The organism is Psychroserpens mesophilus, from assembly GCF_050617655.1.
Lineage (GTDB): Bacteria > Bacteroidota > Bacteroidia > Flavobacteriales > Flavobacteriaceae > Psychroserpens > Psychroserpens mesophilus_A.
The window spans coordinates 1-57,671 of sequence record NZ_JBODQC010000010.1; the positions used below are offsets into that span (position 1 = coordinate 1).

At 33.8% G+C, this 57,671-nt stretch carries 53 protein-coding genes (1 of these 53 running past the window's edge); 17 read left to right on the forward strand and 36 right to left on the reverse strand.

Features of this window, described 5'->3' with window-relative positions; all coding sequences use genetic code 11:
• Positions 1-965: hypothetical protein (locus ACRHNM_RS14090; protein ID WP_431137292.1), on the reverse strand; the 965-nt coding region annotated here is incomplete at its 3' end.
• A gap of 518 nt (positions 966-1,483) precedes the next feature.
• Complete coding sequence (locus ACRHNM_RS14095) at positions 1,484-4,894, reverse strand: T9SS sorting signal type C domain-containing protein (protein ID WP_431137293.1); 3,411 nt, start codon at positions 4,892-4,894, stop codon at positions 1,484-1,486.
• Between the two features lie 171 nt (positions 4,895-5,065).
• On the opposite strand from ACRHNM_RS14095, the gene ACRHNM_RS14100 reads away from it, so the two are divergent.
• The 3 genes from ACRHNM_RS14100 to hemL are packed head-to-tail and all read left to right on the forward strand — an operon-like array spanning position 5,066 to position 8,053.
• Positions 5,066-5,944 (forward strand): 1-aminocyclopropane-1-carboxylate deaminase/D-cysteine desulfhydrase, encoded by an 879-nt coding sequence (locus tag ACRHNM_RS14100; protein WP_431137294.1) that lies wholly within the window; start codon positions 5,066-5,068, stop codon positions 5,942-5,944.
• 6 nt (positions 5,945-5,950) lie between these two features.
• Positions 5,951-6,760, forward strand: a complete 810-nt coding sequence (locus tag ACRHNM_RS14105) for a glucosaminidase domain-containing protein (RefSeq protein ID WP_431137295.1) — start codon at positions 5,951-5,953, stop codon at positions 6,758-6,760.
• Between the two features lie 6 nt (positions 6,761-6,766).
• A complete protein-coding gene (gene hemL / locus ACRHNM_RS14110; protein WP_431137296.1) occupies positions 6,767-8,053 on the forward strand; it encodes a glutamate-1-semialdehyde 2,1-aminomutase in 1,287 nt (428 codons plus the stop codon).
• Between the two features lie 338 nt (positions 8,054-8,391).
• Here hemL and ACRHNM_RS14115 read toward each other — a convergent pair whose 3' ends face one another.
• From ACRHNM_RS14115 to ACRHNM_RS14125, 3 genes are all read right to left on the reverse strand, one after another.
• Complete coding sequence (locus ACRHNM_RS14115) at positions 8,392-8,724, reverse strand: hypothetical protein (RefSeq protein ID WP_431137297.1); 333 nt, start codon at positions 8,722-8,724, stop codon at positions 8,392-8,394.
• 119 nt (positions 8,725-8,843) lie between these two features.
• The gene (locus ACRHNM_RS14120) at positions 8,844-9,287 is read right to left on the reverse strand and encodes a hypothetical protein (protein WP_431137298.1); all 444 of its coding nucleotides are present in this window, start codon (positions 9,285-9,287) and stop codon (positions 8,844-8,846) included.
• A 113-nt stretch (positions 9,288-9,400) separates the two neighbouring features.
• Positions 9,401-10,906, reverse strand: a complete 1,506-nt coding sequence (locus tag ACRHNM_RS14125; protein ID WP_431137299.1) for a hypothetical protein — start codon at positions 10,904-10,906, stop codon at positions 9,401-9,403.
• Between the two features lie 583 nt (positions 10,907-11,489).
• Here ACRHNM_RS14125 and ACRHNM_RS14130 point away from each other — a divergent pair.
• The 6 genes from ACRHNM_RS14130 to ACRHNM_RS14155 all read left to right on the forward strand — a co-directional run bounded on the left by ACRHNM_RS14130 (position 11,490) and on the right by ACRHNM_RS14155 (position 16,285).
• Positions 11,490-11,648 carry a hypothetical protein gene (locus ACRHNM_RS14130; protein ID WP_431137300.1) on the forward strand — a complete coding sequence of 53 codons (159 nt, stop codon included), beginning with the start codon at positions 11,490-11,492 and terminating at the stop codon, positions 11,646-11,648.
• A gap of 1 nt (position 11,649) precedes the next feature.
• On the forward strand, positions 11,650-12,117 hold the full coding sequence (locus ACRHNM_RS14135; RefSeq protein WP_431137301.1) for a hypothetical protein: 468 nt from the start codon (positions 11,650-11,652) through the stop codon (positions 12,115-12,117).
• Positions 12,118-12,151: 34 nt separating this feature from the next.
• Positions 12,152-12,634, forward strand: coding sequence for a hypothetical protein (locus tag ACRHNM_RS14140; RefSeq protein ID WP_431137302.1), 483 nt, complete (start codon positions 12,152-12,154; stop codon positions 12,632-12,634).
• 118 nt (positions 12,635-12,752) lie between these two features.
• A complete protein-coding gene (locus ACRHNM_RS14145) occupies positions 12,753-14,033 on the forward strand; it encodes a DUF2157 domain-containing protein (RefSeq protein ID WP_431137303.1) in 1,281 nt (426 codons plus the stop codon).
• A gap of 9 nt (positions 14,034-14,042) precedes the next feature.
• Positions 14,043-14,597: a GDYXXLXY domain-containing protein gene (locus ACRHNM_RS14150; protein ID WP_431137304.1), complete on the forward strand. Its 555-nt coding sequence runs from the start codon at positions 14,043-14,045 to the stop codon at positions 14,595-14,597.
• A 47-nt stretch (positions 14,598-14,644) separates the two neighbouring features.
• Positions 14,645-16,285 carry a dipeptidyl-peptidase 3 family protein gene (locus ACRHNM_RS14155; RefSeq protein WP_431137305.1) on the forward strand — a complete coding sequence of 547 codons (1,641 nt, stop codon included), beginning with the start codon at positions 14,645-14,647 and terminating at the stop codon, positions 16,283-16,285.
• A gap of 77 nt (positions 16,286-16,362) precedes the next feature.
• On the opposite strand, the gene ACRHNM_RS14160 is transcribed toward ACRHNM_RS14155, so the two are convergent.
• The 8 genes from ACRHNM_RS14160 to kynU all read right to left on the reverse strand — a co-directional run bounded on the left by ACRHNM_RS14160 (position 16,363) and on the right by kynU (position 24,138).
• Positions 16,363-17,451, reverse strand: a complete 1,089-nt coding sequence (locus ACRHNM_RS14160; RefSeq protein ID WP_431137306.1) for an amidohydrolase family protein — start codon at positions 17,449-17,451, stop codon at positions 16,363-16,365.
• A 119-nt stretch (positions 17,452-17,570) separates the two neighbouring features.
• A complete protein-coding gene (locus ACRHNM_RS14165; protein WP_431137307.1) occupies positions 17,571-18,104 on the reverse strand; it encodes a 3-hydroxyanthranilate 3,4-dioxygenase in 534 nt (177 codons plus the stop codon).
• Positions 18,105-18,245: 141 nt separating this feature from the next.
• Positions 18,246-19,028: an SDR family oxidoreductase gene (locus ACRHNM_RS14170; protein ID WP_431137308.1), complete on the reverse strand. Its 783-nt coding sequence runs from the start codon at positions 19,026-19,028 to the stop codon at positions 18,246-18,248.
• A 92-nt stretch (positions 19,029-19,120) separates the two neighbouring features.
• Complete coding sequence (locus tag ACRHNM_RS14175) at positions 19,121-19,441, reverse strand: GIY-YIG nuclease family protein (protein ID WP_431137309.1); 321 nt, start codon at positions 19,439-19,441, stop codon at positions 19,121-19,123.
• 36 nt (positions 19,442-19,477) lie between these two features.
• Complete coding sequence (locus ACRHNM_RS14180; protein WP_431137310.1) at positions 19,478-20,917, reverse strand: aldehyde dehydrogenase; 1,440 nt, start codon at positions 20,915-20,917, stop codon at positions 19,478-19,480.
• The gene (locus ACRHNM_RS14185) at positions 20,917-21,321 is read right to left on the reverse strand and encodes a RidA family protein (RefSeq protein ID WP_431137311.1); all 405 of its coding nucleotides are present in this window, start codon (positions 21,319-21,321) and stop codon (positions 20,917-20,919) included. Before ACRHNM_RS14185 ends, ACRHNM_RS14180 begins: the two co-directional genes overlap by 1 nt.
• Before the next feature lie 78 nt (positions 21,322-21,399).
• Positions 21,400-22,806, reverse strand: coding sequence for an FAD-dependent oxidoreductase (locus tag ACRHNM_RS14190; protein WP_431137312.1), 1,407 nt, complete (start codon positions 22,804-22,806; stop codon positions 21,400-21,402).
• Positions 22,807-22,869: 63 nt separating this feature from the next.
• On the reverse strand, positions 22,870-24,138 hold the full coding sequence (gene kynU, locus ACRHNM_RS14195) for a kynureninase (RefSeq protein WP_431137313.1): 1,269 nt from the start codon (positions 24,136-24,138) through the stop codon (positions 22,870-22,872).
• A 151-nt stretch (positions 24,139-24,289) separates the two neighbouring features.
• Between kynU and ACRHNM_RS14200 the strand changes: the two genes are divergently transcribed.
• Positions 24,290-25,681 (forward strand): sensor histidine kinase, encoded by a 1,392-nt coding sequence (locus ACRHNM_RS14200; protein ID WP_431137314.1) that lies wholly within the window; start codon positions 24,290-24,292, stop codon positions 25,679-25,681.
• 171 nt (positions 25,682-25,852) lie between these two features.
• Here ACRHNM_RS14200 and ACRHNM_RS14205 read toward each other — a convergent pair whose 3' ends face one another.
• Positions 25,853-26,539 (reverse strand): hypothetical protein, encoded by a 687-nt coding sequence (locus ACRHNM_RS14205; RefSeq protein ID WP_431137315.1) that lies wholly within the window; start codon positions 26,537-26,539, stop codon positions 25,853-25,855.
• A gap of 75 nt (positions 26,540-26,614) precedes the next feature.
• Here ACRHNM_RS14205 and ACRHNM_RS14210 point away from each other — a divergent pair, with 75 nt between their 5' ends.
• Positions 26,615-27,409, forward strand: a complete 795-nt coding sequence (locus ACRHNM_RS14210; RefSeq protein ID WP_431137316.1) for a class I SAM-dependent methyltransferase — start codon at positions 26,615-26,617, stop codon at positions 27,407-27,409.
• Here ACRHNM_RS14210 and msrA read toward each other — a convergent pair.
• The 3 genes from msrA to ACRHNM_RS14225 form a co-directional block, all read right to left on the reverse strand.
• Entirely contained in the window at positions 27,406-28,008 is a 603-nt protein-coding gene (gene msrA / locus ACRHNM_RS14215; protein WP_431137317.1) for a peptide-methionine (S)-S-oxide reductase MsrA, read from the reverse strand. The two genes, ACRHNM_RS14210 and msrA, sit on opposite strands and share 4 nt — an antisense overlap.
• A 191-nt stretch (positions 28,009-28,199) precedes the next feature.
• Positions 28,200-28,982 carry a zinc ribbon domain-containing protein gene (locus tag ACRHNM_RS14220; protein WP_431137318.1) on the reverse strand — a complete coding sequence of 261 codons (783 nt, stop codon included), beginning with the start codon at positions 28,980-28,982 and terminating at the stop codon, positions 28,200-28,202.
• A gap of 2 nt (positions 28,983-28,984) precedes the next feature.
• The gene (locus tag ACRHNM_RS14225) at positions 28,985-30,079 is read right to left on the reverse strand and encodes a Nif3-like dinuclear metal center hexameric protein (RefSeq protein ID WP_431137319.1); all 1,095 of its coding nucleotides are present in this window, start codon (positions 30,077-30,079) and stop codon (positions 28,985-28,987) included.
• Positions 30,080-30,123: 44 nt separating this feature from the next.
• Between ACRHNM_RS14225 and lpxK the strand changes: the two genes are divergently transcribed.
• The gene (gene lpxK, locus ACRHNM_RS14230) at positions 30,124-31,167 is read left to right on the forward strand and encodes a tetraacyldisaccharide 4'-kinase (RefSeq protein WP_431137320.1); all 1,044 of its coding nucleotides are present in this window, start codon (positions 30,124-30,126) and stop codon (positions 31,165-31,167) included.
• On the opposite strand, the gene ACRHNM_RS14235 is transcribed toward lpxK, so the two are convergent.
• Genes ACRHNM_RS14235 through ACRHNM_RS14265 form a run of 7 tightly spaced genes read right to left on the reverse strand, consistent with a single transcriptional unit; the run spans position 31,159 to position 38,445 of the window.
• Positions 31,159-33,390, reverse strand: a complete 2,232-nt coding sequence (locus tag ACRHNM_RS14235) for an ATP-binding protein (RefSeq protein WP_431137321.1) — start codon at positions 33,388-33,390, stop codon at positions 31,159-31,161. The genes lpxK and ACRHNM_RS14235 overlap by 9 nt on opposite strands.
• Positions 33,391-33,420: 30 nt before the next feature.
• Positions 33,421-34,437: a type I glyceraldehyde-3-phosphate dehydrogenase gene (gene gap, locus ACRHNM_RS14240; protein ID WP_431137322.1), complete on the reverse strand. Its 1,017-nt coding sequence runs from the start codon at positions 34,435-34,437 to the stop codon at positions 33,421-33,423.
• Positions 34,438-35,316, reverse strand: a complete 879-nt coding sequence (gene lipA, locus ACRHNM_RS14245; protein ID WP_431137323.1) for a lipoyl synthase — start codon at positions 35,314-35,316, stop codon at positions 34,438-34,440. It lies immediately after the preceding gene.
• 49 nt (positions 35,317-35,365) lie between these two features.
• Positions 35,366-36,583, reverse strand: a complete 1,218-nt coding sequence (locus tag ACRHNM_RS14250) for an Nramp family divalent metal transporter (RefSeq protein WP_431137324.1) — start codon at positions 36,581-36,583, stop codon at positions 35,366-35,368.
• Positions 36,584-37,132, reverse strand: a complete 549-nt coding sequence (locus tag ACRHNM_RS14255; protein WP_431137325.1) for an RNA polymerase sigma factor — start codon at positions 37,130-37,132, stop codon at positions 36,584-36,586.
• Positions 37,123-38,235: a glycosyltransferase gene (locus tag ACRHNM_RS14260; RefSeq protein ID WP_431137326.1), complete on the reverse strand. Its 1,113-nt coding sequence runs from the start codon at positions 38,233-38,235 to the stop codon at positions 37,123-37,125. Before ACRHNM_RS14260 ends, ACRHNM_RS14255 begins: the two co-directional genes overlap by 10 nt.
• A 6-nt stretch (positions 38,236-38,241) precedes the next feature.
• Complete coding sequence (locus ACRHNM_RS14265; protein WP_431137327.1) at positions 38,242-38,445, reverse strand: membrane or secreted protein; 204 nt, start codon at positions 38,443-38,445, stop codon at positions 38,242-38,244.
• A 183-nt stretch (positions 38,446-38,628) separates the two neighbouring features.
• Here ACRHNM_RS14265 and aqpZ point away from each other — a divergent pair, with 183 nt between their 5' ends.
• Positions 38,629-39,315, forward strand: a complete 687-nt coding sequence (gene aqpZ / locus ACRHNM_RS14270; protein WP_431137328.1) for an aquaporin Z — start codon at positions 38,629-38,631, stop codon at positions 39,313-39,315.
• Positions 39,316-39,396: 81 nt separating this feature from the next.
• Here the strand turns inward: aqpZ and ACRHNM_RS14275 are convergent, their stop codons facing one another.
• The 4 genes from ACRHNM_RS14275 to ACRHNM_RS14290 all read right to left on the reverse strand — a co-directional run bounded on the left by ACRHNM_RS14275 (position 39,397) and on the right by ACRHNM_RS14290 (position 43,158).
• On the reverse strand, positions 39,397-40,197 hold the full coding sequence (locus tag ACRHNM_RS14275; RefSeq protein WP_431137329.1) for an anti-sigma factor domain-containing protein: 801 nt from the start codon (positions 40,195-40,197) through the stop codon (positions 39,397-39,399).
• A gap of 10 nt (positions 40,198-40,207) precedes the next feature.
• A complete protein-coding gene (locus tag ACRHNM_RS14280; RefSeq protein WP_431137330.1) occupies positions 40,208-40,738 on the reverse strand; it encodes an RNA polymerase sigma factor in 531 nt (176 codons plus the stop codon).
• A 216-nt stretch (positions 40,739-40,954) separates the two neighbouring features.
• A complete protein-coding gene (gene murB / locus ACRHNM_RS14285) occupies positions 40,955-41,968 on the reverse strand; it encodes a UDP-N-acetylmuramate dehydrogenase (protein ID WP_431137331.1) in 1,014 nt (337 codons plus the stop codon).
• A complete protein-coding gene (locus tag ACRHNM_RS14290; RefSeq protein WP_431137332.1) occupies positions 41,968-43,158 on the reverse strand; it encodes a pyridoxal phosphate-dependent aminotransferase in 1,191 nt (396 codons plus the stop codon). The genes murB and ACRHNM_RS14290 overlap by 1 nt, the downstream gene beginning before the upstream one ends.
• A 118-nt stretch (positions 43,159-43,276) precedes the next feature.
• On the opposite strand from ACRHNM_RS14290, the gene ACRHNM_RS14295 reads away from it, so the two are divergent.
• Positions 43,277-44,620: an aspartyl protease family protein gene (locus ACRHNM_RS14295; protein ID WP_431137333.1), complete on the forward strand. Its 1,344-nt coding sequence runs from the start codon at positions 43,277-43,279 to the stop codon at positions 44,618-44,620.
• A 37-nt stretch (positions 44,621-44,657) separates the two neighbouring features.
• Here ACRHNM_RS14295 and ACRHNM_RS14300 read toward each other — a convergent pair whose 3' ends face one another.
• Positions 44,658-45,083 (reverse strand): DUF1573 domain-containing protein, encoded by a 426-nt coding sequence (locus ACRHNM_RS14300; protein ID WP_431137334.1) that lies wholly within the window; start codon positions 45,081-45,083, stop codon positions 44,658-44,660.
• Between the two features lie 187 nt (positions 45,084-45,270).
• Between ACRHNM_RS14300 and ACRHNM_RS14305 the strand changes: the two genes are divergently transcribed.
• Complete coding sequence (locus ACRHNM_RS14305; protein ID WP_431137335.1) at positions 45,271-47,901, forward strand: valine--tRNA ligase; 2,631 nt, start codon at positions 45,271-45,273, stop codon at positions 47,899-47,901.
• A 47-nt stretch (positions 47,902-47,948) separates the two neighbouring features.
• Here the strand turns inward: ACRHNM_RS14305 and rodA are convergent, their stop codons facing one another.
• The 5 genes from rodA to ACRHNM_RS14330 are packed head-to-tail and all read right to left on the reverse strand — an operon-like array spanning position 47,949 to position 53,555.
• Complete coding sequence (gene rodA / locus ACRHNM_RS14310) at positions 47,949-49,229, reverse strand: rod shape-determining protein RodA (RefSeq protein ID WP_431137336.1); 1,281 nt, start codon at positions 49,227-49,229, stop codon at positions 47,949-47,951.
• Between the two features lie 2 nt (positions 49,230-49,231).
• On the reverse strand, positions 49,232-51,184 hold the full coding sequence (gene mrdA, locus ACRHNM_RS14315) for a penicillin-binding protein 2 (protein ID WP_431137337.1): 1,953 nt from the start codon (positions 51,182-51,184) through the stop codon (positions 49,232-49,234).
• Positions 51,181-51,687 carry a rod shape-determining protein MreD gene (locus ACRHNM_RS14320; RefSeq protein WP_431137338.1) on the reverse strand — a complete coding sequence of 169 codons (507 nt, stop codon included), beginning with the start codon at positions 51,685-51,687 and terminating at the stop codon, positions 51,181-51,183. The genes mrdA and ACRHNM_RS14320 overlap by 4 nt, the downstream gene beginning before the upstream one ends.
• Entirely contained in the window at positions 51,680-52,507 is an 828-nt protein-coding gene (gene mreC, locus ACRHNM_RS14325; RefSeq protein ID WP_431137339.1) for a rod shape-determining protein MreC, read from the reverse strand. Before mreC ends, ACRHNM_RS14320 begins: the two co-directional genes overlap by 8 nt.
• Positions 52,508-52,526: 19 nt before the next feature.
• Positions 52,527-53,555: a rod shape-determining protein gene (locus tag ACRHNM_RS14330; protein WP_033960946.1), complete on the reverse strand. Its 1,029-nt coding sequence runs from the start codon at positions 53,553-53,555 to the stop codon at positions 52,527-52,529.
• Positions 53,556-53,754: 199 nt separating this feature from the next.
• Between ACRHNM_RS14330 and ACRHNM_RS14335 the strand changes: the two genes are divergently transcribed.
• Positions 53,755-54,534, forward strand: a complete 780-nt coding sequence (locus ACRHNM_RS14335; RefSeq protein ID WP_431137340.1) for an OmpA family protein — start codon at positions 53,755-53,757, stop codon at positions 54,532-54,534.
• 140 nt (positions 54,535-54,674) lie between these two features.
• On the opposite strand, the gene purH is transcribed toward ACRHNM_RS14335, so the two are convergent.
• Entirely contained in the window at positions 54,675-56,210 is a 1,536-nt protein-coding gene (purH, locus tag ACRHNM_RS14340) for a bifunctional phosphoribosylaminoimidazolecarboxamide formyltransferase/IMP cyclohydrolase (protein ID WP_431137341.1), read from the reverse strand.
• A gap of 189 nt (positions 56,211-56,399) precedes the next feature.
• On the opposite strand from purH, the gene ACRHNM_RS14345 reads away from it, so the two are divergent.
• Positions 56,400-57,650, forward strand: coding sequence for an ABC transporter permease (locus ACRHNM_RS14345; RefSeq protein ID WP_431137342.1), 1,251 nt, complete (start codon positions 56,400-56,402; stop codon positions 57,648-57,650).
• A gap of 3 nt (positions 57,651-57,653) precedes the next feature.
• Here ACRHNM_RS14345 and ACRHNM_RS14350 read toward each other — a convergent pair whose 3' ends face one another.
• A protein-coding gene (locus ACRHNM_RS14350; protein ID WP_431137343.1) for a GAF domain-containing protein crosses the window boundary here: on the reverse strand, positions 57,654-57,671 show its 3' portion. Its footprint extends 441 nt past the window's final position; only the last 18 of its 459 coding nucleotides appear in the window; the start codon falls outside the window, past its right edge; its stop codon occupies positions 57,654-57,656.

The window sequence follows — 57,671 nt, forward strand, 5'->3', positions numbered from 1 at the left end:
ACATCATCGTCTGGAGTTCCAAAGCAAGCATCTATACCAGAGTCTAATGCACTTGCAACACTACCAGTAGTAGTGCTTCCACATAAAAAATCAGGATTTACGGTTAAACCTATTGCACCGCAAGGGTCATCATTAGAAGGTGGTGCTGGTGGCTCTGATACACAAATGTCAAAAGTGCCATTATTGTTATTCCCGTATTCCCAAACTCTTATATAAATAGTTGAACCAGGAGCTAAACCAGAGCTTGTAATAGCTGACATGGCACCATTGGCACTACCATCATCATCGCAAGCAATTTGTGATAGAGTTAGGGTAGGACATGTACCAGTAGCTGAATAAATAGCCATGCCACTATCAGTAATGACTCCAGTATCAGTATCTATAGAAATATTTCCACTGGCAGGAACTGTAGCAGTAAACCACACATCACCACCAGCATATGAGGAACAAGTTGGAGCAGGAATACCTGTGCTGGCAGTTGCATTCGCATTTGTGTAAGTTGAAAATGTACAGGTTGCATTTACGCCTAGAGCAATTGCACTACAAGGGTCATCATTTGCAGGAGGCGTGGGACCAGAGCAAGACGTACAACTGATAACAGTAGTACAACAATTTGTAGCTTGACCACACGCAGCATTTGTATTAAAGTGTATAAAGTGATTACCAGCTACAGTAGCTGTAAATGAAAAAGGTGCGTTACCGCTACCAACAACAGGGCCATTAGAAGTGCCACTTCTAACGGTTATATAGCCTCCACATGAATTTGTAATTTCATAAGTTTCACCAATAACCACATTAGACACTGTAGCATATTCAGTTTGATAATTACATGTACTCATAGTAGCAGGAGTAGTATCAATAGGAGCTATAGCAGAACCATAAGATGTACCATTATTGCATTGACCAAATACATCAGTATTTATAAGAAAAACAAAAATTATTAATAGGAGTAGTTTTCTAATCATAATCTAAAAAAATTAAACAAGACTATAAACCATAAATAAATGGGTTTATAGTGAGGCTGAAATTTTTTAGATAGTTTGGGGATATTATCAAATAACAATGTAATAAAAAATATATAATTTTAACAAAAAATTAAAGATTTATTTGAGTTTTTGTTAAAGTGTTTACTTTTCTAGACAAAAACCTTGTGGTTAATGATAATAGCTAACTCTTGTGATGAGTTTAAGAAGACCAAAAAACTGACACGCTTAAACAAAATTACAATCACTTCAAAAAGGTATAATCGTGTTGCAAATATTGCGTTAGAAATTAAGAGGTAGCTTCATCGTATCATACCCGTATCATACCCGTATCATACCCGTATCATACTCGTGTCATACTCGTGTCAACCTAAAATAGAGTTAGAATAAATTTGAAAGCTGGTGATATGGTTCAAAAACACATACATCTTACACAAACTAAAAAGGTCTTGATAATTAACAACCAAGACCTTTTTTGTATAAGTAAAGTAGATAAAACCCTAACGTTTTAAGACTACTTTTTGGGTTTTAGATTGTCCGTTGCTTAAAGTCGCCTGAACAATATACGCGCCACTAGGCAAGTTATGATTATTAATAACAAACTCTGTAGCATCTATATGGCTTTCGTTATGTAAGGTTCTGCCTAACAGGTCATAAACAATTACAGAGTCTATAAGGCTGCTATCAGAATCAATTTTTATATAAGCACCTTTAGGAGCAATAATGCTTAAGGCATTCAATTCAAAATCATCAATGCTTAGAGCCTCGTTTGTAAATCTTAAAAAGAATCGATCTCCATAATCTACAGCTTGTGTTTCCGTAAAAGTGTAAGGTGTTGCTTTTAAATTATGAATAATACCTAAATGAGTGTCTTCCAGATAAATGTCCTGACTTTCTTCTAAAAATAAACCGTCAACATTATTTAAAGCAATAGTATATTCACCAGCTTGAGGAATAACTGTTCCTAAAGGTATTTCATCGTTTTCATCAAAAGGGAGTCCACGACCTTGAATCGTCATGCGTTCATCACCAATTTTAGAATAAATATTCAAACCGTTAACTTCTCTGGAGTAAGCATCAAATAATCGATCTTTTTCTTGAGTGGCACCTTCAATATAACCCACTAAAGTATTAGAGGTCATTCCATTTTGATGTGCTAAATTTAACCAAATACGGCTACGCTCTAAAGAGTTAGAGTTTAATTCATTTTGATTTGGTTCAGACATTCTGTAAAAATCAGTATTACCATGTGTACGATCACGCATACTATTATCAAAGGTCACACTGCCAGACTCATTATCATTTAGTGCTAATACAAAAAAGCCTTGTCCTGAAGCAATTTTACCAGAGAATGGTACTGTAGCTCCCATTAAATTATAAGTAATATAATCAGCAGGATTGTAGGTAAACACATAGTCATCATAAAAAGAATCAGGCCATGCACCAATGGCACTTCCGTGAGTCCAGATATGTACAGTGCCTTCCAGCATGGTATTGGCCAGTAAAAAGGAATCAGCATCTATTGCAGAAGGATAAGGGTTACCAATAAGGTTCCAGTTATCATCTAACGGTGTTACAGATAAGCTATTTGTACCATAAGGATTGTACATTAAGCCACCTCCAGAATAACCACCACTGCTTATCGCTTGAGTAATCACACCATTGTTTGGTGGCCCATCAAATGTGGCTGTGGCAGGAGAAATGCCTACCGATTGATTAACTGGTCCTCTTACAGCATAGCCTTTGCCAAGATCCATTACGCCAGAACTTAAACCATTCCAGTCACCTACTACAATAGGTATGTTTCCTGGCATACCTAAATAGCCTGTTGCTGTGGTTGGTATCCATTCGTAAATGCGATTTGTTGGTGTAAAACCACCATATACATCTGAGACATCAAACCCTTGAACAGGACTCGAATAATAAACGTAATCAGATCGTCGAATATCTGTATTTCTATTCACTAAAATGTTTCCACTATTAGCAATAGAAGGGGTATCATTAACTTGAATTAAATTGGCGCCATCTTCAACAATTAATGAAGGTGTTGCACCTTGAATCGTAATGTAATCTTGAATCGTTAAGGAAGCACCAAAGCCATTTGCATTACTTTCAGGAGCTAAAGTAAGTGTGGCTCCTGTTTCAATAGTAAGGTTTAAACCATCTCCATCAACATCATCGGGTATCACAGGGTCATTAGGTGTTCCGGCAGGAATAAATAAACACTGTGTATCTGTAGGAACGGAATCACCATACCAGTTTAAAGGATTATTCCAATCGCTTGAAGTGTCACCTTTCCAGTGTTTTCCTATCACATAATCCACTCGGGTTCTAACTCCAGGAGCACTAGGGCAAGCATACCAATACGAGTAAATACCAGGAACACTAGTATCTGTTAATCCAGAACCTGGATAATTTACAGGGTTAAAACTTGGTCCTGTTTCTATTGGGCTACCTCCAGAGGAAGCAGTATACCATTCTAGTGGAGCTGATGCTGTAGTCCAGTTAATGTCTGGCCCTATAAGTACATTCCAAGAGTAAGGGCTGTTGCCACTGCCTAATCCAAATTCTGTTGTAATAAGGGTGTAGTTCACACCTGCAGTTAAACTTATGGTTAATTCTGGACGCAAACCAGGACCAGAGTCATCATCACCAACCACAAAGGTTCCACTTGCACAAACGCCAGGTGTAAACCCAGTTTCAACAATATATGCCATACCATCAAATCCAGCCGTCATCTCTAATACATAAACTTGGGTTGTAGGAACGGTAAAGTTAATTTCTTCATAACGTGTAGATGTTCCAGCAAATGCACAAACCGTTGAGTTTGCTGTAAAAATAGGGAGTCTATTCGCTGTTGGTTGTCCATCAAGATTTCCAAAAACAGTGTCTGAGGTATTCACGCCAGCAGGACAAGAAAAGTCTGAAGTCATTGACTGGCTCCTTTCATTTGGGCAGTCATTAAATACACCAGTATCACCAGGCGGTATGGGTGTGGTAATGCAAATGTCAAAGGTGCCATTATTATTATTCCCATATTCCCAAAGTCGTATATACACTATCTCTCCAGGTGTTCTTCCAGTAACAGTTATGGAAGACATTAGTCCAGTTCCAAAATTATCGTCACAAGCTAACTGAGTTAAAGAACCACAGGTTCCTGAGTATACAGCCATACCACTGTCGGTCATAACGCCAGGCTCAGTAGTTACCGTAAACTCTCCAGTAAAATTTACTTCATAAGTAAACCAAACGTCACCACCTTGGTAATTAGCACAACCTGGTGCAGGAGCACCTGCCGATGCAGTGGCATCTGCATTGGTATAAGTAACGAGGGAGCAGTTGACGTCTGAAAATAATTCAATAGCGCCAGAGCAATCGTCATTTGCAATAGGCGAGGTAATCAATAATTCGAAAGCAGGATCTGAAGTTCCAGCTCCAGCAGGCCAACAATCAATAACAATGTAATAAGTACCTGGTGTTAAGGTTAAAGGTATCGTATAACCCAAAGAAACATCTCTAGTGGCAGCTGTACCAATTCCTCCCAAGCAACTGCCTCGCATAATAACGTCATCATTATCGGTAGGGCAAGCTGAATGTACAGATAGCGATTTATAAATAACTCCATTATTTGCAAATCCAAATCTGTATTCTCCTGCATTGACAACTTCCATAGAGTACACGCCTTCACGGCCACCTGCGTAAAGACCAGGAAATGCTGTGCCACAACCTACTCCGTTGAATGCGTTGGTATATGTTGGTGGACCTGTTATTGTTTGAAGCCCAGTTGACATTGTAGTTCCGGGTGCCAGCGTTAAAGGTACGGCTGTGTTACAGTCATTGCCAGGAGCCTGAGCAAATGCTGTATGGTATAACCCAATAAAAAAAAGAATAAAGAGTAATTTTTTAGTCATAACTATTAAGTTTTAAACATAACAAAAGCCTGACTATATTGTAGTCAGTTTTTAGTAGGTGTTACATCAAAATAAAATAGGGGCTCTTTAAGCCACTAATTTACTCAAAATTATATAAATTTAACAGAAACTTATAGATTTTTTAACTTATTGGTTAAAGTGCCTATTTTTATGGATAAAACTCTTATTGCAATTGATAATCATGTTTTTATAAAGCCAGAATATCTAAATCATCGGTATGTTTCTGGCAATAAATTAAGAAAGCTCAAGTACAATTTGCTCGAAGCTGAAAAGCTTAATAAAAAAGTAGTATTGACATTTGGTGGTGCGTTTTCAAATCATATTGCTGCAGTGGCCTACTCAGGTTTCGAAAAAGGATTCAAAACCATAGGCGTTATTAGAGGTGAAGAGCTCAGTGATGTTAAAGTATTAAATCCAACTTTAGCGTTTGCGCAATCCTGTGGGATGCAATTTAAGTTTGTGTCCAGAGAAACATATCGAAACAAAACATCTCATGATTATATTGAGAGTCTTAAAAATGAGTTTGGTGATGTATTTCTCATACCAGAAGGTGGTACCAATCAACTGGCTGTGAAAGGTTGTGAAGAAATTTTACCTGAAGTAAATCAAAAGTTCAATTACATCTGTTGTCCAGTAGGAACAGGTGGTACCATTTCAGGGTTGATAAATTCTAGTACTTCGCATCAAAAAATTATTGGCTTTCCTGCCTTAAAAGGTGACTTTTTAAACGAAGAAATTGCTAAATTTGCAACCAAAACCAATTGGGAACTTGTTTCAGAGTATCACTTTGGTGGTTATGCTAAGGTAAATGATGATTTAATTCAGTTTATAAATCAGTTTAAAAAAAAGCATAAAGTACCATTAGATCCAATTTATACAGGTAAAATGATGTATGGTATTTATGATTTAATCGCTAAAGGCTATTTTAAAAAAGATGCAAAAATACTAGCAATCCATACAGGTGGTTTACAAGGTATAGAAGGTATAAATATGAGGTTGAAACAACAAAATAAGCCCTTAATCGTTTAAGAATTTATGAAGAGAATTTGTAGTATTATTTTAATATCACTTTTAATAGTGAGTTGTGGTTCTAAACGAAAAATTGTCACGAAAAAGAAAGATAGCAGACCCAGAACAGTACAGGTTTCCAAACCAACACATCCTGTTCCTGACAAAACTGAAACACCAAAAGAAAGTCCGGCTTCAAAACCAACTACTTATGCCAATGTGGTGGAGGAGTACATTGCTAATTTTAGTCAAATAGCGATGGTTGAAATGCGAAAGTATAACATACCAGCAAGCATTACTTTGGCTCAAGGTATTTTAGAATCAGGTTCTGGTAAAGGGCGTTTGGCAGTTGAGGCAAACAATCATTTTGGGATTAAATGTCATGGATGGACAGGTCAAAAAATATACCATGATGATGATGCTTCTCAGGAATGTTTCCGAAAATATAAACATGCTGAGTCTTCATTCGAAGATCATTCTGCTTTTCTAACGGGTCGCAGTCGCTATTCAAAATTATTTCAACTAAGAAAAGATGATTATAAAGGCTGGGCAAAAGGACTAAGAGCCGCAGGATATGCAACAGACCGAAAATACCCAGATAAACTCATTAGCTTAATAGAGCGTTATCAATTGTACAAATATGATGATGAGGTTTTGGGTAGAAGCCAAGTGGTGGCAAATGATGAATCAAACCATCAAAATAATCATGTGGTAGTTAAAGGAGATACCTTGTATTCTCTGTCTAGAACCTATAATACAACCGTTGATAAGCTCAAGTCTTTAAACAATCTTAAGAATAACGAATTGTCAATTGGTCAAGTTTTGATTATAAAATAAATAACTATGTTATATAAGAGAAGTAGTGCGCTTTTTAAAGATGCAGAACAAGTCATTCCTGGTGGAGTTAATTCTCCGGTAAGAGCGTTTAAAGCGGTTGGAGGAACACCCATTTTTGCTAAATCTGCTAAAGGGGCTTATGTGTATGATGAAGACGATCATCGTTACATTGATTACATCAATTCTTGGGGACCAATGCTGTTGGGCCATGCGTTTGAACCTGTGGTGAACGCGGTTATTGAAAAAACCAAACAAGGTACATCGTTCGGGATGCCTACAGAAATTGAAACAAAAATAGCAGAGTTAGCGGTTTCAATGGTTCCTAATATTGATAAAATTCGGTTTGTAAATTCAGGAACTGAAGCTTGCATGAGTGCGGTGCGTTTGGCAAGAGGATTCACTAAAAAGGATAAAATTATAAAGTTTGCAGGTTGTTACCATGGTCATAGTGATGCTTTTTTAATTCAGGCTGGTAGTGGAGCAGTGACGTTTGGAAGTCCAAACAGTCCTGGTGTGACGCAAGGTACAGCCAAAGACACTTTATTGGCAACATACAACGATATCCATAACGTAAAAGCGCTTATCGATGCTAATCCAGATGAGATTGCGTGTATCATTCTGGAGCCCGTTGCAGGTAATATGGGATGCATTCCGCCAAAGCCAAATTTTTTACAGGAATTAAAACGTCTTTGTGAGGCCAACAGGATTTTACTGATTTTTGATGAGGTGATGACAGGTTTCAGATTGGCTAAAGGTGGTTGTCAGGAACGATTTGGTGTTGATGCAGATATTGTATGCTTCGGAAAAGTAATAGGTGGCGGATTGCCAGTTGGTGCTTTTGCTGCTCGTGCTGAAATCATGGATCATTTAGCGCCTTTAGGAAACGTATATCAAGCTGGTACTTTAAGTGGTAATCCTTTAGCAATGGCTGCTGGGTTGGCAATGCTTGAAGCAATTGATAATGATACCGAATTATTTCAGCGACTTGAAGAGAAAACGGCATATTTACATAAAGGATGTGCTCAGGCATTACAGGCATCTGGCATTACGCATACAATTAACAGAGTAGGCTCAATGATATCTATACATTTTGCTGAAGATGAAGTGTCAGATTTTACAAGTGCTGCAAAAGGAAATAACGATAGGTTTAAAAACTTTTTTCATGGCATGTTAAACGAAGGTATTTATATTGCACCAAGTGCTTTTGAAACATGGTTTATTACAGATGCGCTTAGCTATCAGGATTTAGATGAAACGATTGCAGCTGTCAAAAAAGTAGCGAAAACATTATAGTTAAGTAAGTCTCATTGATCAGGTCGAGCACAGTCGGAAACGCTCAATTTATCCAAATCGAAGAATCAATGAAAACAAATTGATGGTTGAGGTTAATCGTTATGCTAAGACCTATACTCTAAATATGTATTTAATTATAAAATTATAGTACCTCTGGCAATATTGTCATTCCGAGGCGCGAGGAATCTCATAATCCCAAACAAAAGCAAATATTCAATCAATACCTCTTACCAAAAAAAGAAATAAGTTTACGTAACATCTCACAATATTAATGATAAAAAACAACAAAGCCTGCTTAATTAAGCAGGCTTTGTTTTAATACTGTAAACACTTATAAATTACTCGTTAGATCTATAAATCGTAATATATCTTTCATATTGCTCATCATTTAAAATCTGAGATAATCTTGTATCTAGAATAGTATTAATTTTTTCATACTCCTCTTGATTGGCTTGTAAATCATTACTTATTCGTTGGTAAACAGTTTCGTAAGCTTTGTAAGCTTGATAAACGTCCTCTAACTGATTTTTATTGACTTTTAAAGTTTTACCAACCTCTTGAGCTTTTTCTGAAGCAGCAGCATTGATTTCTAATTTATTTTGAGCATCCAATCCTTGGGTACTGAATAAAAGTGAAACCGCAAAAAAGCAAAGTGTTATTAGTTTTTTCATCATCATGAATTTTATAAAGAAATTGAAGTCACTAAATTAATGATTTTTAATTTAAAACAGCAAATAAAAAAAGCATTGATTACAACCAATGCTTAAAATTAAACGAATCTATCAAACTATTAATTTTTATCAGATCTGTGACCTTTACGCTTTTCTTGTTTCATTTTACCATTCTTGGCTAGCCAGATCTCCCACTTTTCGTATTGTTCGGCATTTAAGATGCTTTTCATTTGTTTTTTCATTTCAATTTTACGGTCTAATTGGGCATTAACCATAGCATAGCGTTCTTCTTTGCTCAGCTTTTTGTTGCGGTCATCATCTGTCTTGTGTTCTTTACGAGTAGCTCTTTGCTTTTCATTAAATTTGGCGTCTTCCAAAACTAAAGCTTTTACTTGTGCTTGTTGAGATTCGGTAAGATCAAGATGTAAAGTCATCTTTTTTGTTTTTAACGTGGCGACTTCTTCAGCAGATAAATCTTTAAAAGCCCCTTTTTTGTGTCCTTTGTCTTGAGCTGTTGCATTTAAGGTCAATAAAGCAATAGCAATCATCATTAATTTTTTCATAAGTACGAGATATTTGTTTTTAATTGTATTGCTAAGACATGTATAGCATTAAAAAGTTTAATTTTTAATTGAGTTTTAACGCCTATTTAACAAATATCGCAATGTCAAACGTTTCAGCTTCCAGCCATCTTAACAAGCTCTAACGTAGTTTCATAAAGCGGTCTTTGTTCCATTTTACTTTTCAGCCAAGCATAAAAACTCATCACAAAAATATCTTCCTGTTTAGCTTCAACCCAGTTAAAAGCAGTTTCAACGGTTTCTTTAAACGCTTCAGAAGTAATTCGTTCTGGATGTTTGTAGTAGTAGCTTACCAATTTCAAATACGTCAAAACACGTTCCTGTTGTATCTGTTTTAAGTAGGTCGAATAGTGGCGTTTAAAACTTAATAACCGCGATTCAACCAAATCAATATGTCCCAGTTCGATGTGTAATATAATTTCTACAAGACTTTTTTTAATAACCCATTCTTTGCCTGCCTTTTCGGTATAATAGCGATCGGTATGGTAAAATGTTGAGAACATATGATGAGCATCTTTGAGTCGGCTACCTTGCATGTAAAACATAATCAAACTCAATTTTATATCTAATTGCGATTCAATATCATTGTGTTTAGATGGTGTAAAAGTTTCCAGATAATCAATTGCTTTGTCTTGTTCACCTGTATAGTTTAAATTTAAAGCCAATAGCAAATGGTATTTTGGCTCAAAAGTTTTGTAATGTTTGTGTCGTTGCTTTGTCATTAAATCCTTCATCTGTTCTAAATACGATAATGAGCTCTTAAAGTTTTTGTTTCTAAATAAGGTATTGGCAATCATATAAACAATCTGAATATGATAGTAAAGCTGTTTGTCTTTTAACTTATGAGTTTGAATTTTAGAATAGGTATCTAAAAGAAAAGGCTCTATTTTTAAATAATCATTAGAAACAAATGCCGAAATACTTACAATCGTCATCAACTGGTAAAGCGATTTAAACGACATCGAATCACTAAGGCTGATGTTGTGTTCGGTTAAGGTGTTGTTTAAAATCGTTTGAAACTCTAAAACCTCACCTTTGTAGGTCATGTCGCTCAGGGTTTGTCTTATTTTGGCGTACACCATATTGAGTTCTTCCTCGAGGTAGTGGTTTTTTTGATTGGTTTTAAACTTTAAAATCAAATCACTAATATCAACTGAAGGATTTAAATACGCATACTGAATTTTTGTGTGATAAATTTCATTTAATATGGGGAATAACGAGTGTTCCTGAGCTAAAACTTCAGCTTTGTCTAAAATATCATACGCTATTTTAAACTGTGTATTAAGCAAAAATGTTCTAGAGGCCAGAATGTATTTAATAAGCTGCATGTCTATAGAATTCTCTTCCTCCAGATTCGTATTGGCAATAAAATCAATGAGCGATTGATACAGGCGTTTTCTAAGCGCATGATAAGCAACTTTATTGTCACTGTTGTAAATGGCTTTGCATATTGCTGTCGAGTTTAAATCGTCCTTAACCAGTAACTTAAATAGCTTAATGTTTTTAGTGTCGTTTCGTTTGTTCTTTTTATCAAGATACTTCACAAATTGCTGTTGCTCTTCCAAAGATAATGTAGAAACTATAGTGTTTAAATCAGTCATTTAATCGTCAGTTTTTAAAATGGTAATGTACTAAAAATAATAGACAACAAAAGCATAAATTTTAAAGGGAGGCATTAAATAGAACATCCAACAAACAAAACGCATAGTTAAAGGCAATACAAACACAACGGTATGCCAATATCAGCCAAATAGCATACACCATGCATCACCATATTTACTTCAAATTTAAAAAGGAGGTATAGCGTATGTATAGCGTATTAAATCCGTATCATCCTCGGGTGATATCCGTATCAAACCCTCAGTAAACTCGTGGTAAGCGCGATAAAAAGATCAATTGAGCAAGCTGTAAGCTTCAAGCATCAAGGGTTTACGCTTGTTTTGTAATAATCTTAAAAGAATTTTACATCAACCTCATACGCGTTTTAATATTAAAATTACAAAACAATGCAAGGTTGCCAACCAAAGCTTTATGAGCAATTTGTAGTCGTGCATGCTAACAGGTATTTAGGAGTTTTAATATCGAATAATTGTATTATTTAATCGTCAGTATTTTTTAGATGATGTGTTTTTTTTTAATAGCTATCGTTGCACATTTGTATCGTAATCATTAATACATCGCATTATGAAAACAATTCTTAAAACCGCAATCTTAATCACATGTCTTAGTCTTATTGTCATTTATTCTAAATCCATTCAAACAGAACTCATCGATTCTTACAACAATGGAATCGCTTTTTTATCAAGTAATTCTAAAACAAAAGTCAATATTTTAAGATTCTAAAATGAAACTTAAGCAAGTTAATACAGCGTTTATAATTACTACAGGTGTTTCAATAGTAGTATTTATCTATTTGGTGTTTTTAGGGTATGATGAAATCAAAACCTTAAAAGATGTGATAAAAATTATAGCATCGATTTTATTTCCAATACCAATGTTGTTTTTTGTTCGCTTTCTTTTAATCGAACACTTTTTGCCTCAACATACAGATGAATACAAACGCAAAAACCAAAAACCAGCAATTGTATTACTCATCATAACCCTAATAATAAGTCTAGGAAGTATGCAATTGGTAGAGTGGATGACACATCAAAAATTAGAAGATCATCTCATTTTTGCACACCTTATTAACTCCACTACAATCAGTAGTTATGTTTTAAATTATGTATTGTATAACAATTTAAAAGCTAATGGAATTTTAAGTGGAGTGTTGCTCTCACTTGCCATTCATGTGTTTTTTTTAACCGTCTAAAAACAAAAAGTCCAATCCATAAAATACCAATATTATGAATCCAATTTTAAACAATCCGAAGCCCAAATCAAATGCAAATAAAAGAGAATTGCTATTTACATTTCAATCAATTATAGTAACAGGCTTATTAGCTTTTACTGCTATTGCGTTCTTTTTTTACTTCGACTTAACCATCGTTAAAGGCATTAAAGTGATTTTCGCACCCTTTTTATCTGTAGTGCCACTCTTGTTTATTCTGTCTATTTTAAAAGATTTAAGAAATGGGTTTAAAGAAGGCAACTACACAAAAGGTGAAATAATCAAATTCTGTCTTATAACAGCAGGAATTACAATTGCTTTTACTGGCATTACTTTTTTACTATCTAAAATTGAAGCCTTAGAAATTTTGCTTGCAGCGATTATGGCTGTTTTAAGTGCAGTTTTCTTTTTAAGAAGTAAAATCAAAGATATATTAGGAATGAGCATCATCACAGGAATTGCTGAAGGGATTATTGTATATATGATTTTTTGGTTTTAATGATAGAAATTAGTTCTTAAACTCTATAATGGGAATCTAAGTAAACACCTTAATTGCCTATCTTTCTCTAGCTGAAGATTTAATCTTATGTTTAACTTATTATTATAAATGTATGAGTATGAATTCAAAACTTATAAAAGAGTTGCCAGATTTGGTTCGTAATAATGTTATTTCTCAAGAGGTGGCTACAACAATAGAAGCTTATTACCAATCACAGCAAGCTAATTCGCCTAACCGACTCTTTACGGTATTTGGTGTCTTGGGATCCTTACTTGTTGGGTTAGGTATTATTTTAATATTGGCGCACAATTGGGATAATTTTAGCAGAACTGTAAAAACCGGGTTTGCATTTTTACCATTGATTATTGGTCAGTTAGTGGTTGCATTTTCAATTCTTAAACATAAAAGTAAAACCTGGAAAGAAGCCTCAGGAACTTTTTTATTCTTTACCATAGGATCCAGTATCGCACTGGTGAGCCAGATTTATAATATTCCTGGCGATTTAAGTGCTTATGTGCTAACATGGGTTTTATTATCTGCTCCATTAATATATCTGTTAAAATCAAATGTACTGGCCATATTACATCTCATATTCATAACGTTTTATGCTTATGAAATAGGATATGGTCATTATTATTCAAATGAAACACCATGGCTGTATTTAGTGTTATTGGGTATTGCAATTCCACATTATATACAATTATTAAAGCATAGAACTAACGATAACATCACATCGCTTTTTAACTGGTTGTACCCTTTAAGTGTGACGATTGTTTTAGGAACATTTGTTAAAGACCTCTCCGAATTAGGATTCTTAATGTACGTCTTATTATTTAGTGTGTTTTATAATTTAGGTAAGATGCCGTTTTTTGATACCCAGAAACTCCGTAAAAATGGATATCTGATTTTTGGATCTTTAGGAATTGTTGTCTTGATGCTTATAATGAGTTTTGATAGTTTCTGGTACATAGAAGAACTGGTGTTTTTTGCGCAGGAAAGTTACATCTCTATCCTCTTGTTTTTTGTCAATGGAGTAATTCTCGGACTTGCATATTATAAAAAGTGGTTACAGTCGTTTAATGTATTTCAATACGTTTTTATCCTTTTGTCACTCTTGTATTTAGGAGGATTGAACCTTCCCGTCTTAGGAACCGTAATTATTAATATTTTAATTCTTGCTTTAGGCATTACAACGATTAAAATAGGCGCAGATAAGGTTCACTTCGGAATTTTAAATTACGGGTTATTTATTATTACAGCCTTAGTGGTCTGCCGATTTTTTGATACCAATATGAGTTTTGTAATTAGAGGATTGCTGTTTGTGGGAGTTGGTTTAAGCTTCTTTTTGACCAATTACATCATGCTTAAAAAACAAAGCTCAAAAGCTAAAACCTTATAACAATAAATTATGAAAACGACATATATATTCATTCTGTTTATCATATTGGCAATCGCTCAAATAAGCATTCCTGCTCAAATGATTTATCACAGAGAAACCATTCTAAAAGAAGGAAAAGCGTTTAAGTTCAAAACAGAACCTATAGATCCTGCAGATCCATTTAAAGGAAAATACATACATCTTAATTATGAACTCAATAGCTTTAAAACCGACAGTATAATCTGGAAACCAGAACAAGATATGTATATATCTATCAGTAATGATAGTTTAGGATTCGCGAAAGCAAATACTGTTCACAAGCAAATTCCTAAACAAGGAGATTTTGTTTTGGCTAAAGTCAATTGGTATAATAGTAATACAAAAGAAGTACGATTCACATTTCCTTTTAATGAATTTTATATGGAAGAAAACAAAGCTTATGATGCTGAAATAGCACATAGAGATGCACAAAGAGATTCCTTGCCAAATAACACCTACGCTGTAGTTTATATAAAGGAAGGACAAGCTGTATTAAACAATGTGTTTATTAACGACATACCTATTGCCGAATATGTTGAGCAATAAGTAAAAATTGGCTAACTTTGAACAACTAAATAAACTCATTAACATTTATGAAAAAAATAATAGCCTTACTATCCGTATTAGTGATAGTCACTTCATGTAAAGAAGAGAAAAAAGAGGAGGTCGTTACAGAAGAAAAAGAAATGACTGACATGGAAAAGAATCTCAGTAAATATGTAAGCTTTAAGCTCACAGCAGATGTAAGTAAACTAACAGAAAATGAGCGTAAGATGATTCCGCTACTTATTGAAGCAGCAGATAAAATGAACGATTTGTTTTGGTATGAAGCTTATGGAAACAAAGATTCCCTGTTAAACTCTATCTCTGATGAAGACACTAAAAAGTATATTAAAATTAATTATGGTCCTTGGGATCGACTTGATGGCAATACTTCTTTTGTTGAAGGTATAGGTGAAAAGCCAGCTGGTGCGAACTTTTATCCTAAAGACATGACTAAAGAAGAATTTGAAGCTGCAGATATAGAAAACAAGTCTAGCATTTACAATTTTGTACGTCGTGACGAGAATGGAAAACTGTACTCAATTCCTTATCATAAACAATTTGAAGCTGAAGTAAAAGACGTTTCAGATTTATTAAAGAAAGCTTCAGAGTTAGCAGATGATGCTGGATTAAAAAAATACTTAGAACTAAGATCTCAAGCGTTACTCGATGATAATTATCAGCCGAGTGACCTGGCTTGGATGGACATGAAAACGAATACAGTAGATATCGTTATTGGTCCAATTGAAACTTATGAAGATCAATTATTTGGAAACAAAGCAGCACATGAAGGCTATGTGTTAATTAAAGATCAGGATTGGAGCAAGCGTTTGGAAAAGTTTAGTGCTTATTTGCCAGAACTTCAGGTTGGTTTGCCTGTTGACGAAAAGTACAAACAGGAACAGCCAGGAACCGATAGTGATTTAAATGCGTATGATGTAGTATATTATGCAGGCGATTGTAATTCTGGAAGTAAAACCATAGCTATTAACCTTCCTAATGATGAGGAAGTGCAACTGCAAAAAGGAACACGTCGTTTACAGTTAAAGAATGCTATGCGTGCAAAATTTGATAAAATTTTAATGCCGATTTCTGAGGTATTAATCGATGAGAGCCAGCGTAAACACATTACCTTTGATGCGTTTTTTGCAAATACCATGTTTCATGAAGTAGCTCATGGTCTGGGAATTAAAAATACCATCAATGGGAAAGGCACTGTAAGAACCTCTTTAAAGGAACACGCAAGTGCTTTAGAAGAAGGTAAAGCAGATATTTTAGGCTTATATATGATTCAACAATTACATGCAAAAGGTGAATTAAAAGAAGACTTAAAAGATAATATGGTTACGTTTATGGCAGGTATTTTCCGTTCGGTTAGATTTGGAGCGTCTTCAGCTCATGGAAAAGCCAATATGATCCGTTTTAATTTCTTTAAAGAAAAAGGAGCATTCACACGTAATGAAGATGGAACTTATAAAGTGAACTTTGATAAAATGGAAGCCGCTATGGAAGATTTATCAAATCTTATTTTAACACTTCAAGGTGATGGTGATTATGATGGTGTTGCCAAATTAGTTGCTGAAAAAGGAATTATTTCTGATGAGCTTCAAGCAGATTTGGATCGATTGACAAATGCTAATATTCCTGTAGATGTTATTTTTGAACAGGGAACAGAGGTATTAGGTTTATAATACTTTATTCATAAATAAAAAGCCTTTCAATTTTAGGAACTAAAGTTGAAAGGTTTTTTTATGGACTTACATTCCGTTTAATCTAAAATTCGGTTGATTAGTTTTTGCTTGGCAACTTCATTATCACCACACAGCCATTGTATAACATTGTCTTCCCAAATGGCATCACGTTGTGTCTCATCAATAATGTTTCTATCAACAGCAAGGTCTAATATTTTTCCGGGATATGAGGATTGCTTTTCGCTTTCCATCTCACCTAAAGGATAAGGATCATCGAGTCCCATGAGAACCTGTTTGTAGCCTTGATTTTTGATTAATAATTGTAAACCACCAGTATCATGAACGAGTGTGTCAAAGAAAATATTTTTGTGTCCAACGGCTTTCCTTGGATGGCTTTTGCCTTCAAATAAATCGGGTCTTCCATCAAAGCCTTGAATACGTCTTCCTAAGTTTATCTGTGCTAGTTGTCCACCATGAGCAAAACATGTGCGCATATTAGGATACTTGTCCTGATAACCATTTAAAGTTAAAAAGTGATATGCATCAGCGCATTGCGCAAGCATCCAAATTAAATGAAAACGCCAGGATGTGTTTTCTAGCTTTATAAATTTTTCACCATCATAAGGATGTATTTCAACCGCTAAATTGTATTTGTTGGCCAATTCAAAAATAGGTTCGTTTTCCTCATCAAAAATGCAACGCCAAGTACCTATTGTGTCCATATAATGTGTTGGTAAACATAAAAGTTGCATGCCTAATTCTTCTACACAACGTTCAATCTCCCAACAAGCACCTCTTACAAAACCAGGATGTACAACAAAACCGCAGGTAAATTTTTTTGGGTTTTCACGTTGAATCTTAGCATTAAAATCGTTTTGAAAACGTAAGGCTTGTTTCATTTCTTCAACTCGCAATCCATTTCCGTATAATTGAGATAAGTTCAATACAACAGCATGATCTATTTTAAAACGCTCCATCCAGGCAAGCTTTTCATTTAAAAAGAAACTCGAATCCGTTATTGGTCGATTCCAGTCTTTCTGAAGCATAAATTTTCGATCTTTATCTACCCAAAAAATACCTTTATCTTTCATGAATTGAGGTATTTCTTCAGGATAAGGAAGTAAATGTGAGTGACCGTTTATTCTAAGTTTGCGTTTTTCTTTCATAGTTGTGCTAAGCGAAATTGAAGCGTTTTATTTATCATCATTTGTCATTCCTGTGAAGGCAGGAAACTATTTTTAATTAGAGTTATAATGGATTCCGCATCAAGTGTGGAATGACAGTACTAATCTAGCTGAACTTTCTTAGGTGGCTGCATGACTTCTCCACAATTCGGACAACGACGTTTGTCTTTATCACCATAATATTTATCAAATATGGCAGGCATATCTGTTTCTATATTATCCAATGTAAAGTCCTCTTCATAGAGCTTGGTGGTACAGTTTTCACAAAACCACAATAAAGCATCTTGCACACCTTCATCACGTGGATATTCAATTACCAGGCCTACAGTATTTGCACCTCTTTGCGGAGAATGCGGAACTTTAGGTGGTAGTAAAAAGATATCACCTTCTTTGATATGAATGTCTTTTGGTATGCCATTATCAATCACTTTTAAAACCATATCGCCTTCTATCTGATAGAAGAATTCTGGAGTTTCATTGTAGTGATAGTCTTTTCTGCTGTTCGGACCACCAACGACCATGACAATAAAATCACCATCTTTCCAAACGACCTTATTACCAACAGGTGGTTTTAAAAGGTGTCGGTTTTCATCAATCCAAGCTTTGAAATTTATTGGTGGATATAGTTTACTCATAATATATTATTTTGGGCGTTACCCATAAAGGGTCAGGCTTTCAAGGCTCGCTATCTGAGATGAGCTCAAACAGACCTTTCAATCCTTAACGCAAATTCATCAATCCTATAAAATTAGTAATAAAAAAGGAATTTTAGTAGTCTATAAACTTTTTGTTCGTCCGCCATCAACCGGAAGATTAATTCCATTAATGTATGCAGCACGCTCACTGGCTAAAAACGTAATCGCATCAGCTAACTCTTCTGGTTTAGCAAAGCGTTTTGCTGGCACTGCACTTTTCATGGCATTGGCAGCTTCGTCTTGAGTTGTGCCAGCTTTAGACGATTTATTTTTAATGATTTCTGCTAGGCGTTCTGTGCCTGTTGCTCCAGGAAGTACATTGTTTACTGTAATCCCAAATTGACCTAATTCATTAGCTAAGGTTTTGCTCCAGTTCGCTACAGCACCACGAATGGTGTTGCTTACACCTAAACCATCTAAAGGTTGTTTAACAGATGTAGAAATTACATTAATAATACGACCATAATTTTCGCTTTTCATAAAAGGCACAACGGTTTGTGCTAATACATGATTGCATTTTAAATGTTGCGTGAAAGCATTTTCAAATTCTTCAAGTTCTGCAGAAAAAACTGGTCCACCTTTTGGTCCTCCTGTATTATTTACCAAAATATGAAAGCCATGATTAGCATTGATGTAAGCCGTTACTTTTGATTTTAATTCGGTCGGATTTGAAAAATCAGCAACGATATAATCGTGTGGTCTGTGTTGAGGTAACTCGGCAAGCGTAGCTTTAAGTTTATCTTCGTTTCTGGCTATAAGTGTTACGATTGCACCTTCCTCAGCTAAAGCTATAGCGGTTGCTTTTCCTATTCCTGCTGTGCTTCCACAGACTAAGGCGTATTTGTTGTTGAGTTCTAGATTCATTTTTTTAAATTCTATTGAAACCTCTCGACTGCGCTCGAGATGTCAGTTTCTCTTAAATATTTGTTTCTTGTCTGGTCGAGCGCAGTCGAGACCTATTTCTTATCTGGATTATAATTTGAATGAGTTGCATTTCTAAATTCAGATAAAATTTGCAATACATCAAATTCTGCATTTGCTAAGGCATATTTCTTTTTTGCACTCCAGTTTTTAATTTTCTTTTCAAAATAAATTGCTTGTTCAATATCGTTAAAATCCTGACAAAAGATTAATTTTAGTGGTCTTCTTTTGTAGGTAAAGCAATTTTTATTAAGTCCACTTTTGTGCTCTTCTAAGCGCCTGGTTATATCATTTGTAACTCCAGCATATGTTAAGCTGTCTGAACATTGTAATATGTAAACGTAATAAGTTTTCATAAAAGACCTCTCGACTGCGCTCGAGGTGACATTCCATTAATATTTTATACATACATTCTTAGCTTCCGTAAAAAAGCGCAAGGCTTCAAAACCACCTTCACGGCCAACACCAGAGGCTTTGACACCTCCAAAAGGTGTTCGTAAATCACGTAGCATCCAGGTGTTTACCCAAACGATACCAGCTTGTAGTTGGTTGCTCATGCGCATGGTGCGTTTTAAATCGTTAGTCCATAAGGTTGCTGATAATCCATATTTGACTTTATTTGCCATGGTTAAGACATCATCTTCAGAATCAAAAGGCATGATGGTGACTACAGGTCCGAAAATTTCTTCCTGATTCACACGACATTCGTCATTTGGAACTTCAATAACTGTAGGTTCCAAATAATAGCCATTTTCATAACCTTTTACTGTGACCTCATTTCCACCGCATAACACAGTGCCATGTTCATTTTTAGCAATTTGGATGTACTCCTTAACTTTTTCCAGATGAGGTTTAGAAACCAAAGCACCAATATTGGTATCAGCTTCCGATGGATGACCAACGTTTAGTTGTTTTACTTTGGCTACAAAATCGGTTTTAAATTTGTCATAAATTGATGCTTCCACAAAAATACGACTTCCGCAAAGGCAAATCTGACCTTGATTGGCAAATGACGAACGCACTGTGGTATTGAGCATTTCGTCATAATCGCAATCTGCAAAAATGATATTTGGGTTTTTGCCACCTAATTCAAGTGATAGTTTTTTAAACATAGGAGCTGCTACTTTAGCGATATGTGCTCCTGTTGCTGTACCACCTGTAAAACTAATCGCTTTAATATCTGGATGTTCAATGATGGCTTGACCAGTTGAACCTCCAAGTCCGTGAACAATATTTAAAACCCCTTTTGGTAAGCCAGCTTCGTTACAGAATTCTCCCAGCATAAAGGCTGTCATAGGAGTCACTTCACTGGGTTTGGCAACCACACAATTTCCTGCAGCTAAAGCTGGAGCAATTTTCCAAGTAAACAAATAAAGTGGAAGGTTCCAAGGAGAAATACAGCCCACAACTCCAATAGGTTGGCGTAAGGTGTAATTGATGGCTTGCTGACCAACACTTTCGTGACTTTCGCTGGCGAATTGTGTAATAGCATTTCCGAAGAAACGAAAATTACTTGCTGCTCTTGGAATGTCAACAGTTTTTGCTAAAGATATGGGTTTTCCATTGTCTTTAGATTCGGCTTCAGCAAAACGATCTAAGTTAGCCTCAAGTAATTCAGAAATTTTTATAAGGATGCGACTGCGTTCTTCTAAAGTCGTTTGTGACCAGTTTGAAAAAGCAGATTTTGCTGCGCTGTAAGCAGTTTCAATGTCCTCTTTTGAAGAGTTAGGTATTTGTCCGTAAACCTCTCCATTTGATGGATTGTGGTTATCTATCCATTCGTTTTGAATCGGATCATGAAAGTTACCGTTGATGTAGTTTTGAATGTTCATTACTGTTTTTTATAAGCCATCACTTTAATTTCAATCACTAAATCTGGATGTGGTAATTGGTGTACAGCCACAGTAGTTCGTGTTGGTCCAGTTGCCTTATCAAAAAATTCGCCATAAGCTTTATTGTAATCTGCAAAGTCATTCATGTTGACTAAAAAGGAAGTCACATCGACAACGTCTTTTAAACTAGCACCAACTTTTTTTAAATTGGTATCTATATTTTTTAAGACTTCCTGAGTTTGAGTATAGGCATTTAGGCGTTTGGTTCCCATTTCATCTATGAGGTCAACACCTGCAATAGTATTGTCTGGTCGTCTTGAACTGGTTCCTGAGACGAAAATAAAATCGCCTATTTGTTTTACATGTGGATAGGCTCCTCTTGGTGTTACTATAGTTTCTTTCATAATGTTATGTTTTTGTCTTGCCATTCGGTTTGAGACCTCTCGACTGCACTCGAGGTGACACTGCGTCGCTATTGATAGTTAATGTAATCCTGCAATTCTGTCGTCTTCTAAAATCGCTTCGGTTGTTGTTTTAACCTTGTTTAATACAGTTTTTAAATTGGTTTCTATCATATCAATCGAGATGTCTCCATCAGCTAGCAAATTCAAAATAGCTTTGTCTTGTGCTCGTCCTCTAAGCATGGCTTGGCGGTAACCAATATGTTCGTTAAACGTGACTAAGCTATATTTAGAGGAATACGCATTAGGAAATTCTCGTTCTAAAGCCATTTCAATTTTTCGTTTTTCCTGAAATATGGCTTGGCCAACATGATCTTTCATTTCATGAAAATTATCTATAGCTAAATCGGCAATAGCGTCTGTATCCTTCTTTCTGGTCTTTTCGTATTCAGAAAAAATAGTTTCCCAATCACCTTCATGCTTGTCCAGAACAGCATCAAATTCTACAACATCTTCAAAAGATGCATTCATCCCTTGTCCGTAAAAAGGCACAATAGCATGCGCAGAATCTCCCATAAGTAATGTGTTTCCTTTATAATGCCAAGGCGAACATTTTACAGTTCCCAAAGGCGCAGTTGGATTGTCGAAAAAGTCCTCTACTAAATTCGGCATTAATTCTAAAGCATCAGGAAATTCTTTTTTGAAGAATTCTGTAACGATTTCAGGTGTTGTTAGATTGTTGAAATTGTATTCACCTTCATCAAAACTCAAAAACAAGGTTACTGTAAAGCTGCCATCTAAATTAGGTAAAGCAATGACCATAAAATCACCTCTTGGCCAGATATGTAAAGCATTTTTATAAGTTTTATAACCTCCAGTTTCAGTTGGAAGAATTGACAATTCCTTATAACCATGCGTTAAATAATCTTGTGAAAAGCTAAATAGAAATTTGCGTTCTAGGTAATAACTTCTTCGTAAAGCTGAACCTGCACCATCAGTTGCGATGATGATATCAGCATCTTCGACAAACTCGTTTTTAGTTTCATAATCTCTAAACCTTGCTGTTGTATGTTCAAAATCTACCGATTTACATTTTTTATTAAAATGAATGGTGACGTTGTCATGTTTTTCAGCTTCGTCAAGTAACAGCGCATTTAAACCACCTCGAGAAATGGAGTTGATGTATTCGTGATCTCGTCCGCTGTAATTAGACAAAAACGTATTGCCTTCTTTATCATGAATCATACGACCATTCATGGGAATACACAATGCTTTCACTTTGTCTTCAATACCGACGAGTTTCATGGCTTTATTGCCTCGATCTGAAAATGCTAAATTGATAGAGCGACCTGCAGAAATATCGGTTTTTCGCAAATCAGGACGCATTTCATAAACCGTTACGTTATAGCCTCGTTGTCCTAAACGTAAAGCGAGCAGACTTCCGCAGAGACCTGCACCAATAATGAGTATGTTTTGTTGTTTGTTCATATATTTTAGTTGTCTGGTAGAGCGCAGTCGAGACTTCCCGACTGCGCTCGAGGTGACACTTTATTAATTCAAAATTGTTTTCAGGCGCTCTACAAATCCATACACATCCATATAAGAATTGTATAAAGGCACAGGCGCACATCTAATCACGTCTGGTTCTCTCCAATCGGTTATGATTCCTGCTTCTGTAAGTTTATCGTGTAAGGTTTTGTCTGCATTTTTTACCTGAATTGAGAGTTGACATCCACGTTCGTCAGGATTGCTTGGTGTGATTATTTTTATATCTGAGTTGTTAAGTTCTTTTAAGAGAAACTCAAAATAACCCGTTAAGTGCTTAGATTTTTCACATAATTTATCAAAACCTGCAGCTTTAAAAACATCTAAAGACGCTCTAATTGCAGCCATTGATAAAATAGGAGGATTGCTTAATTGCCAGCCTTCAGCTCCAGGTAGCTGATCAAATTCATCACGCATTCTAAAACGTGTTTGCTTGTTATGTGACCACCAGCCTGTAAAGCGATTGAGATCTTTGTTGTGTGCATGTCGTTCATGAACAAAAGCACCTGAGAGACTTCCTGGTCCAGAGTTTAAATATTTATAGGTACACCAAACGGCAAAATCTGCTCCAGAATCGTGAAGATTCAATTTTACATTTCCTGCACCATGTGCACAATCGAAACCAACAACACAGCCATGTTTATGCCCTAAAGTTGCAATGCGTTTTAAATCGAAAAATTGTCCAGTATAATAGTTAACACCACCAATCATGACTAGTGCAATTTCGTCACCATGTTGATTTAAAATAGCTTCTAAATCCTCGTAATTTGCCAGTTCCTCACCTTTGCGAGCTTTCCATAAAATTAAGCCTTCTTTATCATCATAACCATGATGGCGTAATTGCGATTCAACAGCATATTTATCACTCGGAAAGGCATCAGCTTCAATTAAAATCTTATAACGTTTTGGAGTTGGTTTGTAGAAGCTTACCATCATAAAATGAAGATTAGCTGTTAGAGAATTCATCACCACAACTTCTATTGGTTTTGCTCCAACAATATTCGCCATGGTTTCAGTTAAAAACTCATGGTAATGCAACCAAGGGTTTCTGCCTTCAGTATGACCTTCAACACCTAGATTTGCCCAATCTTCAAGTTCTTGGTTGATATAATCTTTTGTGATTTTAGGTTGTAATCCTAGAGAGTTTCCTGTCATGTAAATGAGTTCGTTTCCGTTGTGATCTTTCGGAATATGAAACTGCTGTCTATAGCCTGATAATTCGTCTAAAGTGTCTTGTTGCTTTGCGTAATCAAGACCAAGTTTATAGTTGGACAAAGTGAGTTAATTTTCGGTTGTTAACAAAAATAGCATATTTATATGATATTTCCGTTAATCGAATAAAGTAGAAAGTAGAAGGAAATTAAATGGAATTAAATAGTTTTGTGTTAATATTACTAGTGAATTAATGTTGCTAATTACTTTGTAGATGTTTAAAAGACTGTGGTTTTCATATCACCAATGGTATATTAATTATAGTGGTTTTTCTAATCGAAATGGAAAAGAAGGCTTGTCTTTATTTAGAGATAAGTTATTTGTTTCAATTTTAATATTAACACTTGCGTTGGGTCTTGTTTCTTATTTCCCAAGTGTAGGAATGGCCATTTTGTTAGACAAATGGTTTGTGTTTTACATTGATACTATTGCTGTTTTGGTATTGGTCATTCTGTTTTTTAATAAACGAATGAGTTTGAAAACAAAGAAAATGATATTTTCTATAAATTTCTTTGCTTTGTCATTTGCACTAATAATTGATTTAGGTTTCAATGGCAATGGAACAATTTTACTTTTTTTGCTCAGTGTTCTAATGACACTTTACAGTGGACGAAAAGCAGGAATAATTTCTGTTTTAGTAACTGCTATATTTTATATTGTTGTTCTGATTATTTATTATTTTGGATGGTTTGATTTGCCTTTTTTTAAAATCTCTCCCATTGAGATTGTTCTTATCGTTTGTGTTAATAATGTACTTTTTACGTTACTTACGGTATTCTCGGTCTCTTTTTTAATAGATCAATTGCACAATGCGTTATTGAAAGAAAGTCAACTGCAAGAAGCACTTGTTTTAAAACACCAAAATGTTTTAGTAGCTAAGGAAAGAGCTGTTCAATCAGATAAATTAAAATCTGCTTTTTTAGCTAACATGAGTCACGAAATTAGAACTCCCATGTATGGGATTTTAGGTTGTGCAGAACTTTTGAAATCATACCATACCGAAGATGAAGATTATAGGGAATACGTAAATGTGATAGAAAATAATGGTAATGACTTATTAGATATCATCACAGATATTTTAAACATCTCTAAAATTGAAACAGGCTTAATGAAAATTCATACGTCAAAGTTTGATGTAAGGAATTGTATTGATGGTGTCTATGAATTGTTTTTGCCTGAAGCTGAAGCTAAGAAGGTTCATTTTACTTTAAATAGTTTTATATCTAAAAGAGATCGTTTAATAAATTCAGATCAAGAAAAGTTAACAGCAATATTAAAACATCTGATTGAAAATGCGATTAAGTACACTTCAGCAGGAGACAGTATTATCCTCAGTTGTAGTTTAGACAGTAGCAGTAGTTCTAAATTAAAATTTTATCTAAACGATACTGGTATTGGTATACCTGCAGATAAAATAGAAACTATTTTTAATTCTTTTTATCAGGTAGATGTTGCTAATAAAAGTGCGCTTAATGGTTCTGGTGTTGGGTTGTCTATATCAAAAGCCTATGTTGACATGTTAGGTGGCGATTTACAATTGGAAAGTAAGGAAGGTGAAGGCACGTCTTTTTGGTTTAGTATAGATATGGATTTAAAGTCAGATTAAATCTATCATTCTATAGGTTTTAAAAAAAAGCGCTTCAACTAAGATAGATGAAGCGCTTTGAATATATATAGACGCATATTGCGGAATATTAATATACTTTATATACGTCTGTAGGTCTTAATTTGGATGTTTTAATAAGAATGAAATTTTAACTTTAACTATTCTTCAAGATTAGTTTACTGTAATATTTGAGAAGTAAAGATTGAAATTGCCTTCAGCCATTTTATGGTCTTTAGCGATTTTTATTCCGTTGAAATCCTCATAGTTCTCAAATGTTGTGGTCATTGAAGGGTCTTCCGAATTTCCTTTTCTATACACCCATTCTCTGATGAGATAACCGTCGTCAAAATAAATATCATAGGCATCTCCAGGTGTATAACCACCTTCATTTCCATAGTTGAGAGTGATTTTATGTAATTCGTTTTTAGAAATTGGAGCAACTTCTAGTGTAGGATCTGAAATTGTTGTGCCTTTATCCCAAACCAATTGAAAAGGGATGAGCAACCAGAACTTGTCATTTATAAATGCTTTGTCTGCATTTAGTGTTAAGCTATCTAGAGATGCTCTGTTGTATTGAATTGTATCACCTTCTGATAGTAATCTAATGTCATCAGTTTTTGGTTTCCATGACCAGGATCGTTCAAAATGGTTGTCACCTCTATCAACATTAAACGTAAACTCGATACGTTTGATGTTTTGCCAATGTTCAAGACCATGAGCTTGCGCAATTTTTTTAGCAGTAGTGGGTTCTTTTTTTTCTTCTGAACTAGTTTCTGATTGAATATTTTGTTCTTTAGTTTCTGTTTTACAAGCTAAAAGCAGCACAAACAGTCCTAAAATGGTTAGTAGTCGTATCATTTGTTTTTTTGTAAAGGTATGAAAGTCTTAGGGTTTCCGAAGTTATTATTAATTTAGACTATTAATATGAGCGTTATGAGTGAAGATTATTTTGAAGTCAACCGACAAACATGGAATGAGAAAGTGAAAGTTCATTCTAAAAGTGAAATGTATGATTTAAATGCTTTTAAGAACGGAAAATCATCTCTTATGTCATATGAATTGAAGGCTCTTGGTGATGTGAGAGGCAAGTCATTATTGCATCTACAATGCCATTTCGGACAAGACACATTAAGTTGGAGTAGAGCAGGAGCCAAATGTGTTGGCGTTGACTTAAGTGATGAAGGGATTGCTTTAGGAAAACAATTAAATGAAGAGCTTCAGCTTGATGCAGAATTTGTGCGATGTAATGTTTTGGACACTTCAAAATATGTGAAAGATGTGTTTGATATTGTGTTTACATCTTATGGTGTTATTGGTTGGTTGCCTGATTTAAACCCTTGGGGAAAAATGATAGCTGAGCGTTTAAAGAGAGGAGGCACATTTTATATGGCTGAATTTCATCCCATAGTTTGGATGTTTGATTACTTAGATGGCAAGTCAATTATGAAATATGGTTATATGCAAGATGATGCTATTTATGAAGAATATGAAGGAACTTACGCTAATCAAGGCTCAAAAATGATAAGCAAAGAATATGGATGGAATCATGGATTAAGTGAAGTCGTTAATGCACTTATTGAAGCTGGATTGACTATCGACTACTTAAACGAATATGACGAAAGTCCGTATGATGTCTTACCAGATTTAGAAAAAACCAAATCAGGTATGTATGCTACAAAAGACAAATTGTATCCTCTTATTTTTGAAATAAAAGCAACTAAACTTTAGTGGTTTGCTTTTAAAACCTCAGGCATTTTAGCTTGAAAACGTTTTAATCTTGGAATAGATATATTTTTGACATAGCCATGATTTGGGTTTAACTTCACGAAGTCTTGATGGTACTTTTCAGCAATCCAAAATTTTTGAAATGGATACACTTCTGCAGCAATCTTAGCATTGAGTTCTTTTGCTAAAGCTCTTTTTTTCTCTTCTATGATGTTCTTTTGAGCGTCGTTTTGATAAAAAATAATAGAACGGTATTGCGGACCTCGATCTGGCCCTTGTCCGTTAACTTGCGTCGGATTTTGAGATGCAAAATACACATCCACTAAGGTTGCAAAACTTATAACATTCGGATCATATATAACTTCTACAGCTTCAGCATGACCAGTTCTACCTGTGTTACTTAATTCATATGTTGGATTGTCTATAAATCCGCCAGAGTAGCCGCTTATGGCTTCTTCAACACCTTTGATATTTTCATAAACTTCTTCAACACACCAAAAACAACCACTTGCGAAGTAGGCTTTTGCTTTTCCGTTTTTGAGTGGAACTTCAATAGGATCTGCGTTGATAACTGCTTGTTGTTCTTTGCTAACTTGTGCCATATTTTGGCAACTGAGTAATAAAGTGATCGCTAATGTTATAAAAAATGTTTTTAGTGACATGTTATGTGGAGATTTTTATTTTTCTTTAAGTCGATAAAAGTTAAGAAACCTTAAAGTGAAGAATGTGAAAGTTTTATTAAAATAAAAAAGCCTTCAAGATTGAAGGCTTTATATAATTTATATTGTGCTTACTAAGATAATTTAGCAAACATTTTTTCCATTTTGTCTTTTTCTTCTTCAGCTAATTCAGCATCAACCAATATACGTCCACTGTGCTCATCTGTAATTACTTTTTTACGTGACGCAATTTCAACTTGAATTTGCGGAGGAATTGTAAAGAATGATCCACCAGAAGCACCTCTTTCAATGGGTACAACAGCTAATCCGTTTTTTACATTGTTTCTGATACGTAAGTAAGCATTAACTAGACGATCGTCTAATTTCTTTTGGAAATCTTCAGATTTTTTAAGCAAAGCATCTTCTTCTTTTTGAGTTTCAGCTAATATTTCGTTTAACTCACCACGCTTATGTTTAAGGTGTGTTTGACGATCTTTAAGTTTGCTTTTAGTTTCAGAAATAACTTCTTTTTTCTGATCAATCTGAACTTTAAATTCTTTGATGTGCTTCTCAGCCAATTGAATTTCTAACTCTTGAAATTCAACCTCTTTAGTTAAAGAGTTATACTCTCTGTTATTTCTAACGTTCTTTTGCTGCTCAGAGTACTTTTTGATTAGTGCTTTAGCTTCCTCAATAAGGTTTTTCTTCCCTTTGATTTGATCATCAATAAGCTCTAGGTTAGTACTTAGTTTTTCAAGCCTAGTGTTTAAACCTTCTACTTCATCTTCTAAATCTTGAACCTCTAAAGGTAATTCTCCTCTTAGGTTTCTAATTTCATCTACTCTTGAGTCGATTAACTGTAAATCATACAATGCTCTTAATCTATCTTCAACAGATGCTTCAGCTTTTTTTGCCATAATTATAAATACTTTACCGGATTTGTATTCGTCGTTGATAAAACGACTGCAAAATTAGTAATTTTTTTCGAGAGATAGTCAACTAAAAAGTTTTTTGTGAATTGTTCGCTTTCATAATGTCCAATGTCGGCTAAAATTATATCGTTTTCTGCTGAAAAAAAATCGTGATATTTTAAATCTGAAGTGATTAAAATATCTGCTCCAACGCCTTTAGCTGCAGAAATGGCAAAGCTTCCTGAACCTCCCAGTACAGCAACTTTTAATACGTTTTCTTTTGTAAGTTTAGAATGTCTAATACAAGAGACGTTCATTTTTTCTTTTACAAATTGAAGAAATGTTTCAGTTTTTTGGCTGTTTTCTAATTCTCCAACCATTCCAATTCCAATATTTTGATTGTAATTATCAAGTGTTGTGACTTCAAAAGCAACCTCTTCGTAAGGATGATGTTCAAAAAGGGAATTTAAAAGTCGAGACTCTACATGTTTATTAAATGTTACAGAAATTTGAGTTTCAGGTTCTTCGTGTAATTCGCCTTTTCTTCCAACTTTCGGATTTGAAGATTCATTACCTCTGTAAGTGCCTTTACCTTCAGTGTTAAAACTGCAATTATCATAATTGCCTATATTTCCAGCTCCTATTTTAAACAACTCAGATCTCAGGAATTCAGCATGTTTTGTGGGAACATAAGTGGTTAATTTTTTTATAGTTCCTTTTTGCGGAATTAAAATCTTTTTATTTGTCAAGCCTAATGTGTTGCAAATGATGTCATTTACACCTTTTAGCGCATTATCTAACGCTGTGTGAATAGCATAAATAGCTATGTCATTTTTAATGGCTTTTAAAACGGTTCTTTCAACATAAGATGATCCAGTTATTTTTTTTAACCCTTTAAAAATAATAGGATGAAAACTCACGATAAGATTGCAATTCTTTTCAATGGCTTCATCAACAACAGCTTCTAAGGTATCAAGCGTCACTAAGACTCCAGTGACTTTTGCCTGTTTGTTTCCAACCAGGAGTCCGACATTATCAAAATCTTCTGCATAATTCAGAGGAGCTAACGCTTCTAAATGGTGGATGACGTCTTTTACAATCATAATTAAGAATTTGTTTCAAATATAAAATTTTATAGTCATTTGATATGATTATCTTAGCAATTGATTTTGCAATAATGAAGCGACTCCGAAACTTACTTTTGCCTATTGTTCCAATTTATTATGCAGTAACCTGGTTGCGTAATACGTTGTATGATTTAGGTTGGAAGTCTTCAACATCCTATCAAATTCCAATAATTTGTGTCGGAAATTTAAGTGTAGGTGGTACTGGTAAAACACCAACCATAGAATATCTCATACGACTTTTAATTCAGAATCATAAAATAGCAACCTTGAGTAGAGGCTATAAGCGTGAATCTTCAGGGTTTATTATCGCAGATGAAAACGCTACAGCAACTTCAATTGGTGATGAACCTTTTCAGTTTTATAAAAAATTTAAAGATGTGACTGTTGCTGTAGATGCAGATAGAAGACATGGTATTGCTAAATTAATGGCTCAAAAGCAACCTGATATTATTTTATTAGATGATGCATTTCAACACCGAAAAGTAAGAGCAGGTTTTAATATTTTACTTACTGCTTACGGAAATCTTTACAGTGATGACCTTGTTTTGCCGACAGGTAATTTAAGAGAACCAAAATCTGGAGCTAATCGAGCAGATGTAATCATCGTTACCAAATGTCCTGAACCACTATCTGAAGCTGAACAAATATCCATTATCAAGCGATTGAAACCGTTGCCAAATCAGAATGTTTTTTTTAGTTTTATTATGTATTCTGAACATATTTTTAATGAGCAAGGAAATTTGGCTTTAACCGATTTAAATGATGAAGTGTTTACGTTGGTTTCAGGAATTGCCAATCCGAAGCCATTACAGGATCATTTAGAAAGCAAAGGTTTGAAATTTGAACATTTAAGCTTTAAGGACCATCATCATTTTACTGATGAAGAGATTTTAAGTTTAAAAAAGAAGAATAGGATATTAACTACAGAAAAAGATTATGTAAGATTATTACCTTATTTTAAAGATAGTAATGCCTTATTTTATTTGCCGATTGAATTCAAAATAGAGCAATCTAAACGCTTTGAAGATGTGCTTCATGCCTATTTAAAAACCTCATTACAGTGATGGTGTTGTCTTTTGGTTTTCAGAAAGTACTTCATACAGTTTCTTCTCAAAATCTTCTTGTTTGAATGGCTTAGAAATGATGTCATCAAATCCTGCTTCATCAAATTCATGCATTTTGTCTTCAAGAGTTACGGCTGTAAGTGCAAAAATAGTAAGTTCTTTGTCGAATGTTCTAATGATTTTAGTAGCTTCTAATCCACTAATTCCTGGCATGTGGATGTCCATAAGAACAACATCATAGTTGTTTTCTCTTACTTTTTCAACTGCAGCTTCACCATTATCTACGATTTCGCACTCAAGACCCATCTTATTTAAGATTTTCTTGGTAATCATTTGATTAATCTTGTTGTCTTCAACAATCAAAATCTTAATGTTGCTAATGTCCAATTTGCTAATGTTTTTAGAGTAATCCTCTTTAATAATTTCAACTTCTTCTGGAGCGTAGGTTAATGGTATTTCAAAAAAGAAAGTTGTTCCTTTTCCGAGTTCACTTTTGAGGTAAATTTTTCCTTTTAATATTTCGATTAGTCCTTTTACAATAGAGAGGCCAAGTCCTGTGCCTCCATATTTTCTGTTAATTTGGATGGAGCCTTGGGAGAAGCTCTCAAACATATTATCTTGTTTTTCTTTAGAGATACCGATACCATTATCTTCAATTTCAAATCGAAGCATATGATGGTCTCCATTTTGAGAAATACTATATACTCTTACCCAAATATCTCCATCTTTAGTAAACTTGATTGAGTTACCAATGAGGTTGATTAATATTTGAGATATTTTTAAATTATCTCCAATAAAGGTGTGAGGTAAATCTTTTTGGTATTCGTAGTGCATTTTGGTATTGTTGTCTAATGCCGAATTATTAAGGGCAGACACTACGTTTTCTACTTTCATTTTCAGATTAAACTGAACAGGATCCAGCTCAACTTTATTGGCTTCAATTTTATTTATCTGAAGAATATCATTAATAAAAGTCAGTAAGTAATCTCCTGAAAACTTTAAAGACTTTAAATGTGGTATTTGGTGTTCTTTTGGGTCTTCATCTAGCAACATATTTGTTAATCCTGTTACAGCATATAAAGGTGTTCTAAGCTCGTGGGTAACAGTCGATAAAAAATTTGCTTTAGTTTTAGAGGCCTGTTCAGCTTTCCGCATAGCCTCAATAAGATCATCATTTTTTTCGTGAAGCATGTTATTTGACTTCAGCCTTATGTTGTTGTTTTTATAAAGTGCTAATGTAAGTAATGATAAAATTGTAATTAAGGCGATACTTAATATGGTCGTAATTTTTGCCAGACTACTTTCAGATTCTTGCTTTTCAATTATTGTTTTTAGTTTTTCGTAATCTGCTGCATTATAAGCGTCTATGTATTGTACTCTTTTTTCAGGAGTTAAATTTTCTCTTTTAATATTGAGAATTGAATCTGAAAGATGAACATGTTTTGCTAAATAATCGTGAGCTAACTGGTAATCAGCCTCATTTTCATAAATATTACTAAGTGTCAAATAAGCTTCATTAGTATTCTCAATAAATCCGTTTGCCTCAGCAATGTCTAAACCTTCTTTGGTCATTGAAATTGCTAAATTATTATTTCCAAGTTTATCTATGGTTTTTCCACTATAGATTAAGGCATTTGATAAGATATTAGTTTGATCATGTTTTTTTGCAAGTACAATTGTTCGTTCCAGTAAAGCTTTTGCAGTTTTGTAGTCTTTAAGTTCAAGATTTACTTTTGCTTCATTTAAAGTTACTTCTGGTATATAGCGTTCAAGATCTTCTTCTTCAAATTTGGTTTTTGCAGAATTAAAATAGTCTAAAGCTGTTTGATATTCTTTTTTACTTGCATGAAGAGAGCCTCTGATGCTATAGGTCATGGCTAGGTTGCCATAATCATTAATTTCACGCTGTATTTCTGCAGCTTTAGTCAATGAAACTAATGCTTTTTCATACTCGTTTACGGTAAATTGAAGTTTTGCAATTTTAGTGTGAATCTCACCTTCACTTTTTCTGTCAGCTATTTTAACCGCTATAGTAAGTGCTCTTTCAAGATTATCTTTTGCATTAAAATAATCACCTCTCTCATTATCGAAATTTGATTGAGTGATTAGGTTTTCAACACGCATTTTTAATATATCAACATCTTCTTCCAAATCTATTTGAGCAGAAGCAAATGCAGATAAAGTGATTAAAAAAGCGAATATGTAATATTTAACTTGGGACATATTTTTGCCACTTTATTTGGACAAATATAATTATTTATTCGATAAACGTACTAATTTCATCGATAAATTGCAAATTAAATCTAAAATTCTTGAAGCATAGCCCGTTTCATTATCGTACCACCCAACGATTTTTATCATGTTTCCGATAACTGAAGTCATTTGAGAATCAAAAATGCATGAATGAGAATTTCCTACAATATCTATCGATACGATTGGATCTTCAGTATATTCCAGAATATTTTTTAGATAAGTTTGAGAAGCCAGTTTAAAAGCAGTATTGATTTCTTCAATTGTTACTGTTCGTTCTACATTAAAAGTAATATCTGTTAATGAACCATTTGCAACAGGGACTCTTATGCCGCAACCTCCAATCACATCTGATAAATCAGGAAAAATTTTAGTTAAAGCCTTAGCTGCGCCAGTAGTTGTAGGTACAATCGATTGTCCAGCTGCACGAGCACGCCTTAAATCTTTATGAGGCTGGTCGTGTAGACTCTGATCAGTAGTGTAAGAATGAACGGTTGTAATATAAGCTTGTTTAACACCACAAAGTTTATCTATTACAGAAATCATTGGAGCTGCATTATTAGTTGTACAAGATGCATTAGAAATTATCAGTTCATTTCCTTTAACATCTTGGTCATTTACGCCTAAGACTACTGTTTTTATATCATCTTCTATTGGAGGAACAGATAGTATAACTTGTTTAGCTCCATTCTTTATATGATGTTCTAAATCTGAAGTTGTTTTAAATTTTCCTGAAGATTCAATGACATAATCAACATTAAATGGACTCCAATCTAAATCTTTTGGATGATTTTGATTTAAAAGCGGAATGCTTTTCCCGTTGATTTTAATTTTGCCTTCTGAGAATGATATGTCATGTTGAGACATGCCATGAATACTGTCATATTTTAATAAGTGACTAAGCGTTTTGGCATCAGCCAGATCATTTATAGCGACAACTTGAATGTCTTCTCTTTCCTGAATGAGTCTAAAAACGCGTCTTCCAATTCGACCAAAACCATTAATAGCGACGTGAATCATCTAATTGATATGTTTTTGTGCTTTGTATGAAGACCTCACTAAAGCACTACTTTCAACATGGCGAAACCCTAAATCTAAACCAATTTGTTGATACTCATCAAATTGTTCTGGAGTCACAAATTGTTTTACTGGGAGATGCTTTTTACTAGGTTGAAGGTATTGCCCAATAGTCACAACATCAACATCATGATCTCTAAGGTCATGAAGCGTAGCGATGACTTCTTCACGAGTTTCGCCTAAACCTAACATGATACCAGATTTTGTGCGACGTTGTCCTTGTTGTTTTAAATATTTAAGCACATGCATACTGCGATCGTATTTAGCCTGAATACGTACTTCACGAGTTAATCGTCTTACAGTTTCGATATTGTGAGATACTACCTCTGGAGAGACATCGATAATTCTATCTATATGTTGCTCTATGCCTTGAAAGTCAGGAATAAGCGTTTCTAAAGTTGTTTCAGGATTCATGCGTCTTACAGCTTTTACTGTTTCGCTCCACATGATGCTACCCATGTCTTTTAGGTCGTCTCTATCTACGCTGGTTAGAACAGCATGTTTAATTCCCATAATTTTAATAGAACGTGCTACTTTTTCTGGTTCATCCCAATCAACCGTTTCTGGTCGTCCGGTTTTAACACCACAAAAGCCACAGGAACGGGTACATACATTTCCTAAAATCATAAAGGTTGCTGTACCTTCTCCCCAACATTCACCCATATTCGGACAGCTGCCAGAGGTGCAAATTGTGTTTAATTTGTATTTATCAACAAGACCTCGTAATTCGGTGTATTTTTTTCCGGTAGGAAGTTTAACACGAAGCCATTTAGGTTTAGGTTGACGTTCGGTAATTGTATTTGAAGCTACTTCTGTACTCATTCTAAAAAAATTCAGGTACAAAGATACGAAGTATTCTTTTAAATAAATCTTAATAAGTAAGATACCAAATGCTAAATCCTAATAAGAAGATAATTCCGAGAATACTCAACAGGTGCAGTTCTTTAGAGGGTCTCCATTCTCTAGGTGTGTGCTTGCTTGATATCAAAGTGTAATTTATAATAGCATAAAAAGGAGCTGTTAAAAATGAAAGTATTGTCGCTATTTTTATGAGCAATCCCATTTCTGAAGCATAATAAAAGAAAATAATAATTGTTCCTATTGTTAAAAGGAGAATCCAGACTACATAGCCTTTTTTAAAAATATTGCCAGTAAGTAGTTGCGTTGTTTTAGCCATTGCTCTCGGTGAGGCATCTAAAGTCGTTAATGTTGTGCTAAACATAGTGGTGAAAGCAGCAATACCAACAAAAATATAAGCCCAGTTCCCTAAGTTTTGTGTGTACATGGCTAATAATTGGTTGGCAAAATTACTTGCTGAATGACTAAAGGTTAATCCACTTTGAAACATTACCAAAGCACCCAAACTTACAAACGCAATGCCTAAAAGGATCGTGCTGATATAACCTACATTAAAATCGAATAATGCTGATTTTGGAGAAAATTCTCCAGATGATTTTTCCTTTTCAATAGCCCAAAGAGAATGCCACACAGAAATATCTAAAGGAGCAGGCATCCATCCCATAAATGCTATTAAAAAACCGATTTCAACACTATTTTTAGGGAGTATTTGTATCAATGATATGGTTTGTGTTTCATTAAATAATGCAAAGCAAACTGCTATTATTGTACTAATGGTGAGTGTTACAATAATTATTTTTATGAGTTTGTCTAAAAGTTTATACTTTCCAACGAGTAATAACAGAAGACAAATTCCTAAAATAATAACAGTCCAAATTTCAATACTGAAAACATTTCCAAACAACGATGATGCTATACCTGCAGTAACGATGGTAACTGCAGTTTGTATGGTAAACATCGTAGCAAATGTGAGAATGAAGTAGGCAATTAAAACAGGCTTGCCTAATTTTTTATAACCTTCTAAAAGCGATTCTCCTGTTGCTGATGCATAACGAGGTCCGAATTGAAAAAAGGGGTATTTAAAAAGATTTACTAAAAGCAAAGCCCAAATTAAACCAAAACCAAAATCTGCACCAGCTCTTGTAGATTGTACCAAATGAGAAACTCCAATAGCTGCACCAGCAAATAACAATCCTGGACCTATTTTTTTGAGACTAAAATTCACGTGCATTTATTTCTTTTTAATAATCTCAGCCAATAACTTTTTCGCTCTTAATAATTTGACTTTCACATTGTTTATTGGTTCATCAAGTTGTTGGGATATTTCTTTGTAGCTAAATTCTTGGAAATACCTTAAGTGAATGACTTCTTGATAATGAGGTTTTAATTTTTTTATATCACGAAGTAATTTAGCGAGATTCTGTTCTGTTATAAGTTTATCTTCGGGAGAAGGAGACTCATCAATAATAGCGTGAAAATCATCATCTTCATCACTGTTTGAGGTATGTCGAACAGAGGATTTGCGTTTCCTCAGTAAATCAATATGAATATTTTTTGAAATGGTTATTAACCAGGTGTTAAATTCATATTTATCGTTGTAAGTATGAATTTTATCAAATGCTTTTGAGAATGTTTGAATGGTTATGTCTTCAGCATCATTTTCATTTTCAGTGCGTTTTAACTGAAACCCGTACACATTGTTCCAAAAGGTGTCTAACAAAAAGTTAAATGCTATTTGATCATTATTTTTTGCTCTTTCAATGGCTTCCTTTACTTCCAATATTCTGGTTTTGATATCATGTTTTTTATAAATATAAAGAATTGGAAGATAATTAAAAACAACTCAAGAAAAGGGCTGAGTAGCGGAAGGTCTTTTTCGTTTAGTATTTTTGAGCTTATAAAAAGGTTAATGAGTTGCACAGTAAATCTTATAAGCACCAATACTAGTACGATTTTCCATTCATACATAAAAACCATTAGTGTTATTGCGAGAGTCCAAAATAGGAGTTGAGAGCTATAAAAAGTAGCCAGAAACAGCTTGTGTTTTAACTTGTAATGATTTGCAGTACTGATGTGTCTGCGTTTCTGAAGTATCCAGTTTTTAAAGGTTTGTTTTGGAATGGATTGTGTAAAACTATCTTTTGAAATACAAATTTCTGTATTTGAAGCGTTTGCAATCTGGTTGATAAATAGGTCATCATCACCAGATTTTATATGCATATGTTGCATGAACCCATTGGCTTCAAAAAACTGTTGTTTTCTATATGCTAAATTTCTACCAACAGCCATATACGGTTGACCTAGCTTGGCATAAGATAAATATTGAATAGCTGTTAAAAAAGTTTCATATCGAATAAGCTTATTAATAAATGAACCTTTAATTTTTTTGTAAGCACCATAACCTAAAACAATACTTTTTTCTTTGGTGAAATGAGAGCTCATTGCTTGTATCCAGTAGTTTGATAGAGGTTTGCAGTCGGCATCAGTAAACAACAAAAAATCGTTTTTTGCCGCTTTAATGCCAAGAGTTAGGGCGTATTTTTTATTTCCCCAGAATTTTTCAATAGGTTTTACATTTACAATCTTGATATTATTGTGCTTTTCTTTAAAGTCTTCCATGACATCTAAAGTGTCATCTGTTGAATTGTCATTAATTAGAATAACTTCAAAATTGGAATACGTCTGAGCTAAAATTAAAGGCAAAAATTCTTTTAGGTTTTCAGCTTCATTTTTAGCACAGATGATAACTGAAACTGAAATGCTCTTAAGTTTAGGTTTTATTATTTTATGCCTTGTAAGGCTGTTGAAAATAATTCCGTAGAATAAAACTTGAATACCTACAACAATGATAAATGTGTAGAATGCTATATCAAGAATAATCATTAATGATTAGGAGTGTTGAGGTTCGTTGCAGTTTTCGAATTGATCAGGAGTTTTACCACAAAAACCACAAGCTTCACCATCTTGATTAAGCATTGGGTTTTGACTTGCACAAGTACCTGCAAATTTACCATCCTTTTTTCCCCAAATTTTAATGGCTATACCAGCGACTCCCAGACCTAAAAGGATTAAAGTAATTATTAAGAGTTTCATAAGTGAGAGGTTAAAAAATTCAGGTACAAAGATACAATTTTTAAAGTGCTTTTATAAAACAATGTGTAAAGATAATTGCGTATTTATTTGGCTATTAAAATATTAGTGACTTTTTAACATAATTGGTGTCTTATTAATAATTATTATAAATTTAAATTCACTAACTAATATTTTTTATCACTTATGAAAAAATTATTCGCAGAATTCTTTGGTACGTTTTGGCTTGTTTTTGGAGGTTGTGGCAGCGCTATTTTTGCAGCTGCTTTTCCAGAATTAGGAATTGGTTTTGTTGGCGTTTCGCTGGCTTTTGGTTTAACGGTTTTAACTATGGCATATGCTGTTGGGCATGTGTCTGGTGCACATTTTAATCCAGCTGTTTCTCTTGGTCTATGGGCTGGAGGAAAGTTTCCTGCAAAAGACCTTTTGGGTTATATTATTGCTCAGGTTATTGGAGCTATTGCAGCAGCAGGTGTTTTATTTATTATTGTCTCAGGAAAATCTGATTTTGTAGATGTTGGTGGATTTGCAGCCAATGGCTATGAAGAATTATCTCCTGGAGGTTATAGTATGATGTCGGTTTTAATAGCAGAATTTGTATTGACCTTATTTTTTCTGCTGGTTATTTTAGGAAGTACGTATCCGAAGGCACCTAAAGGATTTGCAGGTATTGCAATAGGTTTAGCGTTAACACTTATACATTTAATAAGTATTCCAATCTCTAATACATCTGTTAATCCTGCTCGATCTACAAGTCAAGCTTTGTTTGCAGGAGGAGAATTTACTGCTCAATTATGGTTGTTTTGGTTAGCACCAATTGCAGGAGCTATAATTGCTGGTTTTATTCATAAAGCTTTGTTTGATAAAGACTAGATGTAATCTAATTTTCAATATAAAAAGCCACTTTTAAACATGTTAGAAGTGGCTTTTTGTCCTAAAAATAGGTGCGTGCTATTAATTATTTTTTTTATTTAGGTCAATTTCAGCAACTGCACTATCAGCTTCAGTTCTGTCTAAGCGATCTTTATCTTGTATTGTAATGCTCAGAGCTAAGGCGTCTTTGACGTAAGGTATAGATTGTAAATTTTTTTGTGAAGCATCTAATATACCCAAGTTTATCATTCTGTCTTGCATTTCTGCCCATAGTTGATAGGTTTGGTCTTCTGGTAACTGTGGTAGCGATACCACATCTATCATGGATGTTTCGTCTACTGGATTAATATAGGCTACAGTTTTCAAATCTTTTGCGCGATCATTTCCTCTAAACACATACTTTTCGGTTTCAGGATTATTGAGTTTCATAAACTCGTGCATCAGATTGTCAAGTCTTTTGTTATTTTCTTCTATATCATTTCTCAAATCAAAAATCTCATCCACAACCACCTGATTTTCTTCTAATAAATCTAAATTTTGTTGTGTTTTCATATAATAACCACCTGCAAATAGCAATGCAACAATACTTGCTGCAATACTATACCAAGGTGTGCTACGTTGTTTTTTGTCTAATTGGATAACAGGGATGCTGTCTTCTTCAATTTCTTCTAAGATATTATCTAAAATAAATTTAGGAGCTTCTACAGCACTAGCTTTAGCAATAATTTCAAGGTTATTTTGCAACCTTTCATATTCGCTTTTCACTTCTGGATAGGTGTCAATGTAATGCTCTACTTTCAGGCTTTCTGAAGCAGAGGTTTCATCTAGTATATACTTGTCTAGTAAACCAGATTGAAAAAAAGTATGTAGTTTTTTTTCCATATAAACTTATTTAGGGATCATAAACTTTTTTAAGTTCTCGTAATCCTATTTTTAATCTAGATTTAATTGTACCTAACGGAATGTCTAATTCGTCACTTGCTTCTTGTTGTGTCATGCCTTCAAAAAATAAGGCTTTTAAAACAATTTGGTACTTTTCATCTAACCTTGCCACATGCTCTTTTAAATCTAAGACATCTTGATTTAAATTTGCTGTTGGTAAAATATATACGTTTGATTTATCAATTTGGACTTCTTTTTCGAATCTATTATTAAAACTTCTTAATTTATCTATTGCTGTATTTTTAGCAATTCGATAGAGCCAGGTGAATAGTTTGGCTTTTTTTGGATCGTATTTTTTAGCATTTTTCCAAACCTTTACAAAGGTTTCCTGAAGTGCATCCTGAGCAATTTCTTCATTTATAGTCACCTTTAATATCACACCATACAAACTATCTGAATAATTTTCATAGAGTAGACCAATGGCTTTTCTATCACCTTTTTCAAGTAGTTGTATAATTTGTTGTTCTAAGGAGGTGCTCAAAAAAAATTAAATTATGTTAAAGTTGAATTTGAAATGATCTAAACGCTTAATTGTAACCGTATATATAAAAGGTTGGTAAAGTTAATTAAAAATTAACGGAACAAAATTAAAATTTATATCTGTAGAAATTAAATTTTCTTTCTTAAGAAATTGATTAATAGCTTTTTCATATTTCTACAGTGAGACTAAAGCCTCAATTGGTTGAGGCTTTTTTGTTTATATAATATTAACTTCAGCTTCAATACTAATATTAAAAAGACGTAATACAGTATCTTGAATTAACTTAGATAATTTCAAAATATCCATACCAGAAGCTCCACCGTAATTTACTAATACCAAAGCTTGCTTTTTATGTACACCATAATTGCCAAAAGTTTTACCTTTAAATCCTGCCGTTTCAATTAGCCATCCAGCAGGAACTTTTACTTCATTTTCAGTTATTGCATAATGTGGTGCATTGGGAAAATTCTCTTGAAATTTCAAAAATTCAGTTTTGCTAATAATAGGGTTTTTAAAAAAACTTCCACTATTCCCTATATTATTTGGGTCTGGCAGTTTACTTTGTCTAATAGAAATTACAGCTTTAGAGATATCTTGAATTGTTGGTGTTGAGATTTGCATTTGCTGTAACTTTGAAGCTATTGCTCCATAATTGGTATGCAGTACATGATTCTTTTTAGTTAATTTAAATACAACACTCAAAATAATGTATTTTCCTTTGGCTTCTTGTTTAAAAATAGAATTACGATAATCAAACTTACAGTCTGCATTGGTAAACGTTTCAATATTTAAAGTTTCAAGGTTTAGTGCATCGCAAGAATGAAATACATCTTTTAATTCTACACCATAAGCACCAATATTTTGGATTGGACTTGTCCCGACATTTCCTGGAATCAATGATAAGTTTTCTAAACCTCCAAAGTTGTTTTCTAAAGTCCAAATTACAAATTCGTGCCAGTTTTCTCCTGCATTAGCTTTAACAAAAACGTCTTCCTCAGTTTGAAATAAGATTTCTTTACCCTTCAGATTTATATGCATCACAAGAGCATCAATGTCTTTTGTGAGCAGCATATTGCTTCCTCCTCCTAAAATAAATTTAACTGAATTGTCCTGAGCAGCATAAACCGATTTTAAATCGGTTACAGATGTAATAGAAATAAACTGTCTGGCTTTAACATCAATGCCAAATGTGTTGTATTGTTTTAAAGATATGTTGTGTTCGATATGCACTAGTCTTTGTAAACTTTTAAGGCTTCTTTTAAAATGTTTACGGCTTTTACAAGACTGTCTTTGTTTAACACATAGGCAATTCTAATCTGATTTAAACCAACACCAGGTGTGCTGTAAAAACCAGCAGCTGGGGCGACCATAACCGTTTCTCCATTTACATCAAAAGATTCTAATAACCATTGAGCAAAAGCATCAGAATTTTTAATTGGTAATTGGGCGATACAATAAAATGCACCTTTAGGATTGGCGACTTGCACGCCTTCTATTTTATTAAGTTCCTCAATAAGTACATTTCTACGCTCGACATATTCATTAATAACATCATCAAAATAACTTTGTGGTGTTTCTAATGCGGCTTCGCTTGCTATTTGAGCCAGTGTTGGTGGGCTTAAACGTGCTTGAGCAAACTTTAAAGCAGTTTTAATGACCTCTTTGTTTTTTGAAACTAAACAACCAATACGAGCACCACACATGCTGTAGCGTTTTGAGACAGAATCAATAACTATAGCATGATTTTCTAGCCCTTCTTCTTGTAAAATAGAATAGTGTTTTATTCCATCATATGCAAATTCTCTGTAGACTTCATCAGCTATTAAAAATAAATCGTGTTTTTTTACAATCTTAGCTAATTTCTTTATTTCTTCTTTAGAATACAAGTATCCTGTTGGGTTTCCAGGATTACAAATAAGAATTGCTTTCGTTTTTGGTGTAATTAATTTTTCAAATTCTTCAATTGGAGGTAGAGCAAAATTATCTTCAATTTTAGAAATAACTGGAACTACATTTACACCTGAAGAGGTAGAAAACCCGTTGTAATTTGCATAAAAGGGTTCTGGAATAATTATCTCATCACCAACATCTGTGATGGTTCCAAAAGCGAACAATAAGGCTTCGCTTCCTCCTGTGGTAACAATGATATCGTCATGGTTAACATAAATATCATTTTTAGCATAATAATTAGCTATTTTTTTGCGATACCCTTCAGAACCTTCAGAACGTGTGTAAGCTAAAATATCTAAAGAGTGAATCTTTACAGCATCCAAAGCTATTTGAGGGGTTTTGATATCTGGCTGACCAATATTTAAATGAAATACTGTTTTTCCTTGTTTATAAGCGTTTTCTGCAAAAGGAACCAACTTTCGTATTGGTGATTCAGGCATTTGTTGCCCTTTATTAGATATTCTTGGCATAGTAAAATTATTTAAGTTGTAAAGTTCTGAAAATTATCTTAAAGTTTATTTAAAAAACGTATCTAAAAAACAGACTTGCTGTTAAGATTTGTAAATTGAATTACTTACACCTTAGTATATGCTAAACAAGACTATATTTATACTGTTTCTTTTATTTGCGACAATATCTTCTTTTTCGCAAAGTAGTTTTAATTTACCAAATTTAGAAAAGGATAAAATTCGCTTTGAACTTGTAGGTAACTTAATCATTATTCCGGTTGAACTTAATGGTGTTAAGCTCTCTTTTGTTTTAGATACAGGTGTTAGTAAACCTATTTTATTCAACCTTACTAATATTGATTCCTTACAAATTTATAAAGCAGAAACCATAATGCTCAGAGGACTTGGAGGAGGAGATCCTGTTGAAGCAATCAAATCTAAAAATAACTTGTTAAAAGTGGGTAATGCCATAAATGTTAATCAAGATGTTTATGTGGTTTTTGATAAAGATTTAAATTTTACACCTCGACTAGGAATACCTATACATGGCATCATAGGGTTTAGTTTATTTAGAAGTTTTATTGTTGAAGTTAATTATTCGTCCAAATATATAAAACTTCACAAACCTGATACTTATAAATACAGAAGGTGTAAAAGGTGTGAGACATTTAGTATTTCATTCTATAATAATAAACCTTATATAGAAGGTGAAGTACAAATAGATTCTCTATATACACCAGTAAAATTATTGATCGATACAGGTAGTAGTGATGCACTTTGGCTTTTTGAAGATGAGTCTTTAGGGATTAAGCCTCCAGATAAAATGTACTTTAATGACTTTTTAGGGAAAGGTTTAAGTGGTAATATTTACGGAAAACGTTCTAAAGTACAAACTTTTAAGCTGAAGACGTTTGAATTAAATGATGTTAATTCAGCTTTTCCTGATTCGAGTGCGATTAGTCATGCCAGAAAGTTTACAAAACGTAACGGTAGTGTTTGTGGAGATTTATTAAAGCGATTCAATATAATCGTAGATTACAAAAATGCCAGACTTACCTTAAAAAAGAACAAAAACTTCAAATCTCCGTTTTACTATAATAGAAGTGGAATCATAATTGAACAAAGAGGATTTATTGTTGTGAAAGAAGAAGAAGCTTCTAAAAATGTAAATTATGGATCTCCTAAATATAGTAACACCATCAAGCTTAACGCTGTAAATCATTATACATATACCACAAAACCCGCTTATACAATTGTTGAAATGCGTGAAGACTCTCCAGCAGAACAAGCAGGTTTGTTAAAAGGTGATATTTTATTAACAATAAATGGTAAAGAAACGCATACACTAGGACTTCAAAAAGTAATTGGGTATTTTAAATCAAAAGAAGGCAGACCTATAAAACTTACAGTAGATCGAAACGGCTCTATATTATCATACCAGTTTAAATTAAAAGACGTCTTTAAACAAAAAGAACTCCCTTAAAAGGGAGTTCTTTTTGTTTATTAATAAAATAGAACAACTATTGCTCCATAACACTTTTATCTTTTTTCTCCAGCGGATTTTGTTTGCTAGAATCTACAACTAAACCTTTAATTTTTAAAGCGACACTTGGTGTGTCTGCATTAGAAGTAACAGTTATTGTTTTTCTAATAGGATTTACTCTATTAGTGTCATATTTAACAGAAATCTCTCCTGTTTCACCTGGCATAATTGGTCCATCTGGCTTTTTAGGTACAGTGCAACCACAAGTGGATTTTACTTTAGAAATGATTAATGGAGCATTTCCAGTATTTGTAAATTCAAATACTCTTACACCATCAGAACCTTTCTCAATAGTGCCATAATCAATTACGTCAGTTTTAAATTCTATTTTTGCAACCTTTTCTTGAGCCGAAACTCCCAAACTTATTAAGCCTACAAATAAAATTAATATTACATTTTTCATCATTCAAATTTTAAATTGATACTATCAAAACTACTTACTTTTTGGCATTCTGCAAAATTAATTAGATGTAATACAATAATATTAACACCATTATAGTAAAATCTGCCAATAATATGCTGACTTTAATTTCGCAAAAAAAGAAATATAAGTACTTTTGTCTGTCATAAAGCAAAAATAATACCAAAACATGAGCATACCAACAAAATATTCAGCATCTACTGTAGAGCGCAAGTGGTATAACTATTGGATGGAGCACAATTATTTTCATTCTGTTCCAGATGAGAGAGAGCCTTACACGATAGTCATTCCTCCTCCAAATGTTACAGGTGTATTACATATGGGACATATGCTCAATAACACCATTCAGGATGTACTTATTCGCCGAGCAAGACTACAGGGAAAAAATGCATGCTGGGTTCCTGGTACTGATCATGCATCAATTGCAACAGAAGCTAAAGTAGCCGCTAAACTTAAAGCTCAAGGTATTGATAAAAATGATTTAACTCGTGAAGAATTCCTAAAACATGCGTGGGAATGGACTGAGGAGTATGGAGGTGTGATTCTTGAACAGTTAAAAAAATTAGGTTGTTCATGTGACTGGGATCGTACCAAATTTACAATGGATGATGACATGAGTGAAGCTGTTATTAAGGTTTTTGTCGATTTATATAACAAAGGTCTAATTTACAGAGGTTACCGAATGGTAAACTGGGATCCTGAGGCTAAAACTACCCTTTCTGATGAAGAAGTTATTCATGTTGAACAACAAGGCTTACTCTACTATTTAGAGTATAAAGTTGAAGGTAGTGACGAAAAATTGACCATTGCAACTACTCGTCCAGAAACTATATTTGGAGATACCGCAATATGCATCAATCCCAATGATAAACGTTTTTCACATTTGAAAGGAAAGAGAGCTATTGTGCCAATCTGTGGAAGAGTCATTCCTATAATTGAAGATGACTATGTAGATATCGAATTTGGTACAGGTTGTTTAAAAGTAACACCAGCCCATGACGAAAATGATAAAGTTTTAGGTGATAAACATAATCTTGAAGTTGTAGATATCTTTAATGAGGATGCTTCTTTAAACAGCTTCGGAATGCATTACGAAGGTCAAGATCGTTTTGTGGTTAGGAAAGCTATTGCTAAAGAATTAGAAACCAAAGGCCTTTTGGTAAAAACTGAAAATCATATTAATAAAGTAGGAACTTCAGAACGAACTAAAGCTGTTATCGAGCCGCGTTTAAGTGACCAATGGTTCTTAAAAATGGGAGATTTAGCTAAGCCTGCTATTGATGCGGTATTAAAAAATGGAGAAGTGAAGCTCTTTCCAAAGAAATTTGAAAACACCTACAGACATTGGATGGAAAATATTCGTGACTGGAATATTTCTCGTCAGTTACGCTGGGGACAACAAATTCCTGCATTCTATTATGGAGATGGAAAAGAAGATTTTGTTGTTGCTGAAACTATTGATGCAGCTTTAGAACTAGCTAAAGAAAAAACGAACAACCAACAACTAACAACTAACGACTTAAGCCAGGATACAGATGCTCTAGACACATGGTTTAGTTCGTGGTTGTGGCCAATGAGTGTTTTTGATGGTATTAGAAATCCTGAAAATGAAGACATCAAATATTATTATCCTACTAATGATTTGGTTACTGGTCCAGATATTTTATTCTTTTGGGTTGCACGTATGATTATTGCAGGCTATGAGTATAAAAATGAGCGACCTTTTCAAAATGTATATCTCACAGGCTTAGTAAGAGATAAACAGAGAAGGAAAATGTCTAAATCTCTTGGAAATTCACCTGATGCGTTACAACTTATTGAAACGTATTCTGCAGATGGTGTAAGAGTTGGGTTATTGTTAAGTTCTGCTGCAGGAAATGATTTAATGTTTGATGAAGCGTTGTGCCAGCAAGGTAGAGGTTTCGGAAACAAAATATGGAATGCATTTCAACTTACTAACTTATGGGACGTTGCAGATATTGAACAACCAAATTCAAGTAAAATTGCTTTAGAATGGTATGAGTCTAAGTTTCAGGCAGCTTTAGTAGATATTGAAGATCATTTTAGTAAGTATAGATTAAGTGATGCTTTAATGACTATTTATAAATTAATTTATGACGATTTCTGCGGTTGGATGTTAGAAATGGTTAAACCAGCATACCAACAACCCATAGATGCAGTAACGTATAAAAAAGTGATGTCTATTTTTGAAGATAACCTAAAAATTGTGCATCCATTTATGCCATTTATTACTGAAGATATCTGGCAATATATCAAAGAACGTTCTCCTGAAGATGCTTTAATTATTGCAAGATGGCCTGAAACAAAACCAATTAAAGCACATTTAGTTTCTGAATTTGATTTTGCTTCCGAAGTAATTTCAGGTATTAGAAATATTAGAAAACAAAAAAATATTGCTTTTAAGGATGCTATTGCTTTTTCAGTTGTAAATAATGAAAACGTCAACACTACTTTTGATGACGTGATCTCAAAACTAGGCAACTTAGATAGTTTTAATTACATTAATGAACCATTAGAAGGCGCTTTAACCTTTCGCGTAAAATCTAATGAATATTTTATTCCGATGGAAGGGAGTATTGATGTTGAGGCTGAAATCAAGAAGCTTACGGAAGAATTAAATTACACTGAAGGATTCTTAAAATCCGTTCAGAAAAAATTATCAAACGAACGATTTGTTGCTGGTGCTCCAGAACAGGTTGTAGCTTCCGAAAAGAAGAAAGAAGCTGATGCTTTAGCAAAAATTGAAACTTTAAAATCTAGTTTGGCAAGTTTGAAATAACGATATTAACCTGCAAGGTTTCTCAAATGACTTGTCGATTATCTTATTTACCATTCGTTAATTTTATTACTATCTAATTTCACAAAAATAAAAAGAAGTATGGTGAAACCCCAAAGTCCGGAGCCACCATAACTAAAAAATGGAAGCGGAATACCTACGGTTGGGATTAATCCCATAACCATACCTGTATTGATTGTAAAGTGAATGAACAGGATGGAGGCAACTCCATAACCATAAACACGGCTAAATTGAGATTTTTGAGATTCGGCTAAGATTAATATTCTAACAATAAGAGCTACAAAAAGAAGGACGACAAATGTGCTACCTAGAAAACCCCATTCTTCACCAACAGTACTAAAAATATAATCTGTTTCTTGCTCTGGTACAAATTTTCCGGTAGTTCGAGTACCTTCCAGAAATCCTTTTCCAGAAAATCCTCCCGAACTTATGGCTTTTTCAGATTGAATAAGATTGTAAGCTTCTTCTTTCTTCATTCGTTCTAGCTTTACAGGATCTTTTTCAAGTCGTAGCCATAAACTTATTCTGTTTTGCTGATGAGGTTTTAAGACATGTTCATAAAATAGTTTTATACCTGAAGAAAATAAAATACAAATCAACAAAACAACAATAGGTTGAAGAATTGAAGCACGTTTTTTCTTTCTAAAGAAATAGATTCCGAAGATAATTAGTGCGGCAATAATAGTAGTGATTAGGATTCCAAATTTCAGAGATAAAACAGCTAAAATAATGATGGAAAGTGCTATTGCTAAATAGATTTGCTGTAAACCTTCTCTATAGAACACAAAAAAGAATGAGGCATAAACTAATGTACTGCCAGCATCATTTTGAAGAAGAATTAAAACAGCTGGAAGAATGATTATTGCTACAGCTCGTAATTGATGCTTGAGCGTATTCATGTCTGTTTGTAAGTCGCTCATGTATTTAGCAACTGCTAAAGCCGTAGCAAATTTGGCAAATTCACTGGGCTGTATGGTCATGCTTCCTATGCCATACCAGGATCTTGCACCATTCACATCTTTTCCGAAGATGAACAATCCTACAAGCGCTAACATAGCTACGATATAAATAATACTGGCAAACCGTTCATAAAACTTTGCTTCAATCGAGAGTATTAATATAATCAACACGAATGTAAGTCCGAGAAAGACAAGTTGTTTCCCATAGAGCTGACTCATATCAAAATAGTTTTCAATTTCACCAACATGAGATGCAGACATGATATTTAACCAGCCAAAAAAAACAAGAAGTAAAAATAAAACGATAATTACCCAATCAAATTTAAAACCTCTGTGGTTTTCTCTATTCATGGTTATAGGTTTGGTTTGTTTGGGTTTGTTGATATAGAGTTGCTATAATCATTAACTCTTGGCGCCTGAACTTTTTCTACGACCTGTAAAGTTGTTTCTCTATTAATTTTAAAAGGTTCACCAGAGTATGGTTTAGCATATTCATTTTCAAGACTATGAGTTAATATCCAGTTCTCCATGTCTGTCCTAGTGATTTCCTTTTTAATATATTTTTCAATCATTAAACTTGCCATCCTACCAGCAAATCGACTTCCCCAATATCCATTCTCTACGAAAACAGCTATGGCAATTTTAGGATTATCCTTAGGAGCAAAGGCAACAAATATTGAATGATCTGTCAGTTGTGTTTTTACACCATCAATATTCATAAAGTTTTCTGCAGTTCCAGTTTTTCCGCAGATGTCTATTCCCGGAATTCTAAGTGTCGAAGCGGTACCTTCATTATAAACATCGAACATGCCTTCAATTACAGGTTCAAAATGACGTTTATCAATAGTTGTGTATTTAGGAGTAGTATATTTATTAGGAATGGTGTCACCTTCAATAGCTTTAATGATATGAGGTGTGTAATAATAGCCTCTGTTACCAATAGCTGCAGCCATATTTGCTAACTGAATTGGAGTAGCTTCAACCTCACCTTGACCAATAGCATTGGAAACGATATACGTTGAACCCCATCGATTGTCACCATAAGCTCTATCATAGTAATCTCCATCAGGAATTCTGCCAGGTCGACCTATTTGTAAATCGTAGCCTAAAAAATCACCAAGTCCGAAACTTTTAGCATGAGAAGCCCATTTATTCATAGCTTCTCCAGCATCATCATGGTTGTCAATAATTCGTCTGTATACATTTACGAAATAGGCATTACAGGATTGTGCAATTCCATCATTCATAGCAACCGGACTTTTATGATGATGGCAACCCGTTAGCTTTCTGCTTCCGTAGTAATATCCCATTCTACAGGTAAATTTGTCATTAGTATCAACGACGCCTTCTTGAAGACCTATGAGCGCATTAATTACTTTAAAAGGAGATCCAGGAGGATATTGAGCTTGTAAGCCTCTGTCAAACAAAGGTTTGGCAATAGTGTCTCTAAATAATTTTGTGAAATTTTTTGATCGACCTCTACCTACAAGTATATTTGGATTATAACTTGGTGCAGAAACTAGCGCTAGAATTTCTCCATTACTGGGATCTATAGCAACTATACCACCTCTTTTGTTGGTCATTAATAATTCGCCATATTGCTGTAAATCAGAATCAATGGTGATAGTAATGTCTTTTCCAGGCTGTGGCAATGTATCAAATTGCCCTTCTTTATAGGGTCCAATATTTTTGTTGAATCTATCTTTTTGAATGAACTTAATCCCTTTTTTTCCACGCAATACTTCTTCGTAAGAAATCTCAACACCTTGTTTGCCAATTAAATCACCCATTTTATAATAGGGATCATTGTCAATATTGCGTCGATTCACTTCACCAATATCACCTAAAACATTTGCACCAATAGTAGTCTGGTAATCTCTGAGCGAACGTTTTTGAATATAGAACCCATTAAATTTCCTCATTTTTTCCTGAAGGACAGCATAATCTTTTTTTGATAACTGTGGAACAAAGACAGATGGTAAACGAGGTGAATAATTATAGGCTTTGTCATAAATTCTACTGAAGTCCTCTTTGTTGATTTTAAGAAGACTACAAAACTCCAAGGTGTCTAAAGGTTCTACTTCCCTTGGAATAACCATTACATCGTAGGAAGGCTGGTTTGCGACTAGAAGTGTTCCATTTCTATCGTATACATAACCACGCTTTGGATAGATGAATTCTTTAAGGATTGCATTGTCTTCATAAAGGCTGTAAGCCTCTTTGTTATAGACTTGCAAATAAAACAAGCGTGCAATAAATAAGAGTCCTACTGTGATTACAGTTAATAAGAGTAGAAGTTTTCTCATCGTTGTTTGTTACTGAAAAGTACGGAAATTAATATACAAAGGATTAGCGTAAAAACACAGGAGAATAACGTCTTTTTTAATACTAAAAGTATGTTTGAAATGTTAAAAATTTCTAATGAGAATAAGATGATATGATGGATGATTATTAAAATTAAAAAGTAAATAACTCTATTTCCAAACTCGGTATTATTGAATTTAATATTTTGATGTTCGTAAATCATACCAAAAGCAAATTTTAGAATAGGAGGTCTTACATAAGCAATTGTGACACATGCAGCAGCATGAACACCTCCAGAATCTGAAAATAAATCAACAAACAACCCTAACATAAAACTTAAAAAAACAAATAAAGTTCGATTATTATTTACTGGAAATAGAAGAATAAATAAAATGTAAGGATATGGGTTGACTGACCCAAAGAAATTAATATGATTAAACACCAAAGCTTGTGCTAGTATTAACACAACAAATCTAATGATGCTATTAACGTTCAAACTATTCATCAACTGGGTTTTCTAATCGTTTTATTTCTTCAGCATCTAAATTTTCAATGACATATACGTGTGATAAGTTAGTCATATCATTAAACAGTTGAATGTCTATATTATAGGTGTCTCCACTAATGTCTAAAACAAAACTATCTACAACACCAATGGGAATTCCTTGTGGAAAAATAGAGGATTGTCCACCTGTTACAATTGTATCACCTTGTTTAACAGGTGCAAACTTTGAAATGTCAGTTAGTTGAACTATGGCAGACGATTTTGCATTCCAAATTAATGAACCAATATGATTTGATGATTTTAATTGCGCGTTGATTCTGCTTTTAGTATTTAGAATAGAAAGTACTCTTGCATAACCATTTGAAGTGTTGTCTATTATGCCAACAATTCCTTTTGAAGTCACAACAGCTAAATCTTCTTTTATGCTGTGCTTTTTACCTTTATTTAGAGTTAAATAATTTTTTGAAGCCGAATAATTATTATTAATAATTTTGGCAGTCTGAGTTTTGTAATACCCGCTGTATGAGGTGGAATCAATTTTAGAAGTTGAAACAAAATTAGAATCTAAATCATTCAAAATCTGAGAGCGTAATTTATTGTTTTCCTCTACGAGGATTTCATTTTGTGTTTTCAAATCGAAATAATTGGAAACATTGCTTGCAGTTTCATAAATGCCACCAGTAAAGAAATTAGCTGAATTAATAAACTTACTTTTATGGTATGAATGTGATTGAATCGTTAAGGCAATAGAAACAAAAAATAACAGCAGAAACAAAAGTGACGTTTTGTTTCTAATGACAAAGTTTATAATCTGTTGCATGTTAAGTAGGTATTCTCAGTTATTTAATCAATACACTTTTAAATTTAGGTAAGTTTTTAAGCGTAATTCCTGTTCCTCGAACAACGGCTCTTAAAGGATCTTCAGCAATGTAAACAGGCAAATCTGTTTTTTGAGACAGACGTTTATCTAGTCCTCTTAACATTGATCCTCCACCTGCTAGATAAATTCCTGTGTTGTAAATATCTGCCGCTAATTCTGGAGGTGTTTGTGATAAGGTTTCCATCACAGAATCTTCAATTCTCAAAATAGATTTATCAAGTGCTTTCGCAATTTCACGATATGAGATTTGAACTTGTTTAGGTTTTCCAGTAAGTAAATCACGACCTTGAACACTCATTTCTTCTGGTGGAAGATCTAAATCTTCTGTAGCAGCTCCAATTTGAATTTTAATTTTTTCAGCAGTACGATCACCCACATAAAGGTTGTGTTGTGTACGCATGTAGTAAATAATATCGTTGGTAAACACATCACCAGCTACTTTAACCGATTTATCACAAACAATTCCACCTAAAGCAATGACAGCAATTTCTGTTGTACCACCACCAATATCCACAATCATGTTTCCTTTAGGTTGCATAATGTCAATACCAATACCAATAGCTGCTGCCATTGGTTCATGAATTAAATATACTTCTTTACCATTCACACGTTCGCAAGATTCTTTTACTGCTCGCATTTCTACTTCTGTAATTCCAGAAGGGATGCAAACGACCATTCGAAGCGCAGGTGTAAATAATTTCTTTTTAAGTGCAGGAATGTTTTTAATGAACATACTAATCATTTGCTCAGACGCATCAAAATCTGCAATTACACCATCCTTTAAAGGTCTAATGGTTTTGATATTTTCATGCGTTTTACCTTGCATCATGTTGGCTTCTTTTCCAACAGCAATGATTTTTCCAGAAATTCTATCTCTTGCAACTATTGAAGGACTATCAACTACAACCTTGTCGTTATGGATAATAAGCGTATTTGCAGTTCCTAAATCTATGGCTATTTCTTCGGTTAAGAAATCAAAAAATCCCATGTGTTATTCTAATATTATAAGGGCGTTATTGTATTCAGTTCTTGGTGTTTTGTAAATGTAGTAAAACTAAAGAAAAAAACAGTCTTTATTCATCATAGTTCTTATTAATTTTTTAACGCTTAATAATTTAAGGTTTTTAGAGGTTATTCCAGAAATACTAATCTCATGTTTTTTTCGTTTCATTATGTAAATATTAAATATGCCAACTAACGTTAGTCTACTTTTGTCAATAGCTATAAGTTTTTATGTAACAGGTTTTTATGCTCAAAATAGACAGTTGGAACAGTCCTTTTTTTTTGATCATGATAGTTACGAATTAACGAGCACACACAAGCATCAAATAGATAGTTTAAATACTGTTTTTATTAAAGATTCTATAAAAATTGATATTAAGGCTTACACTAATAATTTTGGAACTAAAACTTACAATCTCAAATTATCTCATAGAAGAGCTAATAGTATAAAAACAGCATTCGAAAATTTTAACACAATTACAGCAACAGGATATGGAGAGCTTGACAATTCACTTTCTGAAAGTCGAAGGGTTGATGTTTTTATTTCAGTTTTTGATAGAAAACCCGAGTATGGCAATTCAGGCATTTTAAACAATAATCTAGACGTTAAAATTGGTGATACATTTAGACTGGATGGTATTTTATTTAAAGGAGGAATGGATGTTTTTTTAAATGAAAGTTATTCTGAACTAAAAAAGCTACTCGATTTTATGAAAAGTAATACTTATCACATTAAGCTTTTAGGTCATATTTGTTGTACGACCGATGGGAGTGAAGGTTTAAATAATCGCACTAAAACATTTACGCTTTCTCTTGACAGAGCAAAAGCTGTATTTGATTATTTAACAGATAACGGTATTGATAAAAACAGAATGGGTTATGTTGGATTGGCAGGTAGTTTTCCAACAGGGAAGGCTGTTAAGTATGATAGGCGTGTAGAAATTGAGATCGTAAGTTTCGACTAAAATTTATAATTTCAAAATTTCAAATTTTAAATTTGCGATAAAAAAGACCTTCAAAAATAGTCTGAAGGTCTTTCTTTAACAATTTACAGGTAATTCAAAATCTGTTTTTATAAATTAAGAGGTTTTGCCTGTTTGGTAATTTAATGTTTAAAATGGCGTGTTCCTGTCAACACCATTGCGAGATCATGTTCATTACAATAATCAATAGTCAACTGGTCTTTAATAGAGCCTCCAGGTTGAATTACTGCTTTGATTTCTGCTGTATCTGCTATTTCTACACAATCTGGAAATGGAAAGAAAGCATCACTGGCCATAACAGCACCTTTTAAATCAAATTTGAACGACTGTGCTTTATGAATGGCCTGATTAAGTGCATCTACACGACTGGTTTGTCCTGTACCACTGGCACATAATTGTTTGTTTTTTGCCAAAACGATAGTATTAGATTTGGTATGCTTACAAATTTTTGAAGCAAATATTAAATCTTCTAATTCGTTTTGTGTTGGTTGAATATGAGTAGCATAGGTCAAGTCATCGATGGAGTCTGTTTTGTTGTCTTTATCTTGAACTAAAACACCATTTAAACAAGTTCTTACGGTTGTTTGTGGGAAATCTACATCGTCGTGTAAAATTAATAAAATCCTGTTCTTTTTGCCTTTTAAAATTTTTAAGGCATCCTCAGAAAAAGAAGGCGCAATGACCACTTCACAAAAAAGGGAATGAATATCTTCAGCAGTAGCTTTATCAATTTCAGCGTTTGTAATTAAAATACCGCCAAATGCCGAAACAGGATCACCAGCTAAGGCATCAACATAGGCTTGATGAACGGTTTTACGTTGAGCAAAACCACAAGCATTGTTGTGTTTTAATATAGCAAATGTTGGAGCTTCTCCTTTAAATTCATTCATTAAATTTACAGCTGCATCAACATCTAAAAGATTATTATAGCTTAATTCTTTTCCGTGAAGTTTTGTAAAAATATCTTCAAAATTTCCGAAGAAAAAACCACGTTGATGAGGATTTTCTCCGTATCGTAATACTTGACCTTTAGTTTCGCTTATTTTTAAAGAAGCAATGTCATGATTGGTATTGAAATAGTTAAAAATTGCGGAATCATAGTGAGATGAAGTATTAAATGCTTTTGCTGCAAAATGTTTTCTGTCTGCTTCTGAAGTCTCTCCGTTTTTAGAGGTTAATATTTCCAGAAATTCAGAATAATCATCTACTGAAGATACACAAACCACATCTGCATAATTCTTTGCAGCAGCTCTGATTAATGAGATGCCTCCAATGTCAATTTTTTCAATAATGTCTTGATTTGAAGCTCCAGAAGCGACGGTTTTTTCAAAAGGGTAGAGGTCCACAATTACTAAATCAATTTGAGGGATATCGAAATCGGCTAATTCTGCAACATCACTTGCATTATTTTGACGATTTAAAATGCCTCCAAAAACTTTTGGATGTAGTGTTTTTACACGTCCACCAAGTATTGATGGATATGAGGTAACATCTTCTACTGGAACGACTTTGATGCCTAAGTCTTTGATGAATTTTTCGGTACCACCTGTAGAATAAATCGTAACCTTTTGCTTGTTAAGTTGTCTTACAATTGGTTCTAATCCTTCTTTGCTAAAAACTGAAATTAATGCAGATTTGATTGCTTTGTTGTTGCTCATTGTTGTGTTGTTGTAGTTGAGTTTCTGTTATAGAAACCATGTTGTGAAAATTAAAACCCAAAAATAAGGATTATCAAGAGTTTTAATGATTGAAAAATAGAGTTTATTTAAGTTTTTTGTAACAAAAAATTGTTGAAAACGTCCTATCTTTATATTTCTAGTCGTGTTCTAGAATACTAAACCAATCTTATGCTCGTTTATCTACGATTATTTAAAGAAAGCTTTTCGTTTGCTATCAATGCTTTGCGTAATAATAGACTTCGTACATTCTTGTCATTATTAGGTATAACTATTGGTATTTTTTCAATTATAGCAGTCCTTGCAGCAGTAGATTCTTTAGATCGAAATATAAAAGATAATTTATCTGGTTTAGATAAAAATACAATGTATCTTACAAAGTTTTCATTTGGGCCTACTGATGTGCCAAAGTGGCAACGTGATAATTTTCCACAAACTGAGCATGATGATTTTGAATTTATAGAACGTAATGTTCCGAATATAGATGCCATTGCTTATGTAATGTTTGGAGCTTCAGAATCTGTAAAATATCAAGGAGAATCTGTAACAGGCGTTGAGGTAACTCCAGTTTCTAACGGCATTTACGAAATAGAAGATTTTAAGGTTGGAAAAGGACGTTTCTACACAGAATCTGAGTCTAATTCTGGAGCACCTGTAATTGTTTTAGGATACTCAGTAGCTGAAAATTTATTTGGGAATTTAAACCCTATCGGAAAGCAAGTCCGTGTATATGGAAGGAAACTTTCTGTAATTGGTGTGCTAAAGAAATTTGGATCTGGAATGTTTGATTCACCAGATGACAAAGCTTATGTACCAGCAAATTTTGTAAGACGTTTTAAAAGTGGAGGAGCAAATGGAGTGCCTGGAGCAATCATTATTAAACCAGAAAAAGATGTTGATATGGGTGCTTTTGAAGAGATTTTAAAACAAAAATACCGTGTTTACAGAGGTTTGAAAGCAGGTGAGCCTGATAATTTTTTTATCAATAAAATGTCTGGATTTACAGATGCTATTGATGGGATTATTGGAACGCTTAATCTCATTGGGTGGATCATTAGCGGATTTTCATTATTAGTAGGAGGTTTTGGTATTGCAAATATTATGTTTGTTAGTGTAAAAGAGCGTACTAATCTTATTGGCATTCAAAAGTCTTTAGGAGCTAAAAATCGTTTTATTCTCTTTCAGTTTTTATTTGAAGCTATTATCTTATCTGTACTTGGTGGAATAATAGGAATTGTTTTAGTTTGGATTCTATCTCTTATCGCTTCAGGAATGGCAGAAGATTTCGAATTTATTTTATCGCTTTACAATGTCTTTTTAGGATTTGCACTCTCTACTTTTATCGGATTAATTTCAGGTGTTATTCCTGCAATTTCTGCTTCAAAACTAGATCCTGTTGAAGCAATCAGAACAGGAATGTAATCATTAGCTCATTAGTTCAGA

Coding starts and splice junctions, on each gene's coding strand:
- ACRHNM_RS14345 (WP_431137342.1), top strand. CDS start 56,400: ATGCTCGTTTATCTACGATTATTTAAAGAAAGCTTTTCGTTTGCTATC.
- ACRHNM_RS14225 (WP_431137319.1), bottom strand. CDS start 30,079: ATGATTGTAAAAGACGTCATCCACCATTTAGAAGCGTTAGCTCCTCTG.
- ACRHNM_RS14290 (WP_431137332.1), bottom strand. CDS start 43,158: ATGCCAAGAATATCTAATAAAGGGCAACAAATGCCTGAATCACCAATA.
- ACRHNM_RS14120 (WP_431137298.1), bottom strand. CDS start 9,287: ATGAAAAAATTAATGATGATTGCTATTGCTTTATTGACCTTAAATGCA.
- rodA (WP_431137336.1), bottom strand. CDS start 49,229: ATGAATAGAGAAAACCACAGAGGTTTTAAATTTGATTGGGTAATTATC.
- ACRHNM_RS14150 (WP_431137304.1), top strand. CDS start 14,043: ATGAAAACGACATATATATTCATTCTGTTTATCATATTGGCAATCGCT.
- ACRHNM_RS14260 (WP_431137326.1), bottom strand. CDS start 38,235: ATGATTATTCTTGATATAGCATTCTACACATTTATCATTGTTGTAGGT.
- msrA (WP_431137317.1), bottom strand. CDS start 28,008: ATGGCACAAGTTAGCAAAGAACAACAAGCAGTTATCAACGCAGATCCT.
- ACRHNM_RS14165 (WP_431137307.1), bottom strand. CDS start 18,104: ATGAGTAAACTATATCCACCAATAAATTTCAAAGCTTGGATTGATGAA.
- ACRHNM_RS14300 (WP_431137334.1), bottom strand. CDS start 45,083: ATGAAAAATGTAATATTAATTTTATTTGTAGGCTTAATAAGTTTGGGA.
- ACRHNM_RS14115 (WP_431137297.1), bottom strand. CDS start 8,724: ATGAAAAAACTAATAACACTTTGCTTTTTTGCGGTTTCACTTTTATTC.
- ACRHNM_RS14220 (WP_431137318.1), bottom strand. CDS start 28,982: ATGGCAAAAAAAGCTGAAGCATCTGTTGAAGATAGATTAAGAGCATTG.
- ACRHNM_RS14160 (WP_431137306.1), bottom strand. CDS start 17,451: ATGAAAGAAAAACGCAAACTTAGAATAAACGGTCACTCACATTTACTT.
- aqpZ (WP_431137328.1), top strand. CDS start 38,629: ATGAAAAAATTATTCGCAGAATTCTTTGGTACGTTTTGGCTTGTTTTT.
- hemL (WP_431137296.1), top strand. CDS start 6,767: ATGTTATATAAGAGAAGTAGTGCGCTTTTTAAAGATGCAGAACAAGTC.
- mreC (WP_431137339.1), bottom strand. CDS start 52,507: ATGCAACAGATTATAAACTTTGTCATTAGAAACAAAACGTCACTTTTG.
- ACRHNM_RS14330 (WP_033960946.1), bottom strand. CDS start 53,555: ATGGGATTTTTTGATTTCTTAACCGAAGAAATAGCCATAGATTTAGGA.
- ACRHNM_RS14205 (WP_431137315.1), bottom strand. CDS start 26,539: ATGATACGACTACTAACCATTTTAGGACTGTTTGTGCTGCTTTTAGCT.
- ACRHNM_RS14125 (WP_431137299.1), bottom strand. CDS start 10,906: ATGACTGATTTAAACACTATAGTTTCTACATTATCTTTGGAAGAGCAA.
- ACRHNM_RS14250 (WP_431137324.1), bottom strand. CDS start 36,583: ATGCACGTGAATTTTAGTCTCAAAAAAATAGGTCCAGGATTGTTATTT.
- ACRHNM_RS14295 (WP_431137333.1), top strand. CDS start 43,277: ATGCTAAACAAGACTATATTTATACTGTTTCTTTTATTTGCGACAATA.
- ACRHNM_RS14185 (WP_431137311.1), bottom strand. CDS start 21,321: ATGAAAGAAACTATAGTAACACCAAGAGGAGCCTATCCACATGTAAAA.
- purH (WP_431137341.1), bottom strand. CDS start 56,210: ATGAGCAACAACAAAGCAATCAAATCTGCATTAATTTCAGTTTTTAGC.
- ACRHNM_RS14235 (WP_431137321.1), bottom strand. CDS start 33,390: ATGTCCCAAGTTAAATATTACATATTCGCTTTTTTAATCACTTTATCT.
- gap (WP_431137322.1), bottom strand. CDS start 34,437: ATGATTCACGTCGCTATTAATGGTTTTGGTCGAATTGGAAGACGCGTT.
- ACRHNM_RS14155 (WP_431137305.1), top strand. CDS start 14,645: ATGAAAAAAATAATAGCCTTACTATCCGTATTAGTGATAGTCACTTCA.
- ACRHNM_RS14200 (WP_431137314.1), top strand. CDS start 24,290: ATGTTTAAAAGACTGTGGTTTTCATATCACCAATGGTATATTAATTAT.
- ACRHNM_RS14210 (WP_431137316.1), top strand. CDS start 26,615: ATGAGTGAAGATTATTTTGAAGTCAACCGACAAACATGGAATGAGAAA.
- ACRHNM_RS14190 (WP_431137312.1), bottom strand. CDS start 22,806: ATGAACAAACAACAAAACATACTCATTATTGGTGCAGGTCTCTGCGGA.
- ACRHNM_RS14145 (WP_431137303.1), top strand. CDS start 12,753: ATGAATTCAAAACTTATAAAAGAGTTGCCAGATTTGGTTCGTAATAAT.
- ACRHNM_RS14305 (WP_431137335.1), top strand. CDS start 45,271: ATGAGCATACCAACAAAATATTCAGCATCTACTGTAGAGCGCAAGTGG.
- ACRHNM_RS14130 (WP_431137300.1), top strand. CDS start 11,490: ATGAAAACAATTCTTAAAACCGCAATCTTAATCACATGTCTTAGTCTT.
- lipA (WP_431137323.1), bottom strand. CDS start 35,316: ATGAGTACAGAAGTAGCTTCAAATACAATTACCGAACGTCAACCTAAA.
- ACRHNM_RS14275 (WP_431137329.1), bottom strand. CDS start 40,197: ATGGAAAAAAAACTACATACTTTTTTTCAATCTGGTTTACTAGACAAG.
- ACRHNM_RS14320 (WP_431137338.1), bottom strand. CDS start 51,687: ATGAATAGTTTGAACGTTAATAGCATCATTAGATTTGTTGTGTTAATA.
- mrdA (WP_431137337.1), bottom strand. CDS start 51,184: ATGAGAAAACTTCTACTCTTATTAACTGTAATCACAGTAGGACTCTTA.
- ACRHNM_RS14100 (WP_431137294.1), top strand. CDS start 5,066: ATGGATAAAACTCTTATTGCAATTGATAATCATGTTTTTATAAAGCCA.
- ACRHNM_RS14265 (WP_431137327.1), bottom strand. CDS start 38,445: ATGAAACTCTTAATAATTACTTTAATCCTTTTAGGTCTGGGAGTCGCT.
- lpxK (WP_431137320.1), top strand. CDS start 30,124: ATGATTATCTTAGCAATTGATTTTGCAATAATGAAGCGACTCCGAAAC.
- ACRHNM_RS14335 (WP_431137340.1), top strand. CDS start 53,755: ATGCCAACTAACGTTAGTCTACTTTTGTCAATAGCTATAAGTTTTTAT.
- ACRHNM_RS14135 (WP_431137301.1), top strand. CDS start 11,650: ATGAAACTTAAGCAAGTTAATACAGCGTTTATAATTACTACAGGTGTT.
- ACRHNM_RS14170 (WP_431137308.1), bottom strand. CDS start 19,028: ATGAATCTAGAACTCAACAACAAATACGCCTTAGTCTGTGGAAGCACA.
- ACRHNM_RS14140 (WP_431137302.1), top strand. CDS start 12,152: ATGAATCCAATTTTAAACAATCCGAAGCCCAAATCAAATGCAAATAAA.
- ACRHNM_RS14095 (WP_431137293.1), bottom strand. CDS start 4,894: ATGACTAAAAAATTACTCTTTATTCTTTTTTTTATTGGGTTATACCAT.
- ACRHNM_RS14175 (WP_431137309.1), bottom strand. CDS start 19,441: ATGAAAACTTATTACGTTTACATATTACAATGTTCAGACAGCTTAACA.
- ACRHNM_RS14180 (WP_431137310.1), bottom strand. CDS start 20,917: ATGAACATTCAAAACTACATCAACGGTAACTTTCATGATCCGATTCAA.
- ACRHNM_RS14105 (WP_431137295.1), top strand. CDS start 5,951: ATGAAGAGAATTTGTAGTATTATTTTAATATCACTTTTAATAGTGAGT.